We start from the raw sequence: 54,233 nt of genomic DNA, 5'->3' as shown, positions 1-54,233 counted from the left end.
ACCGCGCCCTGTCCGTGCACCCCAGCTACGTCGCCAGCGGCGCGATTTTCCCGACTACGACCAAACAAATGCCCACCGCCCCGCAAGGCTTGGAAAAACTGCGCGAATATGTGAAACAGGCAGGCGGCACGCCCGTCGTCGCCATTGGCGGCATCGATTTGAACAATGCTGAAGAGGTATTGGCAACCGGCGTTTCCTCACTCGCCGTCGTCCGTGCCGTTACCGAAGCGACAAATCCCGAAGCCGTGGTTAAAGCGTTTCAGGCTTTGTGGAATAAAAATAAATAAGATCGTCTGAAAATAATAAAGTCTAAAACCAGACGTACCAGATAATATATTTACAGAGGAATTTATTTTTTATTTTATTCATTTTTATCATATTTTAAAATTTTAAAAAGATACATAAGGAGCAATTTGATAACAATGAAACCAAGAGAGTTATGTGAAAAAGCATGGCAAGAAATAGCAAGTAAATTTCCTGATTTTAAGATAATTTCTAAAGGGCAGAAATTAAAGAGAGTATCTAAAAACAGGGATATTACATTTGAAATCTATTTTCAGGCTGATAGGCACAATTATCAATGTAGCGTGCAATTTATTCCACATATCGCCATTTACTCAAAAGATATGAAAAAGGCAAATATCAATAATGGTTTTATATATGGCGGAGAGTTGGGGAGCTTGATAAATAGAAAACCTTGGATTTGGTGGCAGTTAGCAGGAGCAAGCTATAAATATACGGTAGAGGATGTTAGCAAACTCATAAGGGAGCATATAATACCGTTATTTGACGATTTTGAGGACACAGAAACCAATATTGAAAAAATTATAAATGAGGATATGAATGACTATAATTTATTGTATTACATCTATTATTTTAGCGGAAAAGCTAAGGCGCAGCAGTATTTTAATAAAATAATCAAAAAAGACAAATTAAGAAAAAAGTATATTGGTTTTTATAATTCTTTGAATGAATTACCAAAGGAAAGCATTTCATTAGACATATGTGAATTTAATGGAGCTACTATGATTAAATTTGCCTATATTAATGGGATTGAAATAGAAAAATAATAAATAATTGAACATAAAAATATTAATGGACACAAATGTTGCAGGTTCGCTTGCAACCCAACATTTACAAAGGTCGTCTGAAAACCTCTATAAACACCGAAATATCGAGAAACCATGAACATCATCTTAAACGGCGAACCCGCCGAACTTCACGGCACGACCGTTGCCGACCTCATCGCCCAAACCTCGCCGCAAAAGCCTTTTGCCGTGGCGGTGAATACCGGATTTGTCGCCAAAGGCGCGTATGCGGAAACGGTTTTGAACGAAAACGACAAAGTCGACATCGTCCGCCCCGTCGTCGGCGGCTGAATGCCGTCTGAAACCCCAAAGGCACGCCTCCAGCTTTCAGACGGCATCGCGCCCGACAACCATATCAAGGAACCCATTATGCTCACCCTGTACGGCGAAACTTTCCCTTCACGGCTGCTGCTCGGTACGGCCGCCTACCCGACACCCGAAATCCTCAAACAATCCGTCCGTATCGCCCAACCCGCGATGATTACCGTCTCGCTGCGCCGCGCGGGAAGCGGTGGGGAGGCACACGGTCAGGGGTTTTGGTCGCTATTGGAAGAAAGCGGTATCCCGATGCTGCCGAACACAGCAGGCTGCCAAAGCGTGCAGGAAGCGGTAACGACGGCGCAGATGGCGCGCGAAGTATTTGAAACCGATTGGATCAAACTCGAGCTCATCGGCGACGACGACACCTTGCAGCCGGATGTGTTCCAGCTTGTCGAAGCGGCGGAAATCCTGATTAAAGACGGCTTCAAAGTGCTGCCTTATTGCACCGAAGACCTGATTGCCTGCCGCCGCCTGCTCGATGCGGGCTGTCAGGCGTTGATGCCGTGGGCGGCTCCCATCGGCACGGGTTTGGGCGCGGTTCACGCCTACGCGCTCAAAGTCCTGCGCGAACGCCTGCCCGACACGCCGCTGATTATCGATGCGGGCTTGGGTTTGCCTTCCCAAGCGGCGCAAGTGATGGAATGGGGTTTTGACGGCGTATTGCTGAATACCGCCGTTTCCCGCAGCGGCGATCCGGTCAATATGGCGCGTGCCTTCGCACTCGCCGTCGCATCCGGACGGCTGGCATTTGAAGCCGAACCGGTCGAGGCGCGCACCAAAGCGCAAGCGAGTACGCCGACAGTCGGACAGCCGTTTTGGCATTCGGCGGAATATTGAAAAGGGTAGCGAAATGCCGTCTGAACGGTTCAGACGGCATCGCGGCCCAAAACGGCGGCAGCCTGAAATGGACAAACCGCCATTCCCCGGCATCACGGCTTTGTCGTGAGGAACAGGGAAACCGGCCGGAAAACCTTGCCGCCCACCCCGACACCGCAACCAAAGAAACACCTGGCCTCCACGGTGTGCAGGCTGCCGCGCAAGCCCCAAGTACAACAACAGAAGAAGCGTTTTGTTGTTGTTTGAATACATTTAAAAATACCTAAAGCCATCCGTAAGCCTTTATCCGCAACGGTTTCACCTCTTTTGCATCCCCGAATCTACGCTCAAACATCCCCGAATGACAACCCTGTCCGCGCCAAATCGGACGGATGTTCAAACACGGGCAACCTTATTTCCGTCAGGCACGAAGCCCCCGGCTATGCCTGCCAACCCCGATTTGTCCGGCACAATGAAAGTTTGCCGTCCCGAATCACAAACATCGGCGTATAGGTTAATTTGTTTATTTTTCATCGCATTACAAAAAATCCACATTTATTTTTAAATTTTTATTGATAATTATTATTATTAGCGTATAATCAAAACCATTCGGAAGCCGTCCGTTCCGAACCATTAAACACCATATTTCCCCATCATCACTTTCACACTTGGAGTCGGCATATACGAGACATACATTCCCTTTTTATATATCAGATACTCAAAACCGAAACGCCAAACCCACCTTTGCGGTGGGTTTGGCGTTTTTTGGTCTGCACTTATTTGCAGGATTTGAGGTTCAGTTTGCCGTATGGGGACGTGATTTTACGGATTTCGTCCGCATCGGCGGCATTCACGCCGGTAAACAAAACCGTCATACGTGACACGCTCAAAGAATCGTCCTGCCGGCCGGTTTCCGCCGCGCGTTCGACAATATGCGCCCCGCCGAATCCTGCGCCGGCAAGCCGGTTTTGCAGGGCTTGGGCGTTTTCCCGGCTGTTGCCGACACCCAAACTCAATGCGCCGTCAAACGGTATGGGGTTGAAACCTTTGGCAGACAGCTCCGCCGCCTGTTCTTCGGCATTGCCGGAAACGGGCAGGACGACGCGGTAGGTTTTATCGGCAGGTTTGGCTTTGGCGGTACGTTTTTCGACGCTCCTGCTGGCGACGTGCGACCATTTGCCCAAAAGCCCTTTGATGCGGTGGTAGTCGTCTTCGTCCATCGTGAGGCTTGCCTGCGCGGCGCATGAGGTATCCGCCGTACTGTTTTCACGTTCCGCCTGCGCCTTTTCGGCGGCGAGTTTTTCGCGGCGGGCTTTTTCCTCGCGCTGTTTTTTCTCCTTCAGTTTTTTCTGTTCCGCTTCTTTTTGCAGGCGCAACTGTTCCGCCTGTTCTTCGGTCAGGATGTCGCCCGGTTTGAGCAGTGCGGCCGTATCCTCCCCAGATGCCGCCGCATTGCCGGCGGGGGGCGTTGCGGGGGGCGTGTTTTCGGCGGCCCGGTTCTCCGGCACGCCGCCCGCCGCTTTAACGGCCAATTTATAGCCCACCGTGCCGCCGAATACGGCAATATTGAGTACCGCCAAAAGGGTGAAGAGCCATTTCATCAGAATTTCCTCAATGTTTGAAACCCCGCCCGCCCGGGCGGCAGTCTGTCGGGCGGCAGAATCCGGATGGATTCGGACGGATGCCGCCCCGTGTTGAAAAAGGGCATATTTTCTAAGCGTGTTCCGATTCCCCGCCTTCGGCGGCAATCAGGTTCAGCAGCCCGTGGATGACGAGGTTGTCCGCCACGCGCACGGTATTTTCCGCCAAAAATGCAGGCGGCAGGGCTTCTGCAACTTTCGCCGCGCCGCCGCCGGTAATGATGACATCGACAGGCTTGTCCTCGCCGTTTTTTTCTTTCAGACGGCAGTGCATCATCATAACCGAACCGCAAACCGCGTCCATCATACCGCTTGCGATGGCGTTGCTTGTGGTGGTCGGGAAAGGGTAACGCTTGCCGGCGGGGCGGTTGAGGTTGGCGGTTCGGACGGCGAGCGATTCTTTCATCAGGTGGAAGCCGGGCATGATGGTTCCGCCGAGATAATGTCCGTCATCGGTGAGCGCGTCAACCGTTACCGCCGTGCCGCAGCTGACGACGACGCAGGCGTTGCGGCTGAAGCGGCGGCTGCCCAATGCGTTAAACCAACGGTCGGAACCGTGTTCTTCGGGATGACGGTAGTGGTTGCGTATGCCTAAAGCCTGAGCGGAAGACGGCAGCCATTCGATTTTTCGGGCGAGCTGTTCCTGAACCTGTGCCTTTTTGGATTCTCCGCACACGGCGCAACCGACGATGCGGACATTTCCATCCGCCTTTTCCGCCCACTCCGCGCCCAAAGGCGACAAATCGCGGTACGGCGCGCTGCCGACGGTTGCGAACGTGCCGTTTTCCACCCACGCCCACTTGAGCCGGCTGTTCCCTCCGTCCAACAGCAAAAAACGTTCCGGTTCCCGCTTCCTCGGAACAGAGACCGGCCTGTCGTCGGGCCGCAGGCTGATTTCGCCGCTGACTACGGTTTGCCTGCCGTCTCCGGTATCCAGATGCAATATACCCTTCTCGTCCACACCGCTGACCGTACCTTCGCAAACGGTTTCGCCGTTGCGCAAAAGCAATACTGCCTTGCCGTGATCGCGGTTGGCAGCCTGATATTCCGCCACAAAAGGCGCAAATCCATCCCGCGCATATTGCAACAACACCGCATCAAGTTCCGCCAACAACGTTTCCAGCAGCACGGCGGCATCGGCATTTCCCCGCCGCGATGCCGTCTGAAACAGCGATTGCACCGACGCGGCGTTTTCCACTTCCTTGGGCAGCACGAAATTGATGCCGATACCGACGACGGCAACCGTTTTACCGCCCGCCCTGACCGTTTCAATCAGAATGCCGCCCAATTTATCGCGCCCGACAACCAAATCATTGGGCCACTTAATCTGCACATCCAAACCTAAATGCAACAAAGCTCGGCGGCACGCCACTGCCGCAACAGGCGACAGCGAACCCAACTCATACTGCGGCTGGTCAAACACCCAGCCGAAACTGAACATCAGACACTCGCCCAAACGGTGCGACCACTTCCGCCCCTGCCGCCCCCTGCCCTTACTTTGCAGATGAGCCACGCATAAAGCCTTATGTACTTTGTCCGGCGCAATCCGCACCAATTCCAGTATCTCGTCGTTGCTGGACGCGCACTCGTGTTTCAATGCCGTCTGAAAACCCGACCTTTCCCCCAACTCGCACAAACCTTCGGCATCGAAAACCGCTAAGGGGCGCAACAGCCGCCAATAGCCGTCGTGTTGGCGCAACAGCCCGCGTATGTGCGCCGGCATCTGCTGCCAAAAACCGTTGAGCTGCTGCGGCTTCATGTCCGCCACACGCGCCAGTTGCGAGACGTGTTGCGGCAAACCGTCGGCAAGCTCCGCCAACACCCGCCAGTGCGAAGGCTTCAAAACCGTCATTTCCCACCCTCGGCAGCACGGATTTTCGCCAGAGTCTTCGTCGTCGAAGTCTGGTGCAGAAACGGAATTGAAAACACCTGACCGCCGCGCGCCAGCGTTTCTGCCGCACCGACAATCTTATCCGCCACCCAATCGCCGCCCTTGACCAAAATCTCGGGTTTGACCGCCTCGATCAACGCCGCCGGCGTATCCTCGTCAAACCACGTTACCAAATCCACACTTTCCAACGCGGCAGCAACGGCGGCACGGTTCTCCAAAGGATTAATCGGGCGGTCGCCGCCCTTGCCCAAACGCCGCACCGAAGCATCGGTATTCAACGCCAGCACCAACGCCGCCCCTGCCGAACGCGCCTGCGCCAGATAAGTAACGTGTCCCCTGTGAAGGATGTCGAAACAGCCGTTGGTAAACACCAGCGGGCGCGGCAACAACGCCAAACGCGCCGCCAACGCCTCGGGCGGACAGATTTTCGATTCAAAATCAGGGACAGACCAATGGCCAACCATCAAAGCCTCCGACAAAAACCATAAAAGACAGAAAAACCTACATGATACAGAAGCATATACGAAAGGCAAAGCCGAAGGCGCAAATGCCGTCTGAAGCGGTTTCCGTATGACCGGCCCAGCTTTCAGACGGCATACCGCCGCACCGGTACGACGGTGCGGACAGTACGCGCAAACGGAAAAAGACCCGTACCGAAAAGTACGGGCCTTTATCTGGGGTGGCTGATGGGGCTCGAACCCACGACAACCGGAATCACAATCCGGGGCTCTACCAACTGAGCTACAGCCACCATAAAAACGGTTTTCAATCAAATTCTTGGCACGCCCGACAGGAATCGAACCTGTAACCCCCGACTTAGAAGGTCGGTGCTCTATCCGGTTGAGCTACGGGCGCTCATGCCGATTCGTGCTGGTTGATTGGTCGGGGCGGTGGGATTCGAACTCACGACCCTCTGCTCCCAAAGCAGATGCGCTAACCGGGCTGCGCTACGCCCCGACTTGAAGAAGCGAACTATACAGTTCAGGGAAAGATGCGTCAACATTTATTTTCAAAACACCAAGATGAAAAATATAGTTTTTTGATTTGAAAAAATATTTAATCCGTCCAAACAGCCGTATTCTATTTCAGGGCAAATTTATTTTCGGCATCCTGCTGTAAAAACAAATGGAAAATGCGATAATTTTCAGCATTTTCTACCTGTTTAACAAAAGGACGGATATGTCGGCACAACTGATCAACGGTAAAGAAGTTTCGCAAAAACGCCTGCAGGCGGTTGCCGAAGCGGTGGCGCAACGCCAACAGGACAATCTGCACACGCCTTGCCTGGCCGTGGTTTTGGTCGGCGGCGACCCTGCCAGCGCGGTTTATGTCCGCAACAAGAAAACCGCCTGCCAAAAATGCGGCATCAAATCACTGTCTTACGAGCTGCCCGAATCAACATCGCAGGAAGAACTACTGGCACTGGTCGACCGCCTGAATGCCGATTCCGAAGTGGACGGTATTCTGGTTCAGCTTCCACTGCCGAAGCACCTCGACAGCCAAGCGGTCTTGGAACGTATTTCGCCGGATAAGGACGTGGACGGCTTCCATCCTTACAATGTCGGCAGGCTGGCGGTCAAAATGCCGCTGATGCGCCCGTGTACGCCCAAGGGCGTGATGACGCTTTTGGAAGCTTACGGCATCGATCCGAAGGGGAAAAAAGCGGTCGTGGTCGGCGCGTCGAATATCGTCGGCCGCCCGCAGGCTTTGGAACTGCTGCTGGCGCGCGCAACGGTAACAATCTGCCACAGCGCGACCGAAAATCTTGCCGATGAGGTTGCCGGGGCCGATATTTTGGTAGTCGGCGTGGGCATTCCGAACTTTGTCAAAGGCGAATGGATCAAACCCGGCGCGGTCGTTATCGATGTGGGCATCAACCGTTTGGACGACGGCAGCCTGTGCGGCGACGTGGAATTTGAAACGGCAAAAGAACGGGCAGCGATGATTACGCCCGTTCCCGGCGGCGTGGGTCCGATGACGATTGCCACATTGATGGAAAACACCCTGCACGCAGCTTCGCTGCACGATGCTTGAGCGGTTCTGAAGATAAAAATGCCGTCTGAAAGGCTTTCAGACGGCATTTTGCCGCGTCCGTTTATTTGGGCAGCTTGACGACAACCGTATCCGCCAGTATGTCGTAAAGCGTGCGGCGGTCGCGTTTGACCATAAAGAGCAGGACAAAGTTAGCAAGGAATGCCAGCAGGTTGATGGCGTTTTCCCCGTTGTCACCTACTGCAAGACCGATAACGGCGGCAATAATGGCAACCAAAACCGACCATGCGATTTCGCGTACCAAAACCGTACCGACAAAACCAGGATTACGTCCGTCGGTTTTCAACACGCGGATTCTCATGATTTTCTTACCCAATGACTGCCCGTCCCGGCTCATATAGTAGATTTGGACGACGGTATAAACCAAAATGCCCGCCAGTCCGACCCAAAAGGAAGTCATGCCCAAAAGCAGCCCGAATATTTCCTCACTACCGACAATCCTGCCTTCATTCTTGACGGCAAAGGCAATCAGTCCGGCAAACGGCACCAGCAGAATCAAAAAGGTAAACAATTGGTTCAGCAACGCGGCAAGTATCCGGTCGCCTGCGCCGGCAATTCCGACTTCAATTTCCTGCCCGTTGCTGTTGTCGGATGCCGCGTCGGTGTAATCGTTTTTTTCTTCCATATCCGTTCCTGATAATCGTTCTTAAACAGATGGCATTCTACCGCCCTGCTGCTGCAAACGCCAATCCCAAAAAGAAAATTCGATAAAGAACTTTACATTTTCCCAATACGGCGTTAAAACGCTTCCTTTACGCCATACATAATTTTATTAACGATTTTTCCTCAAGGAGCAACACAATGAAAGTAGGTTTCGTCGGCTGGCGCGGTATGGTCGGTTCGGTTTTGATGCAGCGTATGAAAGAAGAAAACGACTTCGCTCACATTCCCGAAGCGTTCTTCTTCACCACTTCCAACGTCGGCGGCGCAGCCCCTGATTTCGGTCAGGCGGCTAAAACATTATTGGATGCCAACAATGTTGCCGAACTCGCCAAAATGGACATTATCGTAACCTGCCAAGGCGGCGATTACACCAAATCCGTATTCCAAGCCCTGCGCGACAGCGGCTGGAACGGCTACTGGATTGACGCGGCGTCATCACTGCGTATGAAAGACGATGCGATTATCGTCCTCGACCCCGTCAACCGCAACGTCATCGACAACGGTCTCAAAAACGGCGTGAAAAACTACATCGGCGGCAACTGCACCGTTTCCCTGATGCTGATGGCTTTGGGCGGCCTGTTCCAAAATGATTTGGTCGAATGGGCAACCAGCATGACCTACCAAGCCGCATCCGGCGCGGGCGCGAAAAACATGCGCGAACTCATCAGCGGCATGGGCGCGATTCACGCCAAAGTGGCGGACGAGCTTGCCGATCCTTCCAGCGCGATTCTCGATATCGACCGCAAAGTGTCCGATTTCCTGCGCAGCGAAGACTATCCGAAAGCCAACTTCGGCGTACCGCTCGCCGGCAGCCTGATTCCGTGGATTGATGTGGATTTGGGCAACGGCCAGTCCAAAGAAGAATGGAAAGGCGGCGTGGAAACCAACAAAATCCTCGGCCGCAGCGGCAATCCGACTGTAATCGACGGCCTGTGCGTCCGTATCGGCTCTATGCGCTGCCACAGCCAAGCCCTTACCCTGAAGCTGAAAAAAGACCTGCCCGTTTCCGAAATCGAAGCGATTTTGGCAGGCGCGAACGACTGGGTGAAAGTCATCCCCAACGAAAAAGAAGCCAGCATCCACGAGCTGACTCCTGCCAAAGTTACTGGCACGCTGTCCGTCCCTGTCGGACGCATCCGCAAACTGGGTATGGACGGCGAATACGTCAGCGCGTTCACCGTCGGCGACCAACTTTTGTGGGGCGCGGCCGAACCGTTGCGCCGCGTGTTGCGTATCGTGTTGGGCAGCATGTAAGCCCTGTTTGAATAAAAATGCCGTCTGAAGCCTGTTCAGACGGCATTTTCCTTACAACCCCAATTGGTCGAAATTCCGATAAGGCAAACGTTCACGCCAGCAACATTTCCTGCATCAGCTTCATACCCCACTGCCAGCCGCCGAGCATACCGTTCAAACTGCCCGAATGCGGGGAAACCAACAGGCGCGCGTTCCACAAATCCGCCTGTTTTTGCGCCCAACCGTGCGGCACGCCGCCGTGTTCGGACACCACCAATGCGGCACGGCAGGGACAGCGGACGCGTTGGAAAGTGTGTTCCGCATCGTCGGGGAAAACATCGGGACACTGCGGTACAAGGATGATGTTGGCAATTTTCTTCCGTGCTAGGATGTCTGCCCGATACAGCCACGCCAAAAATGCGGCCGCGCCCGCTCCGTGTGCGACAACGGCGATATGTCTGCCCTGTATCCGTTCGAATGCCGTCTGAAGCCCTGCCTGCCATTCTCCTATGCTTTGACCGGCCGATGCTTCGGACATCTGCACCACGGGATAACTGACCGCCCAGCGGTCTATCCACATCTGATCCTCTCCGGCATCGCGTATCAGCCACAGCGTCAAATCTTCGAGTTCAAAACCCTGCATACCGCCCCGCCTATTTCAGCAGGTCTTGCAGCGTGAACGCGGTCAGCAGCGCGGCAGGCACGCTCAACAGGGCGCACACGGCGAGGCAGGCAAGAACGTTTGCCAACAGCCGCCAGCCTTTCCAACCCAAACATTTGGACGCAATCAGCAGGCAGGGCAGGCAGATCAGCAGCCATACCAACGCCCACGTCGGATTTGCCTTGGTCGGCGCAAGCCAGCCCTGCATCCGCGACAACATAAACACCGCCCACACCAACATGGGCAGGATAAACGCAGCGACAACCCACGCCGCGCCTATTCCGGTTTTTCCGTCCACATTCCAATCATATTTACCCAAAACCTTATTCGGCAGCATAGTCATACTCCACAACTAAAGGGGCGTGATCCGAGAATTTTTCGTCTTTATAAACGTGTGCGGACACGGCTTTGGCGGCAAGTTCGGGCGTAACCATCTGATAATCGATGCGCCACCCGACATCTTTCGCATACGCCTGCCCCCGGTTGCTCCACCAAGTGTAGCCCGGCACATCGGGATAAAGCGTGCGCCACATATCCGTCCAACCGAGTTTGTGGATAACCTTGCCTATCCACTCGCGCTCTTCGGGCAGGAAGCCCGAATTTTTCTGATTGCCTTTCCAGTTTTTCAGGTCGATGTTTTGGTGGGCGATGTTCCAGTCGCCGCAGACGACGATGTCGCGCCCTTCGTTTTTCATCGCTTCGAGCATAGGGTAAAACGCATCAAGGAAACGGTATTTCACCTGCTGGCGTTCTTCCGCGCTGCTGCCGCTGGGCAAATAAAGCGAAATAACGCTCAACCTGCCGAAATCGCAACGCACAAACCGCCCTTCGCGGTCAAATTCCTCAATACCCATGCCGATTTGCACGTTGTCGGATTTGCGTTTGCTGTACACCGCCACACCGCTGTAACCGCGCTTCTCGGCGCAATGCCAATAGCCGTGCATCCCGTGCGGATTTTTCATATCGGCAGACAAATCTGCTTCCTGCGCTTTGAGTTCCTGCACGCAGACAATGTCCGCACCCGATGCGGCGATGTATTCGTAAAAACCTTTTTTGTAGGCGGAGCGGATGCCGTTGACGTTGGCGGAAATGATTTTAAGCATAATAAAAATAAGTTCTCACAATGTTCCCATACACAAAGCGGCACCCGGTGCGCCGCCCGGCATTTCCCATTCGGCCCTGCCTGCTGAAAACGGCGGGGCTTCAAGCGGGAAATGCCGTCTGAAAACGGAAAAAGGGCAAAAGGCGGTACTTTTGCCCTTTCCGATACAGTTCAACCGCGCCGCCAAGTCGTGCCGCCGGCGTTGTCTTCCAGAATGATTTTGTGTTCGTTCAGAAGGTCGCGGATACGGTCGGATTCCGCCCAGTTTTTATCCGCGCGTGCCTGTTTGCGTCGAACAATTAAGTCTTCGATTTCTTCGTTGGAGAGGCCGTCTGAAACGGCACCGCCTTGCAGGAACTCAATCGGATCGCGTTGCAACAGGCCGATGATGCCGCCCAAAGCTTTCAGGCAGCCGGCGAGGTGGGCATCATTGGTTTTGTTCACTTCGCCTGCCAGCTCAAACAACACGGCAACCGCTTCGACCGTACCGAAATCGTCGTTCATGGCGGCGTAGAAACGGCGGGTGTAGTCGTTGGCGTTTTCAGATAAGTCAAACTCAGCCGCAGGCGTGTTTTTCAACGTAGTGTACAAACGCGTCAACGCACCTTTCGCATCATCCAAATGCGCGTCGGAATAATTCAACGGACTGCGGTAGTGGGCGCGCAGGATGAAGAAGCGCACGACTTCGGGGTCGTATTGTTTCAATACTTCGCGGATGGTGAAGAAGTTGCCCAACGATTTGGACATTTTTTCGCCGTCCACACGGATGAAACCGTTGTGCAGCCAGTATTTGACGTGGCTGGCAATGCTTTGGCCGTGGTGGGTTTGCGCGTGATGATGACCGCAGGTATGCCCCGTCGCGCCGACGCTTTGGGCGATTTCGTTTTCATGGTGCGGGAACTGCAAATCCGCGCCGCCGCCGTGGATGTCGAAAGTATCGCCGAACAGGTTTTCACTCATGGCAGAGCATTCAATATGCCAACCCGGACGGCCGTTGCCCCAAGGGCTTTCCCATGCCGGCTCGCCTGCTTTGGCCGCTTTCCACAACACAAAATCAAGCGGATCGCGTTTGAAACCATCGACTTCCACACGCTCGCCTGCGCGCAGGTCGTCCAACGATTTACCTGATAATTGTCCGTAAGCGGCAAACTCGCGCACGGCGTAATAAACGTCGCCGTTTGCAGCAGGGTATGCCTTGCCGTTTTGAATCAGGGTTTCAATCATGGCAATCATTTGCGGAATGTTTTCGGTCGCCTTCGGCTCGATGTCGGGACGCAACACACCCAAAGCATCGGCATCTTCGTGCATCGCCTGAATGAAACGCTCGGTCAGTTCGCCGATGGTTTCGCCGTTTTCAGCCGCACGGGCAATGATTTTGTCGTCGATGTCGGTAATGTTGCGCACATAAGTGAGCGGATAACCGCACTCGCGCAGCCAGCGGGCAATCATATCGAACACAACCATCACGCGTGCATGGCCCAAGTGGCAGTAGTCGTAAACGGTCATACCGCAGACGTACATACGCACGTTTTCAGGGTCGATGGGGGTGAAGGGTTCTTTTTGGCGGGTAAGGGTGTTGTAGATGGTGGTCATATTCATCAAGTAAGTTTAGAAATCAGTAACAGTAATGTCATATCCGCGATTTTGGGCGAAATCTAAAAATTCATTGGCTTCATTAACGGCAGGAAATTCACGCATAATTTCAGTTTTAATATTTTCCAACAACGCTTCTGCAATCGGATATTGGCCTCTCAATGCTTTTTCGTACCAACTTATCAAATCATCCTCAGTTACGATGTTTTGAATTCGGCTTTTCCAGCCTATTTGCGTCAGTAATGAAACAATCACCGATTGTTCTGCCTTTTTGCAGACAATGACAATTCTATCTGCGCTAATGGAGGATACAATATCTTCTGCCAACTCTTCGTCTAAAGAGAGATGTTTGACCTGTATGGCCAATCCGAAGTTAGACCACATATCCAACCCTCTATCGGCAGCATTGGTTACGCCTACACGATGGATTTTTGCAGGAAGTTTTAAATGCCCATTTTTCGGCATAGTGATGATTTTTTCGGCAAAATCTTGATATTCCTCCCATAAAAACAGGTTTTCCTTAGGAAAATCAATTGAAACCGTTATGCCTAATTCTGAAACCAATGCATCAAACAACGCATAAACAACGATTTCATATATCTTGTCTATACTTCTTTTCAATCCCGGCTCGAGCCAAAATAAATTTAGAAATTCAGACAGTTGGAAGGAGTATCTGTCTGTATTGCCGACATAAGCCAATGCTTCGCTCATTTGGGAAAAACGATTGAAAAACTGTTTATAAATGTACGATTCTACCCCGCCGTCCGACTGTCTGTTTAATGTTCCCAATACCGCTAGTTTTTCAGGCGGCATTGCATTTTTTTCAAACAGATTATCTTGGAATTTTGCCGATGAAGTAGAAATCCGCCCTAAAAACCGACGGCAGATTTCATCCCTCCAGCGTTTAGATTGGTTGCGGTAAGTATCTAAATTTAAAAAATCCAACTGTTTTATACAACGGTCATGATATAAAATTTCTGCAATTTGAATGGGTTTATAAAGGTGGATACGGGATTTTTTGATAATGCCGTCCAATGCTTCTTTGGCTTGTTGTTCTTCAAACGTCATCCTGCCTCCAATAAATCCAATTGCCCTTTTTGTTCGACCTTGCCGGAAAGAGAAGCGAGCATATTTTCCGCGATGGCTTCTATTACAGGAACGGATACAGAATTTCCGGCAACTTTCCTGACTTGCGAGTAGGGGATATTGATTTCAAAATCATCGGGAAAACCTTGTAATCTTAACATTTCCCTTCCTGTTAGCCTTCTTACTCCGTTTACCACCAAATAATTGTAACTCCCCCCGGCCCTTAAGGCACAGGAATATGGAAGTGCGGAAACATTCCCGCCAATATTTTCATGCCAAATTGATGGGGTGGGCGGAGCTTTTTTTAAGGCTGCCAAACGTTTTTGTTTCAAGGCATCTGATAAAAAATAGCTTGGTTCGACATCTCGGTCGTTTTCCAACAGTTCGCCCAATGGCCGATATTGGTTTATGGGTTCGGGAAAGTAAAAAGGGATGTTGTCTGAAAAACCAATAATATAAATTCTCTCGCGTTTTTGCGGCAATCCGAAATCCAAAGTATTTAAAACCTTAAAATAAACCGTATAACCAAGCTGTTTAAGGGTTTCTAAAATAATACGGAAAGTCCTGCCCGAATCGTGCGTAGTCAGCCGCTTAACGTTTTCCAGAAGAAAAGCCTTCGGCTGTTTGGTTTTCAGGATTTCGGCAATATTGAAAAACAATGTTCCGCGCGTATCTTCAAATCCCAATCCCTTACCTGCGATACTGAAAGGTTGGCACGGAAATCCCGCAAGCAGAATATCATGATCGGGAATATCTGAAGGATCGATGCCGTTAATATCGCCAAAAGGTTTTTCTCCAAAGTTTGCTTCATACATTTGTCGGGCATATTTGTCCCATTCCGATGAGAATACATTGGTGCACCCGTATTTTTCAAAGCCTAGGCGTATTCCGCCAATGCCTGAAAATAAATCTATTGTTTTATACATAGCACATCTCTGCAGAATGAGCCGCCTGAAAACTTTCAGACGGCATTGTCCTTTTACTCCGGCTTAAACACGCCCGTATCCGTTTTAGGCTGCTGTTCGATAATTTCAACATTTGCCGCCGCTTTCTCCGCTTCGGCTTTTTCGGCTTCCAAGCGTTTTTTCTCGGTCAGGTATTGGTTGATTTGGTGTACCAATTCCTGCGTGCCTTGGTGGGTCAGTGCGCTGATTTGGAAGAGGCGCGGGGTTTCCATGTCGAATTGGAAGCGGTCATCGGGTTTCGGGTAGTCCCAGCCGATGGCTTCGAGGAAGGCGACGGTACGTGCTTGGGCTTCTTCTTCGTCGAGCATATCGAGTTTGTTCAGCACCAGCCAACGCGGTTTGCCGTAGAGTTCTTCGTCGTATTTGCGCAATTCGTTGATGATGGCGAGGGCTTCTTCGGCGGGGTTGACGGTTTCGTCGAACGGGGCCAAATCGACAACGTGCAACAATAATCCTGTGCGCGACAGGTGTTTGAGGAAGCGGTGTCCCAAGCCTGCGCCTTCTGCCGCGCCTTCAATCAGGCCGGGGATGTCGGCCATCACGAAACTGTGGTTTTCGTCGATGCGTACCACGCCCAAGTTCGGATGCAGGGTGGTGAAGGGGTAGTTGGCGATTTTGGGGCGTGCGGCGGATACGGCGGTAATCAGGGTGGATTTGCCGGCGTTGGGCATACCCAATAAGCCGACATCGGCGAGGACTTTGAGTTCGAGTTGCAGGGAACGGGTTTCGCCTTCTTCACCGGGCGTGGATTGTTTCGGGGCGCGGTTGACGGAGGATTTGAAGTGGATATTGCCCAAGCCGCCTTTGCCGCCTTTGGCAAGGCAGACGCGCTGTCCGTGGTAAGTGAGGTCGGCGACGATTTCATCGGTATCGAGGTCGCGGATGAGGGTGCCGACGGGCATTTTGAGGACGATGTCGTCCGCACCTGCGCCGTAACGGTCGGAACCGTGGCCTTTTTCGCCGTTTTTGGCTTGGTAGCGTTTGACGAAGCGGTATTCGACGAGGGTGTTGGTGTTTTCGTCGGCTTCTGCCCAGACGCTGCCGCCTTTGCCGCCGTCGCCGCCGTCCGGGCCGCCGCGCGGTACGAATTTTTCGCGGCGGAAACTGGTTGCGCCATTACCGCCTTTGCCTGCGGCGACTTCGATTTTTGCTTCGTCGATGAATTTCATTCAATGCTCTTGTTTGTTGGTTTCAAATAAGGTTTCAGACGGATTGCCGTGTGTTTTGATGCCGTCTGAACAGAATTTCGGACGCTATTATAAGGGATAAGCGGTTTTTCAACACGCCGTACCAAAACTATTTGTTCCGCCCATCTTAATGAATTTTTAAGCAAATCTTCAGCCTGCAAACAAAATATGTCCAGCTTCTTTGGTACAATCGCGCCTTTTTGACATTCCGACCCGACGGAATGTCCGTTCAAACCGTTACATTATGATAAGGATCTTTTTATGAACACAAACCAACCTGCCGTTTACGACCCGTTGACACGCACGCTGCACTGGCTGACCGTTGCCGGTTTCATCGGCATTCTGACCACCATTGTCCTGTGGACGATTTACGAAGAGGCGGAATGGGCGGGCAGCCTGTTCGGCCTGCACAAATCTTTCGGTTTCCTCACGCTGACGGTGATTGCATTGCGCATCGTGTGGGCGGTTGCCAACCGCGCCAAGCGTCCGCAAAGCGACAGCAAGGCTGCGGCGGCAGGACACAGCATTCTGTACCTGTTCATGCTTGCCGTTCCCGTTATCGGCATGATCCGACAATACAGCAGCGGCCGCGGCCCGTTGAAAGTGTTCGGCGTTGAAGTAATGCAGGGTTCGCCGGAAAAAATCGAGTGGATGGCAAACTTAGGCAACACGTTCCACGGCAATTTGGGCTGGCTGCTGTTTGCCGCCGTCGCCGGACACGTCGCCATGGTCGTCGTCCACCGTGTTCAAGGCAAAGACGTGCTGTACCGCATGACGGGGCGTGTCCGTTGATTCCGTTCGCACTATGGTGCCGGTCCGTCCGGCATCATTTGTTTTTCCAAGACAGTGCCAGATCGTACAAAGCTTTCTTTCCCTCGCCCGTGATTTTGGCGGCAAGCTCGGCAGCCTGTTTGGTCGGCAGCTCGGCCGTAAGGATTTTCATCACATTTTGTGCCGATTCCGGCAATTCCCCGGTGTTTTCGTTTTGTGCCGGATACAGTATCAACACCATCTCGCCGCGCGATTGGTTGCTGTCGGCAGACAATGCCGTCTGAATTTCCCCAACCGTGCCGCTTAAGAACGTTTCAAACGTTTTCGTAATTTCGCGCGCCAGCATCAGACGGCGTTCGGGGAACAGTTCCACCATATCGGCAAGCGTCGCCCCGATTCGGTGCGGCGTTTCAAACATGACGATAGGAAATGCCGCCCGCACCCATTTGGCAAACAGTTTCCTGCGTTCTCCCGATTTCGGTGGCACAAAACCGTTGAAATAAAAATCGGATTCCGCCACGCCAGCCACACTCAAAGCCGCCATCACCGCGCTTGCGCCGACAACAGGGACAACTTTAAACCCGGCCTCGCGCACGCGGTCGGCAAGTTTCGCACCCGGGTCGCACACGGCCGGCGTACCCGCATCGGAAACCTGTGCCACAACCATGCCGTCTGAAAGATAGCCGACAATCTTGTCCGCCATCTGCCGTTCGTTGTGTTCGCGCACGCTGACGAGTTTGCCCTGAATGCCGTACGCGCTCAAAAGCTGCGCGGTAACGCGCGTGTCTTCGGCACAGATGATGTCCGCCTTTTGCAATACCGCCAAAGCACGCAGGGTAATGTCCGCCAAATTGCCGATGGGCGTGGCAACCACGTATAATGTTCCTCCGACGACGCTGTCGGAGGCTTTCTGCAAGTGTTTCTGAAACATAAGAATGCCGTCTGAAAAACAAACATTATAGTGGATTAAATTTAAATCAGGACAAGGCGACGAAGCCGCAGACAGTACAAATAGTACGGCAAGGCGAGGCAACGCCGTACTGGTTTTTGTTAATCCACTATATAAAGGTTAAACCGATTATGCGCTTAAACCACAAACAGGGCGAGGCAGGCGAAGATGCCGCGCTTGCCTTCCTCCAATCCCAAGGCTGCACGCTGCTTGCCCGCAACTGGCACTGCGCCTACGGCGAAATCGACCTGATTGTCAAAAACGGCGGCATGATTCTGTTTGTTGAAGTAAAATACCGCAAAAATCGGCAATTCGGCGGTGCCGCATACAGCATTTCCCCATCCAAATTATTGAAACTGCAACGAAGTGTAGAGTATTATCTGCAACAGAACAGGTTGACAAACGTACCGTGCCGCCTCGATGCGATACTTATCGAAGGAAACCGCCCGCCCGAGTGGATACAGAATATTACAGGTTGACGATATGACGACATTACAAGAACGCGTTGCCGCCCATTTTGCCGAAAGCATCCGTGCCAAGCAGGAAGCCGAAAAAGTACTGGTCGAGCCGACCGTACAGGCTGCCGAGCTGATGCTGCAATGCCTGATGAACGACGGCAAGATTCTGGCCTGCGGCAACGGCGGTTCGGCTGCCGACGCGCAGCACTTCGCCGCCGAAATGACCGGCCGTTTTGAAAAAGAACGCATGGAATTGGCCGCCGTCGCGCTGACAACAGACACCTCCGCGCTGACCGCCATCGGCAACGACTACGGCTTCGACCACGTCTTCAGCAAACAAGTGCGCGCGCTCGGACGCGCCGGCGACGTATTGGTCGGCATCTCCACTTCCGGCAATTCCGCCAACGTCATCGAAGCCATCAAAGCGGCACACGAACGCGATATGCACGTCATCGCCCTGACCGGCCGCGACGGCGGAAAAATCGCCGCCATACTCAAAGATACCGACGTTTTACTCAACGTTCCCTATCCTCGAACTGCCCGCATTCAGGAAAACCATATTTTGCTGATACACGCCATGTGCGACTGTATCGACTCCGTATTGTTTGAAGGAATGTAACCCTTTTCAGACGGCATGGCGCAAAGCAATGCCGTCTGAAACGCCCAAGAAAGGAAGCCCCCGATGAAACTCAAACTGCACACCGTCCGCATCCTGACCGCCGCCATTTTCAGCCTTGCCCTTAGCGGCTGCGTCAGCGCAGTAATCGGCGGGGCGGCGGTCGGCGCGAAATCCGCCGTCGACCGCCGCACCACCGGCGCGCAAACCGACGACAACGTAATGGCACTGCGTATCGAAACCACCGCCCGTTCCTACCTGCGCCAAAACAACCAAACCAAAGGCTACACGCCCCAAATCTCCGTCGTCGGCTACAACCGCCACCTGCTGCTGCTCGGACAAGTCGCCACCGAAGGCGAAAAACAGTTCGTCGGTCAGATTGCACGTTCCGAACAGGCCGCCGAAGGCGTGTACAACTACATTACCGTCGCCTCGCAACCGCGCTCCCTCGGCGACATCACCAACGACACCTGGAATACCTCCAAAGTCCGCGCTACGCTGCTGGGCATCAGCCCCACCACGCAGGCGCGCGTCAAAATCGTTACCTATGGCAATGTAACCTACGTTATGGGCATCCTCACCCCCGAAGAACAGGCGCAGATTACCCAAAAAGTCAGCACCACCGTCGGCGTACAAAAAGTCATCACCCTCTACCAAAACTACGTCCAACGCTGATACCCATGCCGTCTGAACCGCCTTCAGACGGCATTGTCCGACACCAAGCACAAGCAAAATGACAAAAAAACCGAACAAACCCTTCAGGCTGACCCCCAAACTCCTGATACGCGCCGTATTGCTCATCTGTATCACCGCCATCGGCGCATTGGCAGTAGGTATCGTCAGCACATTCAACCCGAACGGCGACAAAACCCTCCAAACCGAACCGCAACACACCGACAGCCCCCACGAAACCGAATTCTGGCTGCCAAACGGCGCAGTCGGACAAGGCGCAGCCCGTCCCGAACCGGCTCCGTCCGAACCCGAAAGTGCGGACGGCGAAAACGAAAGCGGCGGCAAACCGCCCCTTCCCGCCCCTGCCAAAAAAAACCGTGCCAAACCGCGCCCTTCGGATGCGTCCCGGGCAGCCGATCCGTTAACCGGCACCGGAACACAAGCCGAAAACACACTCAAAGAAACCCCCGTACTGCCCACAAACGTCCCTCGTCCCGAACCCCGAAAAGAAACACCCGAAAAACAGGCGCAGCCCAAAGAAACACCCAAAGAAAACCATACCAAACCGGACACCCCGAAAAACACGCCGGCCAAACCCCATAAAGAGATTCTCGACAACCTCTTCTGACCCGGCACGGCAGGCACACCCGCAATCCAAGGAAGCATTATGAACGGCATCATCATCAAAACCCCCGAAGAAATCGAAAAAATGCGCGAACTCGGCCGCCTCGTTGCCGAAGCCCTCGACTACATCGGACAATTCGTCAAACCCGGCGTAACCACTAACGAAATCGACAAACTCGTTTACGACTACCACGTCAACGTCCAAGGCGGCTATCCCGCCCCCCTCCACTACGGCAACCCGCCCTACCCCAAATCCTGCTGCACCTCCGTCAACCACGTCATCTGCCACGGCATTCCCGACGACAAGCCGCTCAAAGAAGGCGACATTATCAACATCGACCTCACCATCAAAAAAGACGGTTTCCACGGAGACTCCAGCCGTATGTTTACCGTCGGCAAAGTTTCCCCCATCGCCCAACGGCTGATCGACGTAACCCACGCCTCCATGATGGCGGGCATAGAAGCCGTCAAACCCGGCGCAACACTGGGCGACGTAGGTTACGCCTGCCAACAGGTTGCCGAAAATGCAGGTTATTCGGTTGTACAGGAATTTTGCGGACACGGCATCGGACGCGGTTTCCACGAAGCCCCGCAAGTGTTGCACTACGGAAAAAAAGGACAGGGCCCCGTTCTAAAACCGGGTATGATTTTCACCGTCGAACCGATGATCAACCAAGGCAAACGCCACCTGCGTATCCTCAACGACGGCTGGACGGTCGTAACCAAAGACCGCTCCCTCTCCGCCCAATGGGAACACGAAGTTTTGGTTACCGAAACCGGCTACGAAATCCTCACCGTCAGCCCCGCCTCCGGCAAACCCTGAAGCCGGACGTATCCACCCCATAAAAACAAACAATGCCGTCTGAAAGAAACGGCAGATATAATGTACAATATAAAAACAGGCTTGACCTGGCACATTACAAAAACAAAGCAAATCGAGATTTGCCCCGCAACCAGATAAACTTAAAGGAAGTTTTATGAAAATATTTGAAAATATAGAAGATGTTAAAGCCATCCGCAAAAAGACCGGGCTGAACCAGATAGACTTCTGGGGCAAGGTCGGCGTTACCCAGTCCGGAGGCTCGCGCTACGAAACCGGCCGCAAAATGCCCAAACCCGTACGCGAACTGCTCCGCCTCGTCCATATCGAATGCCTCGATTTGGCAAAAGTCAACAAAAAAGATATGGAAATCGCCGCCCTGTTGAAAAAACACCATCCCGACCTGTATGCCGAGTTGTCCAAACAGACCAAGGCCGAAAGAAAAAAACAAGGTTAAACCGCAACCTCCGGATGTCTGGAGGTTTTTCATTTCCGAAAAACGCAAACAATGCCGTCTGAAACACCGGACAGGCTGCCGTATCCCGCCTTCCGCCCCTGCCTCAAACCGCCGGACCGCCCGAACCTGCCTTTTTACAAACTTTATCCAATTTCCTGTTTATTTCAGGATACGCCGACATTAGAATGTCAAACAGCCCGAGACGGGCAAACTCCACATCTATCCAAAGGAATAAAAATGAAACTTCTGACCACCGCAATCCTGTCTTCCGCAATCGCGCTCAGCAGTATGGCTGCCGCCGCCGGTACGGACAACCCCACCGTTGCCAAAAAAACCGTCAGCTACGTCTGCCAGCAAGGTAAAAAAGTCAAAGTAACCTACGGCTTCAACAAACAGGGTCTGACCACATACGCTTCCGCCGTCATCAACGGCAAACGCGTGCAAATGCCTGTCAATTTGGACAAATCCGACAATGTGGAAACATTCTACGGCAAAGAAGGCGGTTATGTTTTGGGTACCGGCGTGATGGATGGCAAATCCTACCGCAAACAGCCCATTATGATTACCGCACCTGACAACCAAATCGTCTTCAAAGACTGTTCCCCACGTTAATCAGGCAACAAAAAACAGCGTTTTCAGAAATGAAAACGCTGTTTTTTTGACCGTTCCATTATTCGCAAAAGGGAAAAAACGATTACCTGCCCCGTGTATCAAAACCTGCCCCGCCGGATGAAGGGCATAACCGGCAGGGGCGACACCAACACCATATGGGGATACGGCTTTTCTTGAAAGATTCGGCTTAAATATCCAACACTTTCGCGGTATAGGCGATAATTTCATCCGCCCTTTCAGGATTTTCATTCAACTTGATGCCGTAACCCGGTACCAGCTCTTTCAGACGGCCTTCCCAAGACGGGGCGCGCTCGGGGAAGCATTGGTGCATAAGGCGGATCATCAGCGGCACGGCGGTCGATGCGCCCGGTGAGGCACCCAACAGTGCGGCAAGCGAGCCGTCGGCGTGGGCGACAATCTCCGTACCAAACTGGAGCACGCCGCCTTTTTCGGAGTCTTTTTTAATGATTTGGACGCGTTGCCCTGCGGTGATGAGTTCCCAGTCGTCGGGGTTTGCCTCGGGGTAGTATTCCAGCAGGGAGGCGAAGCGTTCTTCTTTGGTTTTACGCAATTCGCCCAGCAGGTATTTGGTCAGCGGCATATTCGCCCAGCCGGCGCGCAGCATAGGATAGAGGTTGTCCATATGGATGGACAGCGGCAAATCCATAAGCGAGCCTTGCTTGAGGAAGTTGGAACGGAAGCCTGCGTAAGGGCCGAACATAAGGTGGCGTTTGCCGTCCACGTTGCGTGTGTCGAGGTGCGGGACGGACATCGGCGGCGCGCCGACGGAAGCCTGCCCGTACACTTTGGCGTTGTGTTGTTCGGCGGTTTCGGGGTTGCTGTTGCGGAAGAACAGGCCGGACACGGGGAAGCCGCCGTAGCCTTTGCCTTCGGGGATACCGGATTTTTGCAGCAGGGTCAGCGCGCCGCCGCCCGCGCCGAGGAAGAGGAAGCGGGTGCGGAGGGTGAGCTGCCCGTCGGGGTTGCGGGTATCGGCGGTTTTGAGTACCCACGCGCCGTCGGATTCGCGTTTGACGTCTTCGACGTGGCGGTTGAACTCGGTTTTTACGCCCTTGCCCTGCAAATATTTCACCATCTGGCGCGTCAGCCGTCCGAAATCGACATCCGTACCTTCGGCGGAGTAGTTGGCGGCGACGGGTTGGTTTTCGTCCCGGCCGCGCATAATCAGCGGAGCCCAATCGGAAATTTTGTTCCGATTGGTGGAAAATTCCATATTTTCGAAAAGTTTCTGCGTTTTAAACACATCATAGCGTTTTTGCAGGTAACGGCAGTGGTCTTCATTCATCACCAAAGACATATGTGGCACGGCATTGACGAAAGAATTATCCTCCAACTTGCCTTCCGCAACCAGCGTCGCCCAAAACTGACGGCTGACATGGAACTGTTCGGCAATATTGAGGGCACGCGTCGGATCGATAATCCCATTTGCACCCAGCGGCGCATAGTTCAATTCGCACAGCGCGGAATGCCCCGTGCCGGCGTTGTTCCACGCGTTTGAAGATTCCAACGCCACATCTTCCAAGCGTTCAATCAGGGTGATTTCCCAAGACGGTTCGAGTTCTTTGAGCAAAACGCCCAAAGTCGCGCTCATAATGCCGCCGCCCACCAAGACAACGTCTGTCGCTTCAGCCATGGTTTACTCCTAAAAAAACAGGCATCTTCTGCCCTTATGGTTATTTGCCGTACTACAAACGCCTGAATCGCAAAAGCAGGGGAAACCGGCAATGGTGTGTGTCCGAGTACGCCGTTTCGGGGTTGGAATGCGTTGCAGGTATGGCTTCCGACACCGCTTCAGGGGCTTGTAATATGTTATCGTGAATGTAGTGGATTTTACTGGGAAATGCAAAGATTTTCTGTCGCCCGCCAAGCCGGAGAACTGCGAAATGAAAAATAAAAATAGTTATTTATCCATATATATCAAATTTTTAATAGATAAAAAATCAAAATTGTTTATATATTAATTTTTAAAAGATTGTCAGCATATTGCGTTAAGTTTTTTAAATTTGAAAATACTGCCTCACACCTGCACGCCATACCCTGCCAACCTGCCGGTCAGGATTTCCCTGTTTTTGCACCAATCTTCCCTCAGCATGCTGTATACAACCGTATCGCGCACACTGCCGTCTTTGCGGAGCATGTGCATACGCAGCACGCCGTCTTTTTCCGCACCCAACCGTTCGATGGCACGTTGCGAGGCAAGGTTCAGAATATCCGTGCGCCATCCCACGCAACAGCAAGCCAAAACATCGAATGCATAATCCAACAACATGATTTTGCAACAGGTGTTTATCCGTGTCCGCCGTGCCGATGCCGCATACCATGTGAATCCGATATCCAAACGCGGAATCTGCGGTTCAAAATGATAATACGCCGTTGTCCCGACCACCCTGCCTGCCTCTTCATCGACAACAGCAAACGCCAAACGCGTTGCCAATGCTGTCCCGATATAGTCTGCCACCCTATCCGGATGAGGCGCGGACGTTACCCCCGACTTCCAAACCTCCCCATCGCAAACCGCCTCGCGCAAACCCGTTTCATGATGCACATCCAACGGTTCGAGACGAACGCCGCCCAACGACAAGACCGGCAGTATTATCTTTTCCGACATCCTTTTCTCCCGATATTCCGCCTTCAGACGGCATTTCCGCCCGGAATGCCGTCTGAACGGCTAAAAACACAATATCCCCGTCTCCGACACAAAACCGTCCAACGGCAAGTCGTGTGCCTCGACCGGCAGTCTGTCCACCAACTGGCAGGCAAAGCCCACGCCCACGGTTTTTGCCTGCAAACGGTATTTCATCGCCGAAAGCGTCGCATCATAATAGCCGCCCGCCTGCCCCAAACGGTAACCCAGCCTGTCCATACCGACCACTGGCACAAGCAAGAGGTTCAAATCATGCACACGCCTTTTCCGACCTGCAAACTGAGGGACATGCAGCTTCGCCCTACCGCGCTTGCGTTCCTGTTTTACTCCATCGGCAGGATACGGCGTAAACCACATCCGCCGCGAACGCGGTTCGATATAAGGCAGATAGAGCTTGGCACCGCGTTTTTGCGCCGCACGGACAAAGCCGTCCAAACGCAATTCCTTACCCATCGGCCAATACACGCCGATTTTCCGACCACGCTTGATATAACGTTTGAGCAGGCGGTTGATTTTTACCGTTGCCGCCGCACGCACGTCCCGCCCCATTTGCGAACGCCGCCCGCGCAATTCGCGGCGCAGGGCGCGTTTTTCCTCGTTCCTCATTTCAGACGACCTTTCGGGATTGCGGTAGAATGTTGCGATTATAACGATTTTGTTAACATTCAAACAGGACGCACACAATGTGGCACATCGTCGCCATCGGCTATCTTTTTGTTGCCGTTATGTATTCCGCCGCGCAGCCGAGTATTGCGCGCGCTTTGATTTATTTGTTTTTTTGGGCGGTGCTGCCCACCGTGTTCACGGTTTTCTCCATCACCGTCCGCCGCCGCAACCGCCTGATGAAGCAGCAGGAACAGGCAGAATCCGAACAGCAGCGAGCACAACAGCAAAAAGACAGCGGCACAAAACCCTGAATCCCTTTTCAGACGGCCTCTTATCCGCTATAATCCGTCAGTTTTCCATTTTGGAAACACGCTTTTATTTTTTAAAACTTATGCCCACTTTCGCCGAAGGGTGCTTGACAATAGGCGCGGCCTATCAAGTTCTATGCGATTGAATGTGTGCTCTTAACCCTTTCAAGGAAATAAAATGTCTCAAATTACTATGCGTCAGATGATTGAAGCCGGCGTTCACTTCGGTCACCAAACCCGTTTCTGGAACCCGAAAATGGCACAATACATTTTCGGTGCGCGCAATAAAATCCACATCGTCAACCTGGAAAAAACCCTGCCGATGTTCCAAGAAGCGCAAGAAGCCGTACGCCGTCTGGTTGCCAACAAAGGCACCGTGCTGTTTGTCGGCACCAAACGTCAAGCGCGTGAAATCATCCGCGAAGAAGCTACCCGCGCCGGTATGCCTTTCGTCGATCACCGTTGGTTGGGCGGCATGCTGACTAACTACAAAACCGTTAAGCAATCCATCAAACGCCTGGAAGAAAAAACCGCCGCTTTGGAAAACGCTGCCGAAGGCGGTTTCAACAAAAAAGAAATTCTGGAAATGCAACGCGACGTTGAAAAACTGGAACGTTCTTTGGGCGGTATCAAAAACATGAAAGGCCTGCCTGACGCGATTTTCGTTATCGATACCGGCTACCAAAAAGGTACTCTGGTTGAGGCTGAAAAACTGGGCATCCCCGTTATCGCCGTAGTCGATACCAACAACAGCCCTGACGGCGTGAAATACGTTATCCCTGGTAACGATGACTCCGCCAAAGCCATCCGCCTGTACTGCCGAGGCATCGCCGACGCAGTTTTGGAAGGCAAAAACCAAGCGCTGCAAGAAACCGTAGCCGCTGCCCAAGAAGCTGCTGCCGAGTAATCCGGCAAACCGAAGAGGGGCGTTATGCCCCTTTTCTCAAATATGCCGTCTGAACGTCCGTTCGCGGCACACGATTCCCGAATACGGAAAATCCTTTCCGTATTTCCCCAAAATCTAGGAGATTCAAAATGGCAGAAATTACTGCAAAAATGGTTGCCGACCTGCGCGCCGCTACCGGCCTGGGCATGATGGAATGCAAAAAAGCCTTGGTTGAAGCTGAAGGCAACTTCGACAAAGCCGAAGAAATCCTGCGTATTAAATCCGGTGCGAAAGCCGGTAAACTGGCCGGCCGTACTGCTGCCGAGGGCGTATTGGCTTACGCGATTAACGGCAATGTCGGCGCATTGGTTGAAGTAAACTGCGAAACCGACTTCGTTGCCAAAGACGCGGGCTTCGTAGAATTTGCCAACTTCGTTGCGAAAACCGCTGCCGAGAAAAAACCGGCTTCTGTTGAAGAATTGAGCGAACTGGTTGAAGCAGAACGCAAAGCCATCATCGCCAAATTGGGCGAGAACATGTCTGTCCGCCGCTTCCAAGTGATCGACACTGCCAACCAACTGGTTGCCTACATCCACGGTGCTTTGGCTACCGAAGGCGTATTGGTTGAGTACAAAGGCTCTGAAGACGTAGCACGCAAAATCGGTATGCACATCGTTGCCGCCAAACCGCAATGCGTAAGCGAAGCCGAAGTAGATGCCGAAACCGTTGAAAAAGAACGCCACATCTACACCGAACAAGCCATCGCTTCCGGCAAGCCTGCCGACATCGCCGCGAAAATGGTTGAAGGCCGCATCCGCAAATTCTTGGCTGAAATCACTCTGAACGGCCAAGCGTTCGTGATGAACCCCGATCAAACTGTTGCCCAATTCGCTAAAGAAAACGGCACGGAAGTGATCAGCTTCGTACGCTACAAAGTAGGCGACGGTATCGAGAAAGCCGTTGTCGACTACGCAGCCGAAGTAGCCGCAGCCGCCAAAGTGTAAGGCACTTATGAAAAAGAAAGCACCTGGATTCCAAACGAATCAGGGTGCTTTTTTTTGAGAAAACCGTTTACGGTACCTATTTTAAGACGACCGAATATAAAGGCCGTCTGAAAACAAAACAATATAGTGGATTAAATTTAAACCAGTACAGCGTTGCCTCGCCTTGCCGTACTATTTGTACTGTCTGCGGCTTCGTCGCCTTGTCCTGATTTAAATTTAATCCACTATAACAGAACGACACACCCTATCATTAATATTCCGACCGTTTGAAATTCAGATGGCCCAAACTCCGACCGACGACATTCAAGAAAGCAAGGTATCCCATGACACAGCAAATCAAATACAAACGCGTATTACTGAAACTCTCCGGCGAATCCCTGATGGGTTCCGATTCGTTCGGCATCAATCACGACACCATCGTTCAAACTGTCGGCGAAATTGCCGAAGTCGTTAAAATGGGCGTACAGGTCGGCATCGTCGTGGGCGGCGGCAATATTTTCCGGGGCGTATCCGCCCAAGCAGGCAGCATGGACCGTGCCACCGCCGACTACATGGGCATGATGGCAACCGTGATGAACGCCTTGGCACTCAAAGACGCATTTGAAACCTTGGGCATCAAAGCGCGCGTACAATCCGCACTGTCTATGCAGCAAATCGCTGAAACCTACGCCCGCCCTAAAGCCATCCAATATTTGGAAGAAGGCAAAGTCGTGATTTTCGCCGCCGGTACCGGTAATCCGTTCTTCACAACCGACACTGCCGCCGCATTGCGCGGTGCGGAAATGAACTGCGACGTGATGCTCAAAGCCACCAACGTCGACGGCGTGTACACCGCAGACCCGAAAAAAGACCCGGCCGCCACGCGCTACGAAACCATTACTTTTGACGAAGCCTTGAACAAAAACCTCAAAGTCATGGACGCGACTGCCTTTGCGCTCTGCCGCGAACGCAAGCTCAATATTGTCGTCTTCGGCATTGCTAAAGAAGGCTCGCTCAAACGTGTAGTAACCGGTGAAAACGAAGGCACGCTGGTTCACTGCTGATTGCCCATAAGGCCGGCAGATATAGTCGCATATGGGCTTCAGACAACCATTTACTATATAGAGATTAATAAGCCTAGACCCATCCTGCTTATACATCAATTTTTCATATGCCGACTATATTGCCTTCCATTTGAAAATGCCGTCTGAACAATGTTCAGACGGCATTTTTCCTTTCATTAGACAAACCGCCTTGCAGCAGGCGGACAAAATCAGCATAAGGAGCAACACCGTACTCATCACCCGCACCGATTTCAACCTGTTTTGCCGTTTTGACAAACCAAGCATCCCCGATTACAGCACCTTATGCCGCTACCGCAACCGGTTGGCGCAAGGCGACACCCTGTCCGAACTGCCGGGACTGATTAACCGGCAACTGACCGAAAAAAGCCTATAGTGGATTAAATTTAAACCAGTACAGCGTTGCCTCGCCTTAGCTCAAAGAGAACGATTCTCTAAGGTGCTCAAGCACCAAGTGAATCGGTTCCGTACTATTTGTACTGTCTGCGGCTTCGTCGCCTTGTCCTGATTTTTGTTAATCCACTATAAAATCCGCCGCCGTCATTGCAACTGCAAATCCCGCTATGTGCAGGCAACCTATTGAAAACCAAACCACAAAACCAGTAAAGAAATATTCTATTTAATTTATAATTTGTTTACAATTTTGATACAATTCATCTTTTATCAAAGGAGAAAATCTATGCAAGCACGGCTGCTGATACCTATTCTTTTTTCAGTTTTTATTTTATCCGCCTGCGGGACACTGACAGGTATTCCATCGCATGGCGGAGGTAAACGCTTTGCGGTCGAACAAGAACTTGTGGCCGCTTCTGCCAGAGCTGCCGTTAAAGACATGGATTTACAGGCATTACACGGACGAAAAGTTGCATTGTACATTGCCACTATGGGCGACCAAGGTTCAGGCAGTTTGACAGGGGGTCGCTACTCCATTGATGCACTGCTTCGCGGCGAATACATAAACAGCCCTGCCGTCCGTACCGATTACACCTATCCACGTTACGAAACCACCGCTGAAACAACATCAGGCGGTTTGACAGGTTTAACCACTTCTTTATCTACACTTAATGCCCCTGCACGCTCGCGCACCCAATCAGACGGTAGCGGAAGTAAAAGCAGTCTGGGCTTAAATATTGGCGGGATGGGGGATTATCGAAATGAAACCTTGACGACTAACCCGCGCGACACTGCCTTTCTTTCCCACTTGGTGCAGACCGTATTTTTCCTGCGCGGCATAGACGTTGTTTCTCCTGCCAATGCCGATACAGATGTGTTTATTAACATCGACGTATTCGGAACTATCCGCAACAGAACCGAAATGCACCTATACAATGCCGAAACACTGAAAGCCCAAACAAAACTGGAATATTTCGCAGTAGACAGAACCAATAAAAAATTGCTCATCAAACCCAAAACCAATGCGTTTGAAGCTGCCTATAAAGAAAATTACGCATTGTGGATGGGGCCGTATAAAGTAAGCAAAGGAATTAAACCGACGGAAGGATTAATGGTCGATTTCTCCGATATCCAACCATACGGCAATCATACGGGTAACTCTGCCCCATCCGTAGAGACTGATAACAGTCATAAGGGGTATGGATACAGCGATGAAGTAGTGCGACAACATAGACAAGGGCAACCTTAATTCACACTACCATAACCGCTTGCTACCAAGGAAAACAAAATGAAATTGTCTATTCAAAAATTCATGATGCTGTTTGCAGCAGCAATATCGTTGCTGCAAATCCCCATTAGTCATGCGAACGGTTTGGATGCCCGTTTGCGCGATGATATGCAGGCAAAACACTACGAACCGGGTGGTAAATACCATCTGTTCGGTGATGGTCGCGGCAGTGTTAAAAATCGGGTTTACGCCGTCCAAACATTTGATGCAACTGCGGTCGGCCCCATACTGCCTATTACACACGAACGGACAGGATTTGAAGGTGTTATCGGCTATGAAACCCATTTTTCAGGGCACGGATATGAAGTACACAGTCCGTTCGATCATCATGATTCAAAAAGCACTTCTGATTTCAGCGGCGGTGTGGACGGCGGTTTTACCGTTTACCAACTTCATCGGACAGGGTCGGAAATCCATCCGGAGGATGGATATGACGGGCCGCAAGGCAGCGATTATCCGCCCCCCGGAGGAGCAAGGGATATATACAGCTATTATGTCAAAGGAACTTCAACAAAAACAAAGACTAATATTGTCCCTCAAGCCCCATTTTCAGACCGTTGGCTAAAAGAAAATGCCGGTGCCGCCTCTGGTTTTTTCAGCCGTGCGGATGAAGCAGGAAAACTGATATGGGAAAGCGACCCCAATAAAAATTGGTGGGCTAACCGTATGAATGATGTTCGCGGCATCGTCCAAGGTGCGGTTAATCCTTTTTTAATGGGTTTTCAAGGAGTAGGGATTGGGGCAATTACAGACAGTGCAGTAAGCCCGGTCACAGATACAGCCGCGCAGCAGACTCTACAAGGTATTAATCATTTAGGAAATTTAAGTCCGGAAGCACAACTTGCTGCCGCAACCGCATTACAAGACAGTGCTTTTGCGGTAAAAGACAGTATCAACTCTGCCAGACAATGGGCTGATGCCCATCCGAATATAACAGCTACTGCCCAAACTGCCCTTTCCGCAGCAGAGGCCGCAGGTACGGTTTGGAGAGGTAAAAAAGTAAAACTTAACCCGACCAAATGGGATTGGGTTAAAAATACCGGCTATGAAACAACTGTTACCCGAAAGACTTTAGATGGGCAAATAGCTGGCAAGAACAAGCCTATTAAACCTTCTTCAGGAGATTATGTCTTGCCGGTAGGCAGACAAATCATAGATCCTACTCGTACATCTTTTTCACAAGCTACAGTTAGCTATCAGAAGCGTGGTGCAAATTACAACTATGATTCTCTTGTAGCTGCAATGAACGAAAAAAAATCATGGGTTGGCGACAGGGTTGATGTTGTTAATATGCCTGATGGAGCACCTACTAGTATGGATAACACGCGTATTATGGCAGCACGTGAAGCAGGGGTAAAAGTGGAAGCGAATGTTCATAATTTTAATGACCGATTATCATCAAAAGAGAGAATCAGGTTTAAGCATGATGGTATTGAGCCTCAAACTTGGGGAGAAGCTATCCAGCTACGAATTAGAAAGCAAGAAACACAAAAAGGAGTTCCAGAAGGGTGGAGCAAAAGATTTCCTAACGGAAGTATTTATGATGTAAAGGTACTTAGGAAATGATAAAACAAAATAGTTTTGTTCCGTATCCTGAAGCAATGCTTCCTAAAGGATTTAAATATCCGCAAAGTTATTTAAAATTAGCTCAATCCACTCATGCCATTAACTACGATGAACAATATTCTTTTCCTTGGTGGTTTGAAAATGCAGAAAGCAATATATCAGAAGTAATTGACATTTATTTTGAAATAACTGGCATTCCAAACCTATTACCTTTTGCTAGAAACCAAGAGTGGGCTGCCTGTTTTGATATTTCAGATAAATCAGGTAATCCTAAAATTATAGTAGTTAATTTAGATAATACAAAATATTACGAGACTTTTGAAAATTTTGATACTTGGCTAAAAGAAGCTGAAAATGATGGTTGGTAGCAGCCGTAGGTCGGATTCTCGAATCCGACATTTTCCAACAGCGGCATTTCGGAAACGATAGACGCGTCAAATATTTTTGTCGGATACAAGTATCCGACCTACATCTCTGCGCAGCAAACTCTACAAGGTATTAATAATTCAGGAAAATTAAGTCCGGAAGCACAGCTTGCTGTCGCGAGCCCATTACAGGACAGTGCTTTTGCGGTAAAAGACGGCATCAATTCCGCCAGACAATGGGCTGATGCCCATCCGAATATAACTGCAACAGCCCAAACTGCCCTTTCCGTAGCAGAGGCCGCAGGTACGGTTTGGCGCGGTAAAAAAGTAGAACTTAACCCGACTAAATGGGATTGGGTTAAAAATACCGGCTATAAAACACCTGCTGCCCGACCTATGCAGACTTTAGATGGGGAAATGGCCGGTGGGAATAAACCGCCTAAATCTATAACGTCTGGAGGAAAAGCCAATGCTGCAACTTATCCTCAATTAGTTAATCAATTAACTGGGCAAAACTTAAAAAACATTGCGGCTCAAGATCCAAGATTGAGTCTAGCTCTTCATAAGAGTGAAAAAAATTTTCCAATAGGAACTGCAACTTATGAAGAGGCAGATAGGCTAGGTAAAATTTGGGTTGGTGAGGGTGCAAGACAAACTAGTGGAGGCGGATGGTTAAGTATAGATGGCACTCGACAATATCGGCCACCAACAGAAAAAAATTCACAATTTGCAACTACAGGTATTCAAGCAAATTTTGAAACTTATACTATTGATTCAAATGGAAAAAGGAATAAAATTAAAAATGGACATTTAAATATTAGGTAATTATATGAGATTAAAATTAAAAAATTATGATTGTTCTGACTTTGATTTGGAAGATTTCCCACAAGACAAGTTAGAAAATTTTTGTATACTTTTGACATTATCAATAGGTTTTGATGAAAGTAATGGTGCTGATTATTTTTATGTTTATATATATAGCACTGAATGGTTACTTTCAAATATACATAGACCGATGTCATTAAAAAACTCAATTGTTACAAACCGTTTTAATATTGAACACATATTAAAATTGATAAATGATATATTGGAAATATGTAATTCAACGTCTGAAGATAAGTCTATATCAAATTTGGCAAAATATTTTGACTGGGAATTTGACGATTATAATCTAAATATCCAAGACTAAAGATGGTGGGACAGCATTTAGACCAAAAACAGGTAAACAGTATTTTGATGACAAATTAAAATAAAAGGAATTATTCATGAAATTAATTGATTTTGAAGGGAGTTTAGTTAAAATTAGTCTCGATAAAGATGAGTTGTATATTATTCAAGCAATTGTAGGAGAAATTTATTCAGGCGTATGCGTGGATTGTAGAGATTTTGAGATAATTCATGGTGTTGAAAAAATAAAGTTCTTCTTTTGGATAAAGAACTTAAAAAAATATATGATACTTGGGATAAATGTTAGCTAGGTAAGGTGGGCACTTGTTGCCCACCTTTTGCCGTATATTAAAAATCCTTTTCAGGCTGGAACTGGGTGGGCATCAATGCTAACCCTAATTGTGCTGATGAAACAGGAAAACTGATATGGGAAAACAACCCCAATAAAAATTGGTGGGCCAACCGTATGGATGATATTCGCGGCATCGTCCAAGGTGCGGTTAATCCTTTTTTAATGGGTTTTCAAGGAGTAGGGATTGGGGCAATTACAGACAGTGCGGTAAGCCCGGTCACAGATACAGCCGCTCAGCAGACTCTACAAGGTATTAATGATTTAGGAAATTTAAGTCCGGAAGCACAACTTGCTGCCGCGAGCCTATTACAGGACAGTGCTTTTGCAGTAAAAGACGGCATCAATTCCGCCAGACAATGGGCTGATGCCCATCCGAATATAACTGCAACAGCCCAAACTGCCCTTGCCGTAGCAGAGGCCGCAGGTACGGTTTGGAGAGGTAAAAAAGTAGAACTTAACCCGACTAAATGGGATTGGGTTAAAAATACCGGCTATAAAAAACCTGCTGCCCGCCATATGCAGACTGTAGATGGGGAGATGGCAGGTGGGAATAAGCCAGCGAAGCAAGCTACTCCTAATGGCAAAGCTGGCGTTTCTACACAACAATCTTTGCAAAATAGTCTCGTTCCACAAAAAAATTATACGCATACTACCTATAATGGTGGATCAGCTATTACAGATGGCAAATATATTACTGACCCTCTCAGTATGGTACGACACAAACCTGATGCATCTAGTCTAGACAAGATAGATAGCAAAAGTTTATTTAAATCAGATGTTGATGCGGAAAAAGCTACATTAGATGCTGCTAGATATGCAGATAAACATAATTTATGGGATAGTCAAAATAAGGCAAAAGTTCCAACGAACGACGTAGTTGGCTATACAGACGGAAAACCGACACATATAATTAACATTTATCGTAGAAAGCCGAATAAAGATGGGATTAGACCTGTGCATGGAACACCAGGTAAGGAACGTTGATTTATGAAAATTTATAATTTAGATAATATTATAACTTCATCAGCATTGAGTCTGTATAAATCCACTTGGGTTAAGTTAGATTTAATATCTTGTGCTAAATTTATCATAGAAGGAACGGATTTTACTTTTGATTGGGATGAAGGAATTGAAAATTGGATAGTTTTTTTTCATAAAAACAAAGTTATTGGTTATTTGTGTGCAAAATTACCTTTTGCTATATTAGACAACGAACAATTAAAAAATCAGCTATATCACAAATATCCTCATGTATTAACCTTACAAATTAAAAATATTGAAACTGAAAAAATATCTTTAAATGTAAACATTTGTAGATTAACGTTATGCCCATCATTTCATGATGAACATGATACGCTTGTTTGTTCAGTGCAAGATTTTTATGTAAATACTGTTTAACTAGCAAGCGCAGGCTGGATTAAAACCTAATTCATTGATAAAAAACATAAAACAAGCATCCTGAAATTTTTCAGGCTGCTTTTTTGTTGGGTTTGGTAACCCAATCTACTCGCTGAAAATTAGCAGAGGACGTAAATGGCTATTTATGACTTAAACGAAATCGTAACCCGTGCCGCATTAGGTATATATAAAGGAAAATGGCGAAACATGGATTTTGAGCAAGTTCTACAAAACATTGTTCAGCAACCGTAGGTCGGATTCTCGAATCCGACATTTTTCAACAGCGGCATTTCGGAAACGATAGACGCGTCAAATATTTTTGTCGGATACAAGTATCCGACCTACATCTCTGCGCAGCAAACTCTACAAGGTATTAATAATTCAGGAAAATTAAGTCCGGAAGCACAGCTTGCTGTCGCGAGCCCATTACAGGACAGTGCTTTTGCGGTAAAAGACGGCATCAATTCCGCCAGACAATGGGCTGATGCCCATCCGAATATAACTGCAACAGCCCAAACTGCCCTTGCCGTAGCAGAGGCCGCAGGTACGGTTTGGCGCGGTAAAAAAGTAGAACTTAACCCGACTAAATGGGATTGGGTTAAAAATACCGGCTATAAAAAACCTGCTGCCCGCCATATGCAGACTTTAGATGGGGAGATGGCCGGGGGAAACAAATCATTAAAAATAGGGACACAATCTGTTGAAAAATCAACCGGTCGTACAATACCTAATAATTTAAAGGAACAATTAGCAATGGAAGAAGTTAAGGCAAACCCACAGGGCAAGACTCCTGCGAGAATACCTCCTATGTCCGATACTAAAAATGGTTGGTTAGCAAAAGACGGTTGGGTTAAGCGTGTTCAAAACGTAAACAAAATTGAGATACATTACATTGAAAACACAAGAACCGGTGAAAAAACAGATTTTAAGTTTAAGGATTAGTCATGTTTTTAGATGATGTAAATGTTTTTTTAGATGATTTAAATACTAATCCAATCACTGACGAATGGTATATGTCCAATTTTGCCGATAAACATATTAAAATTTTGGAAAGTTACGAAGCCTTTGATATTCTAAAACAATTTGTTGATTACATGATTGAAGAATATGATGAAAAATCAGAATATGAAATCATGGAAATATTGAGACAATTAAAATATCAAGCAGATACCAACGAAAAATTTTATACAAATACACAGAAACAGAAAATTGTAGAATTATATAAACAAGAAATTAGTCAGGATATTTTAAATGAAATCTTTAGATAAACTATCAATATAGAAGGAAATCCTTGGAAAAAATAAAATGATAATCGAACACAATGGAAATATACATAAAATAGCCAGAATGACTGGAAATAAAAATAATTTTTTAGAAATAATCCTATCAGATATTCATGAAAATATAAAAATCAAACCATTAACTATAAAAGCAAAAGGAGAGAATGTTATAAATATCCTTCCTGAGGAAGTTAGTTTTTATGTAAAACAAAGTGTTGATTTAATTTATGAGAAATATAAACGGAAATTCTTTATCTCCGAAATTTCTTTTTGCCAATCAGATAGCCGGCCTTCAAGTATCTACGCTTTTCTTACATTTCACTTGCTTGAAGATATTATTAAAAATGAACCCCCATCCAACTACACCTGACTGGTTAATAGCAGGTATGAACCGTGTATTCATATCAATATAAGATTAATTACGGCAGAATTTGATGAAATTAGACAAAAACTTATCGTAAGATTTTATTTAGAGCCGTAGGTCGGATTCTCGAATCCGACATTTTCCAACAGCGTTTTTTCGGAAACGATAGACGCGTCAAATATTTTTGTCGGATACAAATATCTGACCCACATCTCTGCGATGGGGTACCTGTATCAGTGAAGGGAAATTTTGTTGATGGTAAATTTCGCATTGGTACGGCAACAATGAAATCATTTTAAATTGAGCTAGAAATGAACCTAGAAAATTATGAAAACATTTTAATAAAATTACTTTTTCATCATAACAACTTAGTAAATGAATATTCTTATTTTATTGAAAATAAAAATTTATTTAAAATAGTATCTCGAACTAAAACGAGTAAGGGCTTTTTTTCACTATAGAAAAACCATTAAATTTTCTAAGCAAAAAAACTTATTTTGAGTTTAATTTTAAATATTTACACTCAGGGAAAGAACGCTTTGGTTCGTTTATGTGCTGGATAAATACTAATTTAATGGAATTTGAGGGGTTTTTTTTAACGACCTGCTCCCTGATAATATGATAATAAATAACTTTTTTGAAATAAATGATTAACGATACACCAATAAACCAATAAAAATTGGTGGGCTAACCGTATGGATGATATTCGCGGCATCATCCAAAGTGAGGTTAATCCTTTAATTTACAAGGTAAGCAAGCAAAAGATTATTTACAACAACAAACTCATATCAAGAACTTAGACAAATGAATGAACACAACCTGTTAATTTTCTGTTTAAAAGACAATGTTTTAATTAGTGAATATACTGAAATGATTGATTGGACTTACAAAAACATTCAATCTGAAACAGTTGTAGAAATTACGGAAAATCAAATTATTGAATATCAAAATCGTGGATTATGGAGGCTTGTTTCTGAAATTACCGATAATTGGTTATTTGGACCAAGTGAGGGGGATTGGCTAATAGATAAGGAAAGTATTTTGGCTGTAAAAGAAAAATTACAAAATTCAGATTTTTCTACAGAGTCCTTAGTGAAAAATATTATTCATGTACTTGAATATGCTATAAAAAATGAAAAAACAGTAATTTTCCATTTTTGAAACTAATCTAATTTTTAGTAATATTGATGCAGAGCAAGCAGCATTAGATGCCGCAAACATGGGGAGAAGCTATTCAATTTAGAATTAAAAAACAAAGTGAAAATGAACTAGCACTACCAAATTGGTCTACCCAGTTTCCTAATGGTAGTATTTATGATACTAAAGTAACGAAATGATTATTCAAAATGAATTTAATTTATATCCTAGTAATATGCTTCCTGAAGGGTTTTGTTATCCTGAAAAGTATGTTCGTATCTCTAACGATACATCTTTAATACCTTATATTCAGCCACATAATTTTCACTGGTGGTTTGAGAATTATGGAACAGAAGGGGCAGAAGTAGCTTATATATTTAGAAATTCTATCCTGCCTGATTTAAATCTTATCCCATTCGCTAGTAATGGAGAATGGGAAGCTTATTTTGATGGTAATGATGTAACAGGAAATCCTAGGGTTATTGTCATTAATTTAGATAATATAGAAAACCATGAATTTTTTAATAGTTTTGAAGAGTGGCTTGAATTAACAATTAAGGATACTTGGTAAGCAGCTATCTATAAAAGAGATGGGACCATCCTGGATAACTAGGATAAACTCGATTTTACTAATTGTTTTAAAATGGAAATTTGAACTTTTATCTCACTGTTGTTAAAACGCCATTCGTACTCCTTTAAATACAGCTCAAAATGCTCTTTGGGAATTAGGCTGCGGTATTTTTATTAACGCCTACTAACTCTGCTGCTGTTTTTGCAGTTACACCTGCGACAAATAGCCCAATGAGTTTATTTTGTTTATACTGGCTTAGACAACTTTTTCTCATAGGGATAATTCTCACTTAATTTGAATTTCCCTAGTTATCTAGGACAGCCCCAAAATTAATCATAGATTATTTGTCCCTAACTGGCAACTTCCTGAAAAATAGTAGATAGAGATTAACATGTTAAATGAAATTCTTGAAATTTATTCGAGACAAGGGGAATCTTTGATAGGAATTGGAATTAAAGAAGCCGCATTACCCGTCCCCACTGCAATAGATATATTAAATTTATTTATCAATGAGAGAATACTTGTATTGGGGGGAGATATTTATATCAAGAAAGATAATTATTTTTATCAAACATATGATAATTGGTATTGCGAGGGAAGTAATTTATTTAACAGTATCGACAAAGCAATGCATTATTTATCTCAAATAAAATTAGAGAATGCATACGTGTCTTTTGTTTTGAAATTTATCTAACAAAGGATCTAATGGCGTGAAAATAGATATTCGTCCCAATGGAGAAGTGATAAGAACCCAAAGAGTATGAAGAACTGATGGAGTGCAAGGAAAATATCCGCAACGACAAGATGATGAAGGTAATCCATTGCCAAATAATAATCATCATTCTGGATATTTTGCAAAATGAAAAAACCATTTTTTACAATGTAGATCCATATGAAATAATCTTTGCCGAAAATGGAAATACCATTACATTGTCTTTTACAGATAAAATTGAAGGTAATTATTTCGAAAGGTCAAGCTTACGTTGGGAATAAATTAAAATAATAGGAAATCTTATGAAATTAATTAGTTTTAATAAAAATCAAGTTGCCGTTAATTTTAATAGAAATGAATTATATATTATTCAAGCAATTATGGGGGAAATTTATTCAGAGGTATGTGTAGATCATAGAGATTTCGAGATAATTCATGGTATTGAAAAAGACGAAGTATTGCTTTTAGATAAGCAACTTAAAGAATTATATGATACTTTGAATAAACTCTAAGCAGCATTTTGTTGATGGTAAATTCCGCATTGGTATAGCAGCAATGAAACCATTTTCAGACTTGGTATCCTTAATCAGGATATGACCTAAAAACTCTGCCGTGGTTTCCACATTCCGTCCGCAATATCCGTGCCTGATTTCAGTTATAACAGGCAGCCGGGTATTCATACCCGGCTCTTACCGTTCGTCGTTCCCGTTTTCAGACGGCCTCCTCTTTTTTAATCTTGTATTTACTCATCTGAAAACTCATCTTCATGCCGCAAGCTGCGGATAAAGGTTTCAAAATCGGGGGCGAGTTCGACGATTTCAAAATCCGATTCTTGTTCGACAAACACCACTTTCGGCTCGCCGTCTTTTCCACACTCTCGGTAGTCCAAGGCAAACAGGGCATGACCGCCTGACGGGTCGTTGGCAAAATACACGCCGATGGGCGGATACTCCCATTCTTCCAGCCAAAGTTTTTGCCCTGTTTCGCCGCACAGGCTTCCTTCTTTTTCAAAACCGATTCCTGATACCTCGCAAATTTGCACATGATTGCCTGCCCACGAATTTCTCTGCGTGGTCGGAAAGCAGTTTTTGACAAATATTCCGCCGTTTTGTACTGCCATCAATGCAATAAAACTTTGCGGCAATTTATAGCCTAGCTCACTTTCTACGGCAGCCAAAATTTCAGGGGTAAACGGGGCTTCTTTGTAGTTTTCATCTGCCCAACTATTAGTTTCCCACACAGAGGACAAATCAAAATCTTTAAAAACTTGGGACATAATGTTCTTCCTTATTGATTTCAGTGATAACAGAGGGTAGGTATTCATACCCGGCTTTTACCGTCCGTCATTCCTGTGCAGGCGGGAATCTAGGACGTGGAATCTAAAGAAACCTTTTATCCGATAAGTTTCCGTGCCGAAAGGTCTGGATTCCCGCCTGCGCGGGAATGGCGGCGGCGGTTGCGGCAAAATTACCCTTCCCGTTTTCAGACGGCCTTTTGTCTTGTCCTTACTACGTTTTTTTGCCGTAGGTCAGATTCTTGAATCCGACATTTCCAACAGCGGTGTTTCGGAAACAATAGACGCGTCAAATGTTTTTGTCGGATACGAATATCCGGCCTGCATTTCAAATTTATATCGCTTCCAATTTCGCAAACTTGGTATCCAGCTCTTTCACGCCTTGTTTGCCGAAGTTGATGGTTAGTCGGGCGGATTCGCCTTTGTCCACGGCATCGATGATGACGCCGGTGCCGAATTTGGCGTGGCGGACATTTTGGCCGATGCGGAAGCCTGCGTAGGTTTGCGGCTGTTTGTAGTCGTCGATGATTTTGTCCCGTTGTACGGTGGTTTGGCACGGGCTGCCGTAGCTGTCGTAGGCGGTTTTTTTGACGGACAGGTAGTGCAATACTTCGGGCGGGATTTCTTCAACGAAGCGGGAGACGATGCCGAATTGAGTTTGTCCGTGCAGCATGCGTTGCTGTGCCATGGTGATGTAGAGGCGTTTGCGGGCGCGGGTGATGGCGACGTACATGAGGCGGCGTTCTTCTTCGAGGCCGCCGCGTTCGGCGAGGCTCATTTCGCTGGGGAAACGCCCCTCTTCCATACCGGTGAGGAAGACGGCGTTAAATTCCAAGCCTTTGGCGGCGTGGACGGTCATCAGTTGGACGGCTTTTTCGCCTGCGCCTGCTTGGTTTTCGCCGGATTCGAGGGCGGCGTTGCTGAGGAAGGCGAGGATGGGGAAGGCGGGGTCGTCTGAAATGTTGTCGGGCAGGATTTCGAAGTTGCTGTCTTCGGGTTTGAACTCGATGGCGGCGTTGACGAGTTCGTCGAGGTTGTCGAGACGGTCTTGGTTGTCGCCTTTTTGGGTGCGGTAGTGTTCGGTCAGGCCGCTGTCTTTGAGGATGCCGACGATGATTTCGGACAGGGGCATTTGTCCGACTTGGTTGCGCAGGGCTTCGATGAGGCGGACGAAGGCGGCGACTTTGGCGGCTTTTGCGCCGGCGTTGCAGGCTGCCTGCCAGAGGGTGATGCCTTGTTCGTTTGAGGCCGTCTGAAGGTTTTCGATGGTGCGTGCGCCGATGCCGCGCGGCGGGAAGTTGATGACGCGCAAGAGGGCGTTGTCGTCGTCGGGGTTGACGGCAAGGCGCAGGTAGGCGAGCGCGTGTTTGATTTCTTGGCGTTCGTAAAAGCGCAGGCCGCCGTAGATTTTGTAGGGGATGCCGCTGCGGAACAGGCTTTGTTCGATGATGCGGGATTGGGCGTTGCTGCGGTAAAGGACGGCGATTTCGTCCAAATCCCAGCCTTCGCGTTCGAGGGCTTTGATTTCGTCAACGATGAATTGGGCTTCTTCGAGGTCGGTAAAGGCGGAGTAGTAGCGGATTTTGTCGCCTGCTTCGGCGTCGGTGCGCAGGTTTTTGCCGAGGCGTTCGTCGTTGTTTTCGATAACGGCGTTGGCGGCGGAGAGGATGTTGCCGACGGAGCGGTAGTTTTGTTCGAGTTTGACGGGTGCGTCGATGTGGAACTCTTCCATCAGCGCAGTCATATTGCCGACGTTCGCGCCACGGAAGCGATAAATACTTTGGTCGTCGTCGCCGACGGCAAACACTGCCGTGTTACCGCCCGCCATGAGTTTGAGCCACGCGTATTGCAGTTTGTTGGTGTCTTGGAACTCGTCGACCAGAATGTGGTTGAAGCGGTTTTGGTAGTGCCGGCGCAGGATCTCGTTGTTTTGCAGCATTTCGTAGCTGCGGAGCATGAGTTCGGCAAAATCGACCACGCCTTCGCGTTGGCAGATTTTGTCGTATTCGGCGTAGCACTCAATCATGCGGCGCGTGTGCGGATCGGGCGCGCTCAACACGGAAGCGCGCAAACCGGATTCTTTTTGCGCGTTGATAAAGCCTTGCAATGAACGCGGCGCGATGATTTCTTCGGCGATGTTGAGGCTTTTGAGCAGGCGTTTGATGAGGGAAAGCTGGTCGCCGCTGTCGAGGATTTGAAAGGAAGAGGGCAGGCCGGCGTCGCGGTGGTGCAGGCGCAAAAAGCGGTGGCACAAGCCGTGGAACGTGCCGAGCCACATGGCGCGGACGTTGACGGGAATCATCGCGCCCAAACGGGTTTGCATTTCTTTGGCGGCTTTGTTGGTAAACGTTACCGCCATAATGCTGTGTACGCTGGCTTGCCCACTTTGCAAAAGCCATGCGATGCGCGTGGTCAGTACGCGCGTTTTGCCGCTGCCCGCGCCTGCCAAAACGAGGGCGGATTGCGGCGGCCAGGTTACGGCGGAGAGTTGTTCGGGGTTTAAGCCTTGCAGGAGGTTGGGGGCTGATTGGTCGGGAAACATAGGGATGCCGTCTGAAAAGTGGAATGCGCTATTTTAATAGAAACGGAAGGATGACGTTTGAAAACAAAACAGAAACTGTACGATGGCGGCCGACGGCGGCATAGGGCGGGTCGCCGACATTATCTGAGTTGCAGCAGGTCTTTTCTAACCAGTTCTTCCAAAGGCATACCCAACGCATCGGCAATCTGACCCATCACATCAATGGAAACCGCACGGCTGCCGCGTTCTATTTCGCTGATATAGGTTTTGCTTACGCGCGCACTGAAAGCCAACTCTTCTTGAGAAAGCTCTTTCAAACGCCTGACCTGCCTCATATTTTGGGCGAAGATAAGGCGGTAGGGGTTTGGGGTGGTCGGTTTTTCCATGCAGGGAGTATGGAAAAATCCCAATATTCAAACAATAAACTATAGCTTGTTAAAATAAAACTATAGTTGAATAAATTTGTAAAATGAAATAATATTTCAAATGCAGCACATCAAAATTTTTTAAATTTTATTCAGAAAGGTAAAAAACGAGAGTGAACTGTATTGCTTTGATGTCGGTATCGGCAGCCCTCTTGGCTGCCTGCGCCACACCTTATATATAGTGGATTAAATTTAAATCAGGACAAGGCGACGAAGCCGCAGACAGTACAGATAGTACGGCAAGGCGAGGCAACGCCGTACTGGTTTAAATTTAATCCACTATATATTGGCATAAGGACGGGGTCTCCAAGCAAGAGGCACTCGACCAATTGGGCTACTGCCGCAAGGATGTCGATGCAAACCGTTTGGAAAAACAGAAAGCCGCCAAGCTGGTTTTCTACTGCATGAAAGCCAACGGTTACAGCCTGATGAGGGGATACCGTTAAGCAGGTTAAAGACCGCCTGACGACGGTTGGCACGCGGCCGGACGTGGGGAAGCCTTATATATTGCACCCAGCCAAAGGGGCGCATTACTTTTTTCCCCGCAAATCCTGAAAACAAGGCGGTATCCGGATGGGTTTCAATCCCGCAACGGCGAGGAAAATATTTTGTATCCGATAGGGCGGTTTGCCGCCCGAACTTAGGAATAACCGCCTTGCAATAGCCGGAATCGTACCGATTGTTCAAACACCGCCGGAACAAACGGCTGCGTTTCAAAATAGTGCCGCGAAACAGGCTGGGGCGGATAAAGTTGTTTTAGTCCGAAAAATTAACAGACCATATTTTAATAGTGTTTATAGATATAATTATCTTCAATATATTCAATATGATAACTTTCTTCCCAACCGAAAAATAATTGTCTTTTCCCTTTGCAGATAATTGAAATCGACAGATTACTAAAACACAACCAATTAAAATATCTTCAAATGATGGCAAAATGCGTATCCGGCATTTCAGACCGGCAAATCCGCACCATCTGAAAACGCAGCCGTAACCCGATGCCGTCTGAAACCCGGATTATCGGGCTTCAGACGGCATGGGTCGGGTTTTGGGTTTCAACCGTCGCGTGCAACTAAATAGGCATCCAGGCTGCGGCTTGCCGGTACCGATTTTGTGATAGCGCAAAAACAATTGGAAAAACAGTTAAAATTAAGACATTTTCCAATGCCTGCAAAAATTCCGTATCAAAACATAACCACTGCACACAAGCTGATATAAATAATGATTTCAAAGCAATAGAAATGAGAAATCCAACCTTATCCAAATTTTCGTTATCGTCCCAAAATATGTTTATCAACGGATACCATAAACATTTTGTCATTAACTTAGACATCCCAAAAATTGGAACATATAAGGTAAGCGTAATAAACCATACAAAAATATTAGCGTATCCGCCAGTCATTGAGATTTCAGGAAAATACATTCCAATATATTTGGTTTGACTCAAATAAAGCCGATTTGTACCAAAAGGGTCGTTGAATAAAATCGGCATAGGAGAAAATTCCAAAATAATCAAATAAGTAAGTGTATAAAAAGACACTTCGCCAATAAATTTTTTTACTTCATAGCTCCTCTGGGCTTTTATATCATTAGGATAAAACGACGTATCTTGAACAGGTATCCGATCAGAATTTCCAGATACCCATTCTTGACATTTATATCTGGATTTTTTCCATAAACCGGTAAATATACCTACAATAATAACTGTAACAATACCGCAAACAATATTTAATACTATTGATTTCCAATCATTTGAATCAAGTATTTTACTTCCTTAAATTTTGATAAATCAAAACGTAACAGTTCAATACTTGTGCATTCTCAATGCGCCTCTTCCCAATTCTCCCCTACGCCAACCTCAGCCACCAGCGGTACATCCAATAATCCGCCGTCCACTTTCGCCATAATCTGCGGCAGTTTTTCTTTGACAAAATCCAGTTCGGTTTCACCGACTTCCAGCACCAGTTCGTCATGCACCTGCATGACCAGTTTGCTGCCGATGCCGTCTGAAAGCCAGTTTCGCACGTCTATCATGGCGCGTTTGATGAGGTCGGAGGCGGTGCCTTGCATGGGGGCGTTGATGGCGGCGCGTTCGGCTCCGGCGCGGGCGTTGGCGTTTTTGTTGCGGATGTCGGGCAGGTAGAGGCGGCGGCCGAACAGGGTTTCGACAAAGCCTTGCGCGGCGGCTTGTTCTTTGGTGCGCTGCATGTATTCGGCGACGCTGGGATAGCGGGCGAAGTAGCGGTCGATAAAGTTTTTGGCGGAGATGTTGTCTATGCCCAGCGATTTGGCAAGGCCGTATTGGCCCATGCCGTAAATCAGGCCGAAGTTGATGGTTTTGGCGTAGCGGCGTTGTTCGGGCGAGACGCTTTCGGGGGTGATGCCGAATACTTCGGCGGCGGTGCGGCGGTGTACGTCTTCGCCGTTTTGGAACGCGGCGATGAGGGTTTTGTCGCCGGAGAGGTGCGCCATGATGCGCAGCTCGATTTGGGAGTAGTCGGCGGAAACGATGACGCTGCCTTGCGGTGCGGTGAAGGCGCGGCGGACTTTTCTGCCTTCGGCGGTGCGGATGGGGATGTTTTGCAGGTTGGGGTTGTTGCTGGCGAGGCGGCCGGTAATGGCGACGGCTTGGGCGTAAGTAGTATGCACGCGGCCGTCTTTGGGGGAAATCATTTCGGGCAATTTGTCGGTGTAGGTGGATTTGAGTTTCGCCAGGCTGCGGTTTTGCAGGATGATTTTGGGCAGGGGGTAGTCGGGCGCGAGCTGTTCGAGCACGGCTTCGTTGGTGGAAATACCGCCTTTGGCGGTTTTTTTCAGACCTTTGGTGGGGATGCCCATTTTGTCAAACAGGATTTCTTGGAGCTGTTTGGGCGAGTTGAGGTTGAACGGCTGGCCTGCGGCGGCATAGGCTTCTTGTTCGAGCTTCATCAACTCGGCGCCGAGTTCGGCACTTTGGCGGGCGAGTTCGGCGCGGTCGATTTGTACGCCGTTGCGTTCCATTTCAAACAATACCTGCGCGACGGGCAGCTCCATTTTTTCATACATTTCAAGCTGTTTCTCGTCCATTTGCGCGCGCAGGTGCGCTTCGAGGCGCAGGGCGAAATCGGCGTCTTTGGCGGCGTATTCGGTCGCCTGCCCGATGGCGACATCGGCAAAACCGATTTGCTTCGCGCCTTTGCCGCACAGCGATTCGTAGGTAATGGTTTCCAAGCCGAGCCAGCGTTCGGACAATTCGTCCAAACCGTGTCCGAGATGGCTCTCGATGATGTAGGAAGCGAGCATCGCGTCGCCGGCAATGCCGTTCAGGGCGATGCCGTAGTTAGCGAAAACGTGTTGGTCGTATTTGAGGTTTTGCCCGATTTTTTTCAGGGCGGGATTTTCCAAATGCGGTTTCAGACGGCCTAATACGTCTTGCAAATCAAGCTGTTCGGGCGCGGCGGTCAGGCTGTGTCCTATGGGGATGTAAACCGCCTCCCCTGCTTGGAACGCGATGCTGATGCCGACCAGCGCGGCGTTCATCGCGTCTAGGGACGTGGTTTCCGTGTCGATGCCGATTTTGTCCGCCTGCGACAGTTTGTCCAACAAGGCGGCAAACTGTACTTCGGTGGTAACGGCTTGATAATCCAGCTTTTCGGGGGCTGGGGCATGTTCTATGATTTTTTCAGACGACGTTTCCATGTCCAACGCCGCCTGTTCGCCTATCGTATCACTGCCGAACAAATCGCCGTCCGCCGCTTCGTGCATACGGCTTTCCGCCTCTTTCAACCAAGTGCGGAAACCCCAGCGTTTGAAATCGACAACCAGTTGCGCCCATTTAGGCGTAGTGCGGCGCAGGCTTTCGAGGCCGTCTGAAAGCTCGGCGTGCAAATCCACATCAGTTTTAATTGTTACCAAGTCATACGACAGCGGCAGTTGTTCCAAAGCGGCTTGCAGGTTTTCGCCGACCTTACCCTTGACTTCGCCAGCGTGTTCCATCACACCGGCCAGCGAGCCGTAGGCTTCCAGCCATTTCACCGCCGTTTTCGGGCCGCACTTCTCCACGCCCGGCACATTGTCCACCTTGTCACCCATCAGCGCGAGATAATCGCGGATTTGGTCGGGGCGCACGCCGAATTTTTCTTTCACGCCTTCAATGTCCAGCGTTTCACCGCTCATCGTATTCACCAGCGTCACGCGCTCGTTCACCAACTGAGCCATGTCCTTATCGCCGGTGGACACCACCACGTTCCACCCTGCTTCACTGGCCATCGCCGCCAACGTGCCGATAACGTCGTCCGCTTCCACCTGCGGAATAACCAACACCGGCCAGCCCATCAGGCGCACCAAATCCGGCAAGGCTTCCGCCTGCGGGCGCAAATCGTCCGGCATCGGCGGGCGCGTCGCCTTATAGTCGGGGAACATCTCGTGGCGGAAATTCTTACCTTTCGCATCAAACACCACCGCGCAATAATCGTGCACATAATCCGCACGCAGCCGGCGCAACATATTCAACACACCATACATCGCCCCCGTCGGCGCACCGTCAGGCGCGGACAATTGCGCCATCGCGTGATAAGCGCGGTAGAGATAAGAAGAGCCGTCAACGAGGAGAAGGGTGTGAATGGTTGCCATGATAGTATCTGCTGATGAGAAAATAAAAATGACCTAATTATAAGGGATAATCAAAATGCCGTCTGAAAGCCCATTTCAGACGGCATTTGAATCTAGCCTGCCTTATCTGCCCAAATATTTTGCCCAATTGAGATACAGCCGGGCAATATTTTCTTCATAGCTGTGGGCAGAAGGAATATAACCGTCTTTAGGCGGCATATATCTGACAAATGATTCCATTTCTTCCGGGTAATCAAAATCTGCATAAATTTTTTCAACTTCCCCCAAAGGATCCTCAAATTCTTCTGTTCTATGGAATACATCGCTTAAGAGGACGTACAGCCAATTTTTAGGGGAATAGCCACTCATTTCCGAAGCCAAATCTTCCAGAACAGGTTTTAATTCAAGAATATTGGATTTGTTGATTAAAGATAGCTTGAACACGCGTTCATCATGATCTGAAAGCGTCATTTTTCGGGCATAAGCTACTACATCAGCCCAACCCAAGTATTTACTCTCATATCCCCACAGAATATCCTTCCAAGAAAGGCGGACTTTTTGCGCGGTTAAATCAAGGTTCATTTTTTACTCCGGTTGCCTGCTCCGTGTTCACGCGTCGGTTTGCCCGCCCCGTCATTCCGCCCCTTTCGATTATGCCTGTTACGAAAAGTCTTCCAAATGACGGCTGATTGCCTCTTCAACAGTCGGATACCAATCCATAAATGAAGCCTGCAATTCCTCTAAAACCAACTCATTGAATAAATCATCCAAATTCCGCCAATCCGTTTTTTCATCCGGATAGATGAAATTTGCCATAACGACAGTATGTTTGTTTTGGGAATAATCCGATAAGGCGCAAATCATCAGATACCGCCCCGAATGCTCCAGATAAAAAATTCTTTTTTCCAAGGGAAACCGTTTATTCCGTTGCCCGTTTTCCATTTTTCATCCTTTTTAACGTATCGGCTTCCGCGTCCTTCAAATTGGATTACCTGCCTTCCGCCAAGCAAACGCCCGCGCCCTTTTCATCATTTGAATATCCGTTTGACCATATTTATCAGATAACTATCTTCTTTATATAAATCAATCAGCAAAGGCACGATACCCGGCTCATAAAATAATTCTGTCGTATCAGATGTTTCTTTTAAAGCGGAAATTATCTCCAACAGTTCATACCCGTATCGGGGATAAGCAAACAAATAGGGGGCTGCTTCACGCAAACATGAAAATGCTTCGTAACTTTGCATTTTCCATATATGTTCATCTTTAAAATCGCTCAAATACCATTCATCCAATTCACTTTCCGGATCGGATATCAATCGGATAAATTCATTTAGTTCGTCCTTAAACATATCGAATCCTTAAACATAAAACCTCTTGATTATCCGCCGTATCCTTATTTTCCACATCATGAATTTCAATGCCGTTAATATTTTGCGTTTCCCCAAGCCGTCCGCCACAGTATAAAATTATTTTTTATATTAATTATATGTTTAACAACTTGCCGCCGGGCTTGCTTTGGCTGCGTATCAAGATTGTCCGGTTCGCGGCGGGCGTTTGCTTTGTTTCAAACAGGGCGGCGCGTTTGGGATTTTCAAGGGACGACAGGCAGGAAAAGGAAATAAAAATGCCGTCTGAACGGCAAAACGTGCGTTCAGACGGCATTTTGGGCGGGACGCGTCATCGCGCCAACGCCTTCAAACATTCTTTGACCAATGCCGGACCTTTGTATATCAATCCGCTGTACACTTGGACGGCAGTTGCGCCCAAACGGATTTTCTCTGCCGCGTCCCTGCCTTCCATAATGCCGCCTACGCCGATAATCGGCAGCTTGCCGTCGATGTGGTCTGCCAACAGCTTCAACACCCGATTACTTTTTTCATGAACGGGCAGCCCGCTCAAACCGCCTTGTTCGCCTGCGAGCGGATGACTGCCGAGACTTGATTTGTCGATGGTGGTGTTGGTAGCGATGATGCCGTCCATTTCGACGGATTTGACAACGTGGGCGATATCTTCGATTTGTGCTTCATCCAAATCGGGGGCGATTTTGACGGCGAGCGGAACGTATTTCCCATGTACAGAGGCAAGCTGTGCCTGTTTGTTTTTCAAAGCCTCAAGCAACGCGCCCAATTCGCCGCCACCTTGCAGCGCGCGGAGGTTTTTGGTGTTGGGCGAGGAAATGTTGACGGTGATGTAGTTTGCGTGCGCGTAGGCTTTTTCGAGGCAGATTAAATAATCGTCGGCGGCGTTTTCGATGGGCGTAACCGCGTTTTTGCCGATGTTGATGCCCAATACGCCACTGAATTTACTTTTTTCGATGTTGCGTATCATCGCGTCGATGCCGTGGTTGTTGAAACCCATGCGGTTAATGATGCCTTGGTGTTCGGGAACGCGAAAGAGACGCGGCTGCGGGTTGCCCGGCTGCGGTTTGGGCGTTACCGTGCCGATTTCGAGGAAGCCGAAACCGAGTGCGCCCAATGCGTCTATGTATTCGCCGTTTTTATCGAGTCCGGCGGCAAGTCCGACAGGGTTGGGCAAATCCATGCCCATCAGTTTTACAGGTTTGGTACGGTTGTCGGTTACGGGAATCAGACCCAATTTATAAACCGTGTTGAGCGCGTCGAGCGTGAAGTGGTGGGCTTTTTCGGCATCGAGTGCAAACAGGATGCGGCGGGCAAGTGGATACATGACAGGGCTTTCTGCTTCAGATGGAAATGCCGTCATTTTAACCGAAATCCCGCCAAACATACGGCACACAGGTCAAACTTGAACGGCAAAACCCGCCAAACCCGCCGCACCCAAAAATGTACAAATCGGCAAATATTGATATAATAGGCATTAGATAGAAAACTCTATTAAAAGTCGGTACAATACCACCGATTTATTTCCCTTAAACAACCTGCCGCAAGGCATAAAGGAACGACTGACATGTCAAACATCGAACAACAAGTTAAGAAAATTGTTGCTGAACAACTGGGCGTAAACGAAGCCGACGTGAAAAACGAATCTTCCTTCCAAGACGACTTGGGCGCAGATTCTTTGGACACCGTGGAGCTGGTTATGGCTTTGGAAGAAGCATTCGGTTGCGAAATCCCCGACGAAGATGCCGAAAAAATCACCACCGTCCAACTGGCTATCGACTACATCAATGCCCACAACGGCTAACCGGTCGTCGCCCGACACAACAGCCTCTGCTGCACCGCGCAATAGAGGCTTTTCCCTTATATGGCAAACTGTTTGAACCCCTGCCGCAAATTTCAGACGGCATCTGCACGACAGCCGCATATGCCCCCATTCCGACAACCAACAGCGAGGTTATCATGAGTCAGAGAAGAGTAGTCATTACAGGCTTAGGTCAGGTTTCCCCTGTCGGCAACACTGTCGCCGAGGCTTGGGACAACCTGCTCGCCGGCAAAAGCGGCATCGGCGCGATTACCCGCTTTGACGCATCCGACATCAACAGCCGTGTCGCCGGCGAAGTGCGCGGTTTCGACATCGGACAATACATCAGCGCGAAAGAAGCACGCCGCATGGACGTATTTATCCACTACGGCATTGCCGCCGCATTGCAGGCAATTGCCGATTCGGGCTTGGACGATGTGGAAAACCTCGATACAGACCGCGTCGGCGTGAACATCGGTTCCGGCATCGGCGGACTGCCCAGCATCGAGGCCACCGGCAAAGCCGTAATCGAAGGCGGCGCGCGCAAAATCAACCCTTTCTTTATCCCCGGTTCGCTGATCAACCTGATTTCCGGACATGTTACCATCCTCAAAGGCTACCGCGGCCCCAGCTATGGGATGGTTTCCGCCTGTACCACCGGCGCGCACGCCATCGGCGACTCCGCCCGACTGATTAAATACGGCGACGCTGACGTGATGATTGCAGGCGGTGCCGAAGGCGCAATCAGCACTTTGGGCGTGGGCGGCTTCGCGGCGATGAAAGCCCTCTCCACCCGCAACGACGACCCCGCCGCCGCTTCCCGCCCGTGGGACAAAGGCCGCGACGGCTTCGTCATCGGCGAAGGCGCGGGCGTATTGGTGTTAGAAGAATTGGAACACGCCAAAAAACGCGGCGCGAAAATCTACGCCGAAATCGTCGGCTTCGGCATGAGTTCCGATGCCTACCACATTACCGCGCCGAACGAAGAAGGCCCCGCCCTTGCCGTTATCCGCGCGCTGAAAGATGCCGGACTGAATCCCGAAGACGTAGATTACGTCAACGCACACGGCACGTCCACCCCCTTGGGCGATGCCAACGAAACCAAAGCCCTCAAACGCGCGTTCGGCGAACACGCCTACAAAACCGTCGTCAGCTCGACCAAATCGATGACCGGCCACCTGCTCGGCGCGGCGGGCGGCGTGGAGGCGGTGTACAGCATTTTGGCGATACATGACGGCAAAATCCCGCCGACCATCAACATTTTTGAACAAGACGTTGAAGCCGGTTGCGATTTGGACTACTGCGCCAACGAAGCACGCGACGCGGAAATCGACGTTGCCATCTCCAACTCCTTCGGCTTCGGCGGCACCAACGGCACGCTGGTGTTCAAACGCTTCAAAGGCTGATTCCGCAAAGCTGCCGCCGACATCGAAATGCCGTCTGAAACCGTTTCAGACGGCATTTTCAAAACACCCCGCCCGTTACCGGCACTTCGCGGCACACAAGGCAGCCTTATAATACGCAGGCAAACCCAAGCCTTGCCGGATTGCAGGATGAAACCCTGCCGTAGCAGACCGCATTTCCAATCCTATATTCAAGGTATCCGCCTTATGAAAATCGTCTTTATCACCACAGTCGCATCCAGCATTTACGGTTTCCGCGCCCCCGTCATTAAAAAATTAATCGGCAAAAACCATCAGGTGTATGCCTTTGTATCGGAGTTTTCCGATAACGATTTGGATATTATCAGGGAAATGGGGGTTACACCCGTTACCTACCGGTCAAACCGCAGCGGGCTGAACCCGTTTTCCGATATAAAATCCACCTTCCTCATATTTAAAGAACTCAAAAAAATATCGCCGGATTTGGTTTTCCCTTATTTCGCAAAACCCGTGATTTTCGGCACTTTTGCCGCAAAACTGGCAGGCGTGCCCAGAATCGTCGGGATGCTGGAAGGTTTGGGATTCGCATTTACCCCGCAGCCGGAAGGCATACCGTTAAAAACAAAAATCATAAAGGGGATTTTGATTGCCTTGTACCGCATTGCCCTGCCGATGTTGGAAAGCCTGATTGTATTAAACCCCGACGACAAAGACGAACTGACGGACAAATACGGCATCAAAATAAAAAACATCCATATTTTGGGCGGAATCGGTCTGGATTCGCGGCAATATCCTTATTCCGAGGCGGATATTCCCGATGAAAAAGAACCCGTAAAATTTCTCTTTATCGACAGATTTCTGAAAGAAAAAGGGATTGATGATTTTATTCGGGCGGCGGAACAGGTTAAGGACAAATACCCCGATACGGTTTTTACCGCTTTGGGCGCAATCGACAAATCACGCGGGGGGGGCGATTTGGAACGGCTTGCCGCCCGCGATATTATCCGTTTCCCCGGTTTTGTAAACAATGTTTCCGAAGTGATAAAAGAACATCATATATTCGTATTGCCGTCTTATTATAGGGAAGGCGTTCCCCGAAGCACTCAGGAGGCAATGGCCGTCGGCAGGGCAGTGATTACGACGGATGTCCCCGGATGCAGGGAAACGGTCGCCGACAAGGTCAACGGCTTCCTGATCGAACCTTGGAATCCCCGCATCTTGGCCGAAAAAATGATTTATTTTATCGAAAACAGGGAAGCCGTCCGCCTGATGGGGAATGCAAGTTATGCGATTGCCAAAGATAAATTCGATGCCGAAAAAGTCGATTTGAAATTGCTCGATATTTTGAAGGCGTAAACAAGGCTGCCGGCTTTTGAGTTTCGGTCATTTCTGATAAACCCCCGCCATTCCCGCGAAACCCCCGTTATTCCCGCGAAAGCGGGAATCTGGAAACTTAACG

61 protein-coding genes, 3 tRNA genes and 11 pseudogenes (1 of these 75 running past the window's edge) are annotated in these 54,233 nt (G+C 49.0%); 43 read left to right on the top strand and 32 right to left on the bottom strand.

Annotated features, from left to right (window positions below; genetic code table 11):
* From thiE to DBY86_RS08080, 4 genes are all read left to right on the top strand, one after another.
* A protein-coding gene (gene thiE / locus DBY86_RS08095; protein ID WP_107819589.1) for a thiamine phosphate synthase crosses the window boundary here: on the top strand, positions 1-287 show its 3' portion. The gene continues 337 nt to the left of window position 1, outside the view; the window shows 287 of its 624 coding nt (coding positions 338-624); the start codon falls outside the window, past its left edge; it ends in the stop codon at positions 285-287.
* A 135-nt stretch (positions 288-422) separates the two neighbouring features.
* On the top strand, positions 423-1,070 hold the full coding sequence (locus DBY86_RS08090; RefSeq protein WP_003749922.1) for a DUF4304 domain-containing protein: 648 nt from the start codon (positions 423-425) through the stop codon (positions 1,068-1,070).
* Positions 1,071-1,184: 114 nt separating this feature from the next.
* Positions 1,185-1,379: a sulfur carrier protein ThiS gene (gene thiS / locus DBY86_RS08085; RefSeq protein ID WP_107819588.1), complete on the top strand. Its 195-nt coding sequence runs from the start codon at positions 1,185-1,187 to the stop codon at positions 1,377-1,379.
* Positions 1,380-1,457: 78 nt separating this feature from the next.
* Positions 1,458-2,246: a thiazole synthase gene (locus DBY86_RS08080; RefSeq protein ID WP_107819633.1), complete on the top strand. Its 789-nt coding sequence runs from the start codon at positions 1,458-1,460 to the stop codon at positions 2,244-2,246.
* A 92-nt stretch (positions 2,247-2,338) separates the two neighbouring features.
* Here DBY86_RS08080 and DBY86_RS13715 read toward each other — a convergent pair whose 3' ends face one another.
* The 7 genes from DBY86_RS13715 to DBY86_RS08040 all read right to left on the bottom strand — a co-directional run bounded on the left by DBY86_RS13715 (position 2,339) and on the right by DBY86_RS08040 (position 6,713).
* Complete coding sequence (locus DBY86_RS13715) at positions 2,339-2,518, bottom strand: hypothetical protein (RefSeq protein ID WP_234403417.1); 180 nt, start codon at positions 2,516-2,518, stop codon at positions 2,339-2,341.
* Positions 2,519-3,001: 483 nt separating this feature from the next.
* A complete protein-coding gene (locus DBY86_RS08065; protein WP_107819586.1) occupies positions 3,002-3,826 on the bottom strand; it encodes an SPOR domain-containing protein in 825 nt (274 codons plus the stop codon).
* Positions 3,827-3,938: 112 nt separating this feature from the next.
* Positions 3,939-5,717, bottom strand: a complete 1,779-nt coding sequence (locus DBY86_RS08060) for a bifunctional biotin--[acetyl-CoA-carboxylase] ligase/type III pantothenate kinase (RefSeq protein WP_107819585.1) — start codon at positions 5,715-5,717, stop codon at positions 3,939-3,941.
* Positions 5,714-6,220, bottom strand: a complete 507-nt coding sequence (gene rfaE2 / locus DBY86_RS08055; protein WP_107819584.1) for a D-glycero-beta-D-manno-heptose 1-phosphate adenylyltransferase — start codon at positions 6,218-6,220, stop codon at positions 5,714-5,716. Before rfaE2 ends, DBY86_RS08060 begins: the two co-directional genes overlap by 4 nt.
* Positions 6,221-6,431: 211 nt before the next feature.
* Positions 6,432-6,507: transfer RNA gene (locus tag DBY86_RS08050), tRNA-His, on the bottom strand.
* 27 nt (positions 6,508-6,534) lie between these two features.
* Positions 6,535-6,611: transfer RNA gene (locus DBY86_RS08045), tRNA-Arg, on the bottom strand.
* A gap of 24 nt (positions 6,612-6,635) precedes the next feature.
* Positions 6,636-6,713, bottom strand: a tRNA-Pro gene (locus DBY86_RS08040).
* A 222-nt stretch (positions 6,714-6,935) separates the two neighbouring features.
* Here DBY86_RS08040 and folD point away from each other — a divergent pair.
* Positions 6,936-7,790 carry a bifunctional methylenetetrahydrofolate dehydrogenase/methenyltetrahydrofolate cyclohydrolase FolD gene (gene folD, locus DBY86_RS08030; RefSeq protein WP_107819583.1) on the top strand — a complete coding sequence of 285 codons (855 nt, stop codon included), beginning with the start codon at positions 6,936-6,938 and terminating at the stop codon, positions 7,788-7,790.
* A 61-nt stretch (positions 7,791-7,851) separates the two neighbouring features.
* Here the strand turns inward: folD and DBY86_RS08025 are convergent, their stop codons facing one another.
* The gene (locus DBY86_RS08025; protein ID WP_107819582.1) at positions 7,852-8,433 is read right to left on the bottom strand and encodes an RDD family protein; all 582 of its coding nucleotides are present in this window, start codon (positions 8,431-8,433) and stop codon (positions 7,852-7,854) included.
* 176 nt (positions 8,434-8,609) lie between these two features.
* On the opposite strand from DBY86_RS08025, the gene asd reads away from it, so the two are divergent.
* Complete coding sequence (asd, locus tag DBY86_RS08020; RefSeq protein ID WP_107819581.1) at positions 8,610-9,725, top strand: aspartate-semialdehyde dehydrogenase; 1,116 nt, start codon at positions 8,610-8,612, stop codon at positions 9,723-9,725.
* A gap of 91 nt (positions 9,726-9,816) precedes the next feature.
* Here the strand turns inward: asd and DBY86_RS08015 are convergent, their stop codons facing one another.
* The 7 genes from DBY86_RS08015 to obgE all read right to left on the bottom strand — a co-directional run bounded on the left by DBY86_RS08015 (position 9,817) and on the right by obgE (position 16,280).
* Positions 9,817-10,347 (bottom strand): alpha/beta hydrolase, encoded by a 531-nt coding sequence (locus DBY86_RS08015; protein ID WP_107819580.1) that lies wholly within the window; start codon positions 10,345-10,347, stop codon positions 9,817-9,819.
* A gap of 10 nt (positions 10,348-10,357) precedes the next feature.
* Positions 10,358-10,702, bottom strand: a complete 345-nt coding sequence (locus DBY86_RS08010) for a hypothetical protein (RefSeq protein ID WP_107819579.1) — start codon at positions 10,700-10,702, stop codon at positions 10,358-10,360.
* A complete protein-coding gene (locus DBY86_RS08005) occupies positions 10,689-11,468 on the bottom strand; it encodes an exodeoxyribonuclease III (RefSeq protein ID WP_107819578.1) in 780 nt (259 codons plus the stop codon). Before DBY86_RS08005 ends, DBY86_RS08010 begins: the two co-directional genes overlap by 14 nt.
* Before the next feature lie 170 nt (positions 11,469-11,638).
* A complete protein-coding gene (gene cysS, locus DBY86_RS08000; protein ID WP_107819632.1) occupies positions 11,639-13,060 on the bottom strand; it encodes a cysteine--tRNA ligase in 1,422 nt (473 codons plus the stop codon).
* A gap of 15 nt (positions 13,061-13,075) precedes the next feature.
* Complete coding sequence (locus DBY86_RS07995; RefSeq protein WP_107819577.1) at positions 13,076-14,128, bottom strand: HaeII family restriction endonuclease; 1,053 nt, start codon at positions 14,126-14,128, stop codon at positions 13,076-13,078.
* Positions 14,125-15,072 carry a DNA cytosine methyltransferase gene (gene dcm, locus DBY86_RS07990; protein ID WP_012779546.1) on the bottom strand — a complete coding sequence of 316 codons (948 nt, stop codon included), beginning with the start codon at positions 15,070-15,072 and terminating at the stop codon, positions 14,125-14,127. Before dcm ends, DBY86_RS07995 begins: the two co-directional genes overlap by 4 nt.
* Positions 15,073-15,125: 53 nt before the next feature.
* A complete protein-coding gene (gene obgE / locus DBY86_RS07985) occupies positions 15,126-16,280 on the bottom strand; it encodes a GTPase ObgE (protein ID WP_107819576.1) in 1,155 nt (384 codons plus the stop codon).
* 279 nt (positions 16,281-16,559) lie between these two features.
* On the opposite strand from obgE, the gene DBY86_RS07975 reads away from it, so the two are divergent.
* Positions 16,560-17,090, top strand: a complete 531-nt coding sequence (locus tag DBY86_RS07975; protein ID WP_107819574.1) for a cytochrome b — start codon at positions 16,560-16,562, stop codon at positions 17,088-17,090.
* Positions 17,091-17,124: 34 nt separating this feature from the next.
* Here DBY86_RS07975 and rsmI read toward each other — a convergent pair whose 3' ends face one another.
* Complete coding sequence (gene rsmI / locus DBY86_RS07970) at positions 17,125-18,000, bottom strand: 16S rRNA (cytidine(1402)-2'-O)-methyltransferase (RefSeq protein ID WP_107819573.1); 876 nt, start codon at positions 17,998-18,000, stop codon at positions 17,125-17,127.
* A gap of 149 nt (positions 18,001-18,149) precedes the next feature.
* Between rsmI and DBY86_RS07965 the strand changes: the two genes are divergently transcribed.
* The 7 genes and pseudogenes from DBY86_RS07965 (at position 18,150) to DBY86_RS07935 (ending at position 22,277) form a co-directional block, all read left to right on the top strand.
* A complete protein-coding gene (locus DBY86_RS07965) occupies positions 18,150-18,497 on the top strand; it encodes a YraN family protein (RefSeq protein ID WP_025457485.1) in 348 nt (115 codons plus the stop codon).
* Between the two features lie 4 nt (positions 18,498-18,501).
* Positions 18,502-19,095 (top strand): phosphoheptose isomerase, encoded by a 594-nt coding sequence (locus DBY86_RS07960; protein ID WP_003750235.1) that lies wholly within the window; start codon positions 18,502-18,504, stop codon positions 19,093-19,095.
* Positions 19,096-19,158: 63 nt separating this feature from the next.
* Positions 19,159-19,767, top strand: coding sequence for a BON domain-containing protein (locus DBY86_RS07955; RefSeq protein ID WP_002240854.1), 609 nt, complete (start codon positions 19,159-19,161; stop codon positions 19,765-19,767).
* 5 nt (positions 19,768-19,772) lie between these two features.
* Positions 19,773-20,392: pseudogene (locus tag DBY86_RS07950) on the top strand (hypothetical protein).
* Positions 20,393-20,431: 39 nt separating this feature from the next.
* Positions 20,432-21,211 (top strand): type I methionyl aminopeptidase, encoded by a 780-nt coding sequence (gene map, locus DBY86_RS07945; protein WP_107819571.1) that lies wholly within the window; start codon positions 20,432-20,434, stop codon positions 21,209-21,211.
* 154 nt (positions 21,212-21,365) lie between these two features.
* Entirely contained in the window at positions 21,366-21,665 is a 300-nt protein-coding gene (locus DBY86_RS07940) for a helix-turn-helix domain-containing protein (RefSeq protein WP_107819570.1), read from the top strand.
* Positions 21,666-21,902: 237 nt separating this feature from the next.
* Complete coding sequence (locus DBY86_RS07935) at positions 21,903-22,277, top strand: ACP-like domain-containing protein (protein ID WP_002225721.1); 375 nt, start codon at positions 21,903-21,905, stop codon at positions 22,275-22,277.
* Between the two features lie 187 nt (positions 22,278-22,464).
* Here the strand turns inward: DBY86_RS07935 and DBY86_RS07930 are convergent, their stop codons facing one another.
* The 3 genes from DBY86_RS07930 to DBY86_RS07915 form a co-directional block, all read right to left on the bottom strand.
* Positions 22,465-23,931, bottom strand: coding sequence for a malate:quinone oxidoreductase (locus DBY86_RS07930; RefSeq protein WP_107819569.1), 1,467 nt, complete (start codon positions 23,929-23,931; stop codon positions 22,465-22,467).
* Positions 23,932-24,315: 384 nt separating this feature from the next.
* Positions 24,316-24,906 (bottom strand): GNAT family N-acetyltransferase, encoded by a 591-nt coding sequence (locus tag DBY86_RS07920; protein ID WP_107819568.1) that lies wholly within the window; start codon positions 24,904-24,906, stop codon positions 24,316-24,318.
* Positions 24,907-24,966: 60 nt separating this feature from the next.
* Positions 24,967-25,548: a 5-formyltetrahydrofolate cyclo-ligase gene (locus tag DBY86_RS07915; RefSeq protein WP_107819630.1), complete on the bottom strand. Its 582-nt coding sequence runs from the start codon at positions 25,546-25,548 to the stop codon at positions 24,967-24,969.
* Positions 25,549-25,625: 77 nt separating this feature from the next.
* Here DBY86_RS07915 and DBY86_RS07910 point away from each other — a divergent pair, with 77 nt between their 5' ends.
* The 3 genes from DBY86_RS07910 (at position 25,626) to tsf (ending at position 27,746) form a co-directional block, all read left to right on the top strand.
* Positions 25,626-25,859: a hypothetical protein gene (locus tag DBY86_RS07910; RefSeq protein ID WP_107819567.1), complete on the top strand. Its 234-nt coding sequence runs from the start codon at positions 25,626-25,628 to the stop codon at positions 25,857-25,859.
* A gap of 175 nt (positions 25,860-26,034) precedes the next feature.
* The gene (gene rpsB, locus DBY86_RS07905; RefSeq protein ID WP_003759405.1) at positions 26,035-26,763 is read left to right on the top strand and encodes a 30S ribosomal protein S2; all 729 of its coding nucleotides are present in this window, start codon (positions 26,035-26,037) and stop codon (positions 26,761-26,763) included.
* 128 nt (positions 26,764-26,891) lie between these two features.
* Complete coding sequence (tsf, locus tag DBY86_RS07895; RefSeq protein WP_002223203.1) at positions 26,892-27,746, top strand: translation elongation factor Ts; 855 nt, start codon at positions 26,892-26,894, stop codon at positions 27,744-27,746.
* A 121-nt stretch (positions 27,747-27,867) separates the two neighbouring features.
* On the opposite strand, the pseudogene DBY86_RS13085 reads toward tsf, so the two are convergent.
* A pseudogene (locus tag DBY86_RS13085) lies at positions 27,868-27,975 on the bottom strand (IS5/IS1182 family transposase); the annotation flags it as partial.
* Between the two features lie 94 nt (positions 27,976-28,069).
* On the opposite strand from DBY86_RS13085, the gene pyrH reads away from it, so the two are divergent.
* From pyrH to DBY86_RS07805, 20 genes and pseudogenes are all read left to right on the top strand, one after another.
* Positions 28,070-28,789, top strand: coding sequence for a UMP kinase (pyrH, locus tag DBY86_RS07885; RefSeq protein ID WP_107819565.1), 720 nt, complete (start codon positions 28,070-28,072; stop codon positions 28,787-28,789).
* A 232-nt stretch (positions 28,790-29,021) separates the two neighbouring features.
* Positions 29,022-29,180, top strand: a pseudogene (locus DBY86_RS07880) (IS5/IS1182 family transposase); the annotation flags it as partial.
* 306 nt (positions 29,181-29,486) lie between these two features.
* Entirely contained in the window at positions 29,487-30,449 is a 963-nt protein-coding gene (gene mafA / locus DBY86_RS07875) for an adhesin MafA (protein ID WP_107819564.1), read from the top strand.
* Positions 30,450-30,488: 39 nt separating this feature from the next.
* A complete protein-coding gene (gene mafB, locus DBY86_RS07870; RefSeq protein WP_107819563.1) occupies positions 30,489-32,054 on the top strand; it encodes a polymorphic toxin MafB class 3 in 1,566 nt (521 codons plus the stop codon).
* Positions 32,051-32,422 carry an SMI1/KNR4 family protein gene (locus DBY86_RS07865; protein ID WP_002218307.1) on the top strand — a complete coding sequence of 124 codons (372 nt, stop codon included), beginning with the start codon at positions 32,051-32,053 and terminating at the stop codon, positions 32,420-32,422. Before mafB ends, DBY86_RS07865 begins: the two co-directional genes overlap by 4 nt.
* Before the next feature lie 96 nt (positions 32,423-32,518).
* Positions 32,519-32,869, top strand: a pseudogene (locus tag DBY86_RS13710) (MafB family polymorphic toxin); the annotation flags it as partial.
* A complete protein-coding gene (locus DBY86_RS13705; protein WP_228476424.1) occupies positions 32,867-33,244 on the top strand; it encodes a hypothetical protein in 378 nt (125 codons plus the stop codon). The pseudogene DBY86_RS13710 and the gene DBY86_RS13705, both read left to right, overlap by 3 nt.
* Before the next feature lie 4 nt (positions 33,245-33,248).
* Entirely contained in the window at positions 33,249-33,608 is a 360-nt protein-coding gene (locus tag DBY86_RS07855; RefSeq protein WP_002218298.1) for an immunity 8 family protein, read from the top strand.
* Between the two features lie 76 nt (positions 33,609-33,684).
* On the top strand, positions 33,685-33,897 hold the full coding sequence (locus DBY86_RS07850; protein ID WP_107819561.1) for a hypothetical protein: 213 nt from the start codon (positions 33,685-33,687) through the stop codon (positions 33,895-33,897).
* Positions 33,898-33,989: 92 nt separating this feature from the next.
* A pseudogene (locus DBY86_RS07845) lies at positions 33,990-34,922 on the top strand (MafB family polymorphic toxin); the annotation flags it as partial.
* A gap of 3 nt (positions 34,923-34,925) precedes the next feature.
* Positions 34,926-35,336, top strand: coding sequence for a hypothetical protein (locus DBY86_RS07840; protein WP_002224186.1), 411 nt, complete (start codon positions 34,926-34,928; stop codon positions 35,334-35,336).
* 339 nt (positions 35,337-35,675) lie between these two features.
* A pseudogene (locus tag DBY86_RS13080) lies at positions 35,676-36,020 on the top strand (MafB family polymorphic toxin); the annotation flags it as partial.
* A complete protein-coding gene (locus DBY86_RS13075) occupies positions 35,994-36,278 on the top strand; it encodes a hypothetical protein (RefSeq protein ID WP_228372610.1) in 285 nt (94 codons plus the stop codon). The pseudogene DBY86_RS13080 and the gene DBY86_RS13075, both read left to right, overlap by 27 nt.
* A gap of 2 nt (positions 36,279-36,280) precedes the next feature.
* Positions 36,281-36,604 (top strand): hypothetical protein, encoded by a 324-nt coding sequence (locus DBY86_RS07830; protein WP_002224708.1) that lies wholly within the window; start codon positions 36,281-36,283, stop codon positions 36,602-36,604.
* A gap of 37 nt (positions 36,605-36,641) precedes the next feature.
* Positions 36,642-36,986: a hypothetical protein gene (locus DBY86_RS07825; protein WP_107819558.1), complete on the top strand. Its 345-nt coding sequence runs from the start codon at positions 36,642-36,644 to the stop codon at positions 36,984-36,986.
* Positions 36,987-37,291: 305 nt separating this feature from the next.
* Positions 37,292-37,634 (top strand): annotated as a pseudogene (locus DBY86_RS07820) (hypothetical protein).
* Positions 37,635-37,719: 85 nt separating this feature from the next.
* Positions 37,720-37,788, top strand: a pseudogene (locus DBY86_RS14150) (MafB protein); the annotation flags it as partial.
* Positions 37,785-38,141, top strand: coding sequence for a DMP12 family DNA mimic protein (locus DBY86_RS07815; RefSeq protein ID WP_107819557.1), 357 nt, complete (start codon positions 37,785-37,787; stop codon positions 38,139-38,141). The pseudogene DBY86_RS14150 and the gene DBY86_RS07815, both read left to right, overlap by 4 nt.
* A gap of 47 nt (positions 38,142-38,188) precedes the next feature.
* A complete protein-coding gene (locus DBY86_RS13975; protein WP_107819556.1) occupies positions 38,189-38,317 on the top strand; it encodes a hypothetical protein in 129 nt (42 codons plus the stop codon).
* Positions 38,314-38,688 carry an SMI1/KNR4 family protein gene (locus DBY86_RS07805; RefSeq protein WP_107819555.1) on the top strand — a complete coding sequence of 125 codons (375 nt, stop codon included), beginning with the start codon at positions 38,314-38,316 and terminating at the stop codon, positions 38,686-38,688. Before DBY86_RS13975 ends, DBY86_RS07805 begins: the two co-directional genes overlap by 4 nt.
* Positions 38,689-38,726: 38 nt before the next feature.
* On the opposite strand, the pseudogene DBY86_RS14145 reads toward DBY86_RS07805, so the two are convergent.
* Positions 38,727-38,843: pseudogene (locus DBY86_RS14145) on the bottom strand (IS1595 family transposase); the annotation flags it as partial.
* A 2-nt stretch (positions 38,844-38,845) separates the two neighbouring features.
* Positions 38,846-38,962: pseudogene (locus DBY86_RS14140) on the bottom strand (IS1595 family transposase); the annotation flags it as partial.
* A 117-nt stretch (positions 38,963-39,079) separates the two neighbouring features.
* Between DBY86_RS14140 and imm40 the strand changes: the two are divergent.
* Positions 39,080-39,382 carry an Imm40 family immunity protein gene (imm40, locus tag DBY86_RS07795; RefSeq protein WP_107819554.1) on the top strand — a complete coding sequence of 101 codons (303 nt, stop codon included), beginning with the start codon at positions 39,080-39,082 and terminating at the stop codon, positions 39,380-39,382.
* Positions 39,383-39,702: 320 nt separating this feature from the next.
* Positions 39,703-39,912 carry a hypothetical protein gene (locus DBY86_RS07785; RefSeq protein ID WP_107819552.1) on the top strand — a complete coding sequence of 70 codons (210 nt, stop codon included), beginning with the start codon at positions 39,703-39,705 and terminating at the stop codon, positions 39,910-39,912.
* 230 nt (positions 39,913-40,142) lie between these two features.
* Here the strand turns inward: DBY86_RS07785 and DBY86_RS07780 are convergent, their stop codons facing one another.
* The 3 genes from DBY86_RS07780 to DBY86_RS07765 form a co-directional block, all read right to left on the bottom strand.
* Positions 40,143-40,676 carry an SMI1/KNR4 family protein gene (locus tag DBY86_RS07780; RefSeq protein WP_107819551.1) on the bottom strand — a complete coding sequence of 178 codons (534 nt, stop codon included), beginning with the start codon at positions 40,674-40,676 and terminating at the stop codon, positions 40,143-40,145.
* A gap of 352 nt (positions 40,677-41,028) precedes the next feature.
* Positions 41,029-43,236: a DNA helicase II gene (gene uvrD / locus DBY86_RS07770; protein ID WP_107819550.1), complete on the bottom strand. Its 2,208-nt coding sequence runs from the start codon at positions 43,234-43,236 to the stop codon at positions 41,029-41,031.
* Positions 43,237-43,355: 119 nt separating this feature from the next.
* A complete protein-coding gene (locus tag DBY86_RS07765) occupies positions 43,356-43,601 on the bottom strand; it encodes a helix-turn-helix domain-containing protein (protein WP_107819549.1) in 246 nt (81 codons plus the stop codon).
* Between the two features lie 216 nt (positions 43,602-43,817).
* Here DBY86_RS07765 and DBY86_RS13070 point away from each other — a divergent pair.
* Positions 43,818-43,928: pseudogene (locus DBY86_RS13070) on the top strand (IS5/IS1182 family transposase); the annotation flags it as partial.
* A 784-nt stretch (positions 43,929-44,712) separates the two neighbouring features.
* On the opposite strand, the gene DBY86_RS07760 reads toward DBY86_RS13070, so the two are convergent.
* The 7 genes from DBY86_RS07760 to DBY86_RS07730 all read right to left on the bottom strand — a co-directional run bounded on the left by DBY86_RS07760 (position 44,713) and on the right by DBY86_RS07730 (position 50,918).
* A complete protein-coding gene (locus tag DBY86_RS07760; protein ID WP_107819548.1) occupies positions 44,713-45,132 on the bottom strand; it encodes a hypothetical protein in 420 nt (139 codons plus the stop codon).
* Between the two features lie 329 nt (positions 45,133-45,461).
* Complete coding sequence (gene polA / locus DBY86_RS07755) at positions 45,462-48,251, bottom strand: DNA polymerase I (protein ID WP_107819547.1); 2,790 nt, start codon at positions 48,249-48,251, stop codon at positions 45,462-45,464.
* A 102-nt stretch (positions 48,252-48,353) separates the two neighbouring features.
* Positions 48,354-48,812: a DUF2247 family protein gene (locus tag DBY86_RS07750; RefSeq protein WP_107819546.1), complete on the bottom strand. Its 459-nt coding sequence runs from the start codon at positions 48,810-48,812 to the stop codon at positions 48,354-48,356.
* Positions 48,813-48,890: 78 nt separating this feature from the next.
* Positions 48,891-49,172: a hypothetical protein gene (locus DBY86_RS07745; protein ID WP_061386569.1), complete on the bottom strand. Its 282-nt coding sequence runs from the start codon at positions 49,170-49,172 to the stop codon at positions 48,891-48,893.
* A gap of 86 nt (positions 49,173-49,258) precedes the next feature.
* Entirely contained in the window at positions 49,259-49,582 is a 324-nt protein-coding gene (locus tag DBY86_RS07740) for a hypothetical protein (protein WP_061386568.1), read from the bottom strand.
* A gap of 133 nt (positions 49,583-49,715) precedes the next feature.
* A complete protein-coding gene (locus DBY86_RS07735) occupies positions 49,716-49,895 on the bottom strand; it encodes a hypothetical protein (RefSeq protein WP_061386567.1) in 180 nt (59 codons plus the stop codon).
* Positions 49,896-49,910: 15 nt separating this feature from the next.
* A complete protein-coding gene (locus DBY86_RS07730; protein ID WP_061386566.1) occupies positions 49,911-50,918 on the bottom strand; it encodes a quinone-dependent dihydroorotate dehydrogenase in 1,008 nt (335 codons plus the stop codon).
* Positions 50,919-51,158: 240 nt separating this feature from the next.
* Here DBY86_RS07730 and acpP point away from each other — a divergent pair, with 240 nt between their 5' ends.
* The 3 genes from acpP to DBY86_RS07715 all read left to right on the top strand — a co-directional run bounded on the left by acpP (position 51,159) and on the right by DBY86_RS07715 (position 54,130).
* Positions 51,159-51,395 carry an acyl carrier protein gene (gene acpP, locus DBY86_RS07725; protein WP_002215574.1) on the top strand — a complete coding sequence of 79 codons (237 nt, stop codon included), beginning with the start codon at positions 51,159-51,161 and terminating at the stop codon, positions 51,393-51,395.
* A 155-nt stretch (positions 51,396-51,550) separates the two neighbouring features.
* Complete coding sequence (gene fabF, locus DBY86_RS07720; RefSeq protein WP_061386565.1) at positions 51,551-52,798, top strand: beta-ketoacyl-ACP synthase II; 1,248 nt, start codon at positions 51,551-51,553, stop codon at positions 52,796-52,798.
* A gap of 204 nt (positions 52,799-53,002) precedes the next feature.
* Positions 53,003-54,130, top strand: a complete 1,128-nt coding sequence (locus DBY86_RS07715; protein ID WP_107819545.1) for a glycosyltransferase family 4 protein — start codon at positions 53,003-53,005, stop codon at positions 54,128-54,130.
* The last annotated feature ends 103 nt before the right edge of the window (positions 54,131-54,233 follow it).

This window comes from Neisseria bergeri (genome assembly GCA_003044455.1).
GTDB classification, from domain to species: Bacteria; Pseudomonadota; Gammaproteobacteria; order Burkholderiales; family Neisseriaceae; genus Neisseria; species Neisseria bergeri.
This window is presented reverse-complemented; position numbering and strand designations above follow the sequence as displayed.

Bases quoted from the DNA above. Each gene is read 5' to 3' on its own strand.
- DBY86_RS08090 (WP_003749922.1), top strand. From the start codon at position 423: ATGAAACCAAGAGAGTTATGTGAAAAAGCATGGCAAGAAATAGCAAGT.
- thiS (WP_107819588.1), top strand. From the start codon at position 1,185: ATGAACATCATCTTAAACGGCGAACCCGCCGAACTTCACGGCACGACC.
- DBY86_RS08080 (WP_107819633.1), top strand. From the start codon at position 1,458: ATGCTCACCCTGTACGGCGAAACTTTCCCTTCACGGCTGCTGCTCGGT.
- DBY86_RS13715 (WP_234403417.1), bottom strand. From the start codon at position 2,518: ATGGCTTTAGGTATTTTTAAATGTATTCAAACAACAACAAAACGCTTC.
- DBY86_RS08065 (WP_107819586.1), bottom strand. From the start codon at position 3,826: ATGAAATGGCTCTTCACCCTTTTGGCGGTACTCAATATTGCCGTATTC.
- DBY86_RS08060 (WP_107819585.1), bottom strand. From the start codon at position 5,717: ATGACGGTTTTGAAGCCTTCGCACTGGCGGGTGTTGGCGGAGCTTGCC.
- rfaE2 (WP_107819584.1), bottom strand. From the start codon at position 6,220: ATGGTTGGCCATTGGTCTGTCCCTGATTTTGAATCGAAAATCTGTCCG.
- folD (WP_107819583.1), top strand. From the start codon at position 6,936: ATGTCGGCACAACTGATCAACGGTAAAGAAGTTTCGCAAAAACGCCTG.
- DBY86_RS08025 (WP_107819582.1), bottom strand. From the start codon at position 8,433: ATGGAAGAAAAAAACGATTACACCGACGCGGCATCCGACAACAGCAAC.
- asd (WP_107819581.1), top strand. From the start codon at position 8,610: ATGAAAGTAGGTTTCGTCGGCTGGCGCGGTATGGTCGGTTCGGTTTTG.
- DBY86_RS08015 (WP_107819580.1), bottom strand. From the start codon at position 10,347: ATGCAGGGTTTTGAACTCGAAGATTTGACGCTGTGGCTGATACGCGAT.
- DBY86_RS08010 (WP_107819579.1), bottom strand. From the start codon at position 10,702: ATGCTGCCGAATAAGGTTTTGGGTAAATATGATTGGAATGTGGACGGA.
- DBY86_RS08005 (WP_107819578.1), bottom strand. From the start codon at position 11,468: ATGCTTAAAATCATTTCCGCCAACGTCAACGGCATCCGCTCCGCCTAC.
- cysS (WP_107819632.1), bottom strand. From the start codon at position 13,060: ATGACCACCATCTACAACACCCTTACCCGCCAAAAAGAACCCTTCACC.
- DBY86_RS07995 (WP_107819577.1), bottom strand. From the start codon at position 14,128: ATGACGTTTGAAGAACAACAAGCCAAAGAAGCATTGGACGGCATTATC.
- dcm (WP_012779546.1), bottom strand. From the start codon at position 15,072: ATGTATAAAACAATAGATTTATTTTCAGGCATTGGCGGAATACGCCTA.
- obgE (WP_107819576.1), bottom strand. From the start codon at position 16,280: ATGAAATTCATCGACGAAGCAAAAATCGAAGTCGCCGCAGGCAAAGGC.
- DBY86_RS07975 (WP_107819574.1), top strand. From the start codon at position 16,560: ATGAACACAAACCAACCTGCCGTTTACGACCCGTTGACACGCACGCTG.
- rsmI (WP_107819573.1), bottom strand. From the start codon at position 18,000: ATGTTTCAGAAACACTTGCAGAAAGCCTCCGACAGCGTCGTCGGAGGA.
- DBY86_RS07965 (WP_025457485.1), top strand. From the start codon at position 18,150: ATGCGCTTAAACCACAAACAGGGCGAGGCAGGCGAAGATGCCGCGCTT.
- DBY86_RS07960 (WP_003750235.1), top strand. From the start codon at position 18,502: ATGACGACATTACAAGAACGCGTTGCCGCCCATTTTGCCGAAAGCATC.
- DBY86_RS07955 (WP_002240854.1), top strand. From the start codon at position 19,159: ATGAAACTCAAACTGCACACCGTCCGCATCCTGACCGCCGCCATTTTC.
- map (WP_107819571.1), top strand. From the start codon at position 20,432: ATGAACGGCATCATCATCAAAACCCCCGAAGAAATCGAAAAAATGCGC.
- DBY86_RS07940 (WP_107819570.1), top strand. From the start codon at position 21,366: ATGAAAATATTTGAAAATATAGAAGATGTTAAAGCCATCCGCAAAAAG.
- DBY86_RS07935 (WP_002225721.1), top strand. From the start codon at position 21,903: ATGAAACTTCTGACCACCGCAATCCTGTCTTCCGCAATCGCGCTCAGC.
- DBY86_RS07930 (WP_107819569.1), bottom strand. From the start codon at position 23,931: ATGGCTGAAGCGACAGACGTTGTCTTGGTGGGCGGCGGCATTATGAGC.
- DBY86_RS07920 (WP_107819568.1), bottom strand. From the start codon at position 24,906: ATGTCGGAAAAGATAATACTGCCGGTCTTGTCGTTGGGCGGCGTTCGT.
- DBY86_RS07915 (WP_107819630.1), bottom strand. From the start codon at position 25,548: ATGAGGAACGAGGAAAAACGCGCCCTGCGCCGCGAATTGCGCGGGCGG.
- DBY86_RS07910 (WP_107819567.1), top strand. From the start codon at position 25,626: ATGTGGCACATCGTCGCCATCGGCTATCTTTTTGTTGCCGTTATGTAT.
- rpsB (WP_003759405.1), top strand. From the start codon at position 26,035: ATGTCTCAAATTACTATGCGTCAGATGATTGAAGCCGGCGTTCACTTC.
- tsf (WP_002223203.1), top strand. From the start codon at position 26,892: ATGGCAGAAATTACTGCAAAAATGGTTGCCGACCTGCGCGCCGCTACC.
- pyrH (WP_107819565.1), top strand. From the start codon at position 28,070: ATGACACAGCAAATCAAATACAAACGCGTATTACTGAAACTCTCCGGC.
- mafA (WP_107819564.1), top strand. From the start codon at position 29,487: ATGCAAGCACGGCTGCTGATACCTATTCTTTTTTCAGTTTTTATTTTA.
- mafB (WP_107819563.1), top strand. From the start codon at position 30,489: ATGAAATTGTCTATTCAAAAATTCATGATGCTGTTTGCAGCAGCAATA.
- DBY86_RS07865 (WP_002218307.1), top strand. From the start codon at position 32,051: ATGATAAAACAAAATAGTTTTGTTCCGTATCCTGAAGCAATGCTTCCT.
- DBY86_RS07855 (WP_002218298.1), top strand. From the start codon at position 33,249: ATGAGATTAAAATTAAAAAATTATGATTGTTCTGACTTTGATTTGGAA.
- DBY86_RS07850 (WP_107819561.1), top strand. From the start codon at position 33,685: ATGAAATTAATTGATTTTGAAGGGAGTTTAGTTAAAATTAGTCTCGAT.
- DBY86_RS07840 (WP_002224186.1), top strand. From the start codon at position 34,926: ATGAAAATTTATAATTTAGATAATATTATAACTTCATCAGCATTGAGT.
- DBY86_RS13075 (WP_228372610.1), top strand. From the start codon at position 35,994: ATGGCCGGGGGAAACAAATCATTAAAAATAGGGACACAATCTGTTGAA.
- DBY86_RS07830 (WP_002224708.1), top strand. From the start codon at position 36,281: ATGTTTTTAGATGATGTAAATGTTTTTTTAGATGATTTAAATACTAAT.
- DBY86_RS07825 (WP_107819558.1), top strand. From the start codon at position 36,642: ATGATAATCGAACACAATGGAAATATACATAAAATAGCCAGAATGACT.
- DBY86_RS07815 (WP_107819557.1), top strand. From the start codon at position 37,785: ATGAATGAACACAACCTGTTAATTTTCTGTTTAAAAGACAATGTTTTA.
- DBY86_RS13975 (WP_107819556.1), top strand. From the start codon at position 38,189: ATGCCGCAAACATGGGGAGAAGCTATTCAATTTAGAATTAAAAAACAA.
- DBY86_RS07805 (WP_107819555.1), top strand. From the start codon at position 38,314: ATGATTATTCAAAATGAATTTAATTTATATCCTAGTAATATGCTTCCT.
- imm40 (WP_107819554.1), top strand. From the start codon at position 39,080: ATGTTAAATGAAATTCTTGAAATTTATTCGAGACAAGGGGAATCTTTG.
- DBY86_RS07785 (WP_107819552.1), top strand. From the start codon at position 39,703: ATGAAATTAATTAGTTTTAATAAAAATCAAGTTGCCGTTAATTTTAAT.
- DBY86_RS07780 (WP_107819551.1), bottom strand. From the start codon at position 40,676: ATGTCCCAAGTTTTTAAAGATTTTGATTTGTCCTCTGTGTGGGAAACT.
- uvrD (WP_107819550.1), bottom strand. From the start codon at position 43,236: ATGTTTCCCGACCAATCAGCCCCCAACCTCCTGCAAGGCTTAAACCCC.
- DBY86_RS07765 (WP_107819549.1), bottom strand. From the start codon at position 43,601: ATGGAAAAACCGACCACCCCAAACCCCTACCGCCTTATCTTCGCCCAA.
- DBY86_RS07760 (WP_107819548.1), bottom strand. From the start codon at position 45,132: ATGCCGATTTTATTCAACGACCCTTTTGGTACAAATCGGCTTTATTTG.
- polA (WP_107819547.1), bottom strand. From the start codon at position 48,251: ATGGCAACCATTCACACCCTTCTCCTCGTTGACGGCTCTTCTTATCTC.
- DBY86_RS07750 (WP_107819546.1), bottom strand. From the start codon at position 48,812: ATGAACCTTGATTTAACCGCGCAAAAAGTCCGCCTTTCTTGGAAGGAT.
- DBY86_RS07745 (WP_061386569.1), bottom strand. From the start codon at position 49,172: ATGGAAAACGGGCAACGGAATAAACGGTTTCCCTTGGAAAAAAGAATT.
- DBY86_RS07740 (WP_061386568.1), bottom strand. From the start codon at position 49,582: ATGTTTAAGGACGAACTAAATGAATTTATCCGATTGATATCCGATCCG.
- DBY86_RS07735 (WP_061386567.1), bottom strand. From the start codon at position 49,895: ATGCCGTCTGAACGCACGTTTTGCCGTTCAGACGGCATTTTTATTTCC.
- DBY86_RS07730 (WP_061386566.1), bottom strand. From the start codon at position 50,918: ATGTATCCACTTGCCCGCCGCATCCTGTTTGCACTCGATGCCGAAAAA.
- acpP (WP_002215574.1), top strand. From the start codon at position 51,159: ATGTCAAACATCGAACAACAAGTTAAGAAAATTGTTGCTGAACAACTG.
- fabF (WP_061386565.1), top strand. From the start codon at position 51,551: ATGAGTCAGAGAAGAGTAGTCATTACAGGCTTAGGTCAGGTTTCCCCT.
- DBY86_RS07715 (WP_107819545.1), top strand. From the start codon at position 53,003: ATGAAAATCGTCTTTATCACCACAGTCGCATCCAGCATTTACGGTTTC.